Source organism: Ruegeria spongiae, assembly GCF_023502395.1.
Taxonomy (GTDB): domain Bacteria; phylum Pseudomonadota; class Alphaproteobacteria; order Rhodobacterales; family Rhodobacteraceae; genus Ruegeria_C; species Ruegeria_C spongiae.
The window spans coordinates 55,003-110,124 of the sequence record NZ_JAMFMB010000007.1; the positions used below are offsets into that span (position 1 = coordinate 55,003).

The 55,122-nt window shown below is 61.9% G+C and carries 59 protein-coding genes (2 of these 59 cut by a window edge); 37 read left to right on the forward strand and 22 right to left on the reverse strand.

Annotated features, from left to right (window positions below):
• The 3 genes in view from pgeF to lgt are tightly spaced (each overlapping or abutting the next) and all read right to left on the reverse strand, a layout consistent with a single transcriptional unit that may run on beyond the window.
• Positions 1-599 carry the 5' portion of a peptidoglycan editing factor PgeF gene (gene pgeF / locus M3P21_RS07380; RefSeq protein WP_249708154.1) on the reverse strand. The gene continues 157 nt to the left of window position 1, outside the view, so the window shows 599 of its 756 coding nt (coding positions 1-599); its start codon is at positions 597-599; its stop codon lies off the left edge, out of view.
• Positions 596-1,663: a class I SAM-dependent methyltransferase gene (locus tag M3P21_RS07385; protein ID WP_249708156.1), complete on the reverse strand. Its 1,068-nt coding sequence runs from the start codon at positions 1,661-1,663 to the stop codon at positions 596-598. The genes pgeF and M3P21_RS07385 overlap by 4 nt, the downstream gene beginning before the upstream one ends.
• Entirely contained in the window at positions 1,660-2,559 is a 900-nt protein-coding gene (gene lgt, locus M3P21_RS07390) for a prolipoprotein diacylglyceryl transferase (protein WP_249708164.1), read from the reverse strand. Before lgt ends, M3P21_RS07385 begins: the two co-directional genes overlap by 4 nt.
• Before the next feature lie 96 nt (positions 2,560-2,655).
• Here lgt and M3P21_RS07395 point away from each other — a divergent pair, with 96 nt between their 5' ends.
• The 5 genes from M3P21_RS07395 (at position 2,656) to M3P21_RS07415 (ending at position 5,816) form a co-directional block, all read left to right on the forward strand.
• Complete coding sequence (locus M3P21_RS07395) at positions 2,656-2,904, forward strand: accessory factor UbiK family protein (protein ID WP_249708165.1); 249 nt, start codon at positions 2,656-2,658, stop codon at positions 2,902-2,904.
• A gap of 279 nt (positions 2,905-3,183) precedes the next feature.
• Positions 3,184-3,684, forward strand: coding sequence for a type III secretion system chaperone family protein (locus M3P21_RS07400; protein WP_249708166.1), 501 nt, complete (start codon positions 3,184-3,186; stop codon positions 3,682-3,684).
• A gap of 35 nt (positions 3,685-3,719) precedes the next feature.
• Complete coding sequence (proC, locus tag M3P21_RS07405) at positions 3,720-4,535, forward strand: pyrroline-5-carboxylate reductase (protein ID WP_249708167.1); 816 nt, start codon at positions 3,720-3,722, stop codon at positions 4,533-4,535.
• Positions 4,528-4,866: a tRNA-binding protein gene (locus tag M3P21_RS07410; RefSeq protein WP_249708168.1), complete on the forward strand. Its 339-nt coding sequence runs from the start codon at positions 4,528-4,530 to the stop codon at positions 4,864-4,866. Before proC ends, M3P21_RS07410 begins: the two co-directional genes overlap by 8 nt.
• Positions 4,866-5,816 (forward strand): 2-hydroxyacid dehydrogenase, encoded by a 951-nt coding sequence (locus tag M3P21_RS07415; protein WP_249708169.1) that lies wholly within the window; start codon positions 4,866-4,868, stop codon positions 5,814-5,816. Before M3P21_RS07410 ends, M3P21_RS07415 begins: the two co-directional genes overlap by 1 nt.
• Before the next feature lie 8 nt (positions 5,817-5,824).
• Here M3P21_RS07415 and M3P21_RS07420 read toward each other — a convergent pair whose 3' ends face one another.
• Positions 5,825-6,421 carry a thymidine kinase gene (locus M3P21_RS07420; RefSeq protein ID WP_249708170.1) on the reverse strand — a complete coding sequence of 199 codons (597 nt, stop codon included), beginning with the start codon at positions 6,419-6,421 and terminating at the stop codon, positions 5,825-5,827.
• Positions 6,422-6,787: 366 nt separating this feature from the next.
• On the opposite strand from M3P21_RS07420, the gene M3P21_RS07425 reads away from it, so the two are divergent.
• A complete protein-coding gene (locus tag M3P21_RS07425) occupies positions 6,788-7,246 on the forward strand; it encodes a hypothetical protein (protein ID WP_249708171.1) in 459 nt (152 codons plus the stop codon).
• Positions 7,247-7,262: 16 nt separating this feature from the next.
• On the opposite strand, the gene M3P21_RS07430 is transcribed toward M3P21_RS07425, so the two are convergent.
• Complete coding sequence (locus tag M3P21_RS07430) at positions 7,263-7,856, reverse strand: YceI family protein (protein WP_249708173.1); 594 nt, start codon at positions 7,854-7,856, stop codon at positions 7,263-7,265.
• A 153-nt stretch (positions 7,857-8,009) separates the two neighbouring features.
• Here M3P21_RS07430 and M3P21_RS07435 point away from each other — a divergent pair, with 153 nt between their 5' ends.
• Positions 8,010-8,450 carry a MarR family winged helix-turn-helix transcriptional regulator gene (locus tag M3P21_RS07435; protein ID WP_249708174.1) on the forward strand — a complete coding sequence of 147 codons (441 nt, stop codon included), beginning with the start codon at positions 8,010-8,012 and terminating at the stop codon, positions 8,448-8,450.
• A gap of 78 nt (positions 8,451-8,528) precedes the next feature.
• On the opposite strand, the gene M3P21_RS07440 is transcribed toward M3P21_RS07435, so the two are convergent.
• Complete coding sequence (locus M3P21_RS07440; RefSeq protein ID WP_249708175.1) at positions 8,529-9,653, reverse strand: beta-ketoacyl-ACP synthase III; 1,125 nt, start codon at positions 9,651-9,653, stop codon at positions 8,529-8,531.
• A 169-nt stretch (positions 9,654-9,822) separates the two neighbouring features.
• On the opposite strand from M3P21_RS07440, the gene M3P21_RS07445 reads away from it, so the two are divergent.
• On the forward strand, positions 9,823-10,833 hold the full coding sequence (locus M3P21_RS07445) for a bifunctional enoyl-CoA hydratase/phosphate acetyltransferase (protein ID WP_249708176.1): 1,011 nt from the start codon (positions 9,823-9,825) through the stop codon (positions 10,831-10,833).
• 76 nt (positions 10,834-10,909) lie between these two features.
• Positions 10,910-12,370 carry an MFS transporter gene (locus M3P21_RS07450; RefSeq protein WP_249708179.1) on the forward strand — a complete coding sequence of 487 codons (1,461 nt, stop codon included), beginning with the start codon at positions 10,910-10,912 and terminating at the stop codon, positions 12,368-12,370.
• 6 nt (positions 12,371-12,376) lie between these two features.
• Here M3P21_RS07450 and carB read toward each other — a convergent pair whose 3' ends face one another.
• Entirely contained in the window at positions 12,377-15,733 is a 3,357-nt protein-coding gene (gene carB, locus M3P21_RS07455) for a carbamoyl-phosphate synthase large subunit (RefSeq protein WP_249708184.1), read from the reverse strand.
• A 182-nt stretch (positions 15,734-15,915) separates the two neighbouring features.
• Here carB and M3P21_RS07460 point away from each other — a divergent pair, with 182 nt between their 5' ends.
• The 7 genes from M3P21_RS07460 (at position 15,916) to rpsD (ending at position 23,700) form a co-directional block, all read left to right on the forward strand.
• A complete protein-coding gene (locus M3P21_RS07460; RefSeq protein ID WP_249708193.1) occupies positions 15,916-17,037 on the forward strand; it encodes an aminodeoxychorismate synthase component I in 1,122 nt (373 codons plus the stop codon).
• Positions 16,992-17,642 carry an aminotransferase class IV family protein gene (locus M3P21_RS07465; RefSeq protein ID WP_249708204.1) on the forward strand — a complete coding sequence of 217 codons (651 nt, stop codon included), beginning with the start codon at positions 16,992-16,994 and terminating at the stop codon, positions 17,640-17,642. The genes M3P21_RS07460 and M3P21_RS07465 overlap by 46 nt, the downstream gene beginning before the upstream one ends.
• On the forward strand, positions 17,635-18,303 hold the full coding sequence (locus tag M3P21_RS07470) for a CPBP family intramembrane glutamic endopeptidase (protein ID WP_249708210.1): 669 nt from the start codon (positions 17,635-17,637) through the stop codon (positions 18,301-18,303). Before M3P21_RS07465 ends, M3P21_RS07470 begins: the two co-directional genes overlap by 8 nt.
• An 87-nt stretch (positions 18,304-18,390) precedes the next feature.
• The gene (gene aspS / locus M3P21_RS07475; protein ID WP_249708214.1) at positions 18,391-20,166 is read left to right on the forward strand and encodes an aspartate--tRNA ligase; all 1,776 of its coding nucleotides are present in this window, start codon (positions 18,391-18,393) and stop codon (positions 20,164-20,166) included.
• Between the two features lie 139 nt (positions 20,167-20,305).
• A complete protein-coding gene (locus M3P21_RS07480) occupies positions 20,306-21,688 on the forward strand; it encodes a DUF1800 domain-containing protein (RefSeq protein ID WP_249708216.1) in 1,383 nt (460 codons plus the stop codon).
• Positions 21,689-21,701: 13 nt separating this feature from the next.
• Positions 21,702-22,898, forward strand: a complete 1,197-nt coding sequence (locus M3P21_RS07485; protein ID WP_249708218.1) for a DUF1501 domain-containing protein — start codon at positions 21,702-21,704, stop codon at positions 22,896-22,898.
• A 181-nt stretch (positions 22,899-23,079) separates the two neighbouring features.
• Positions 23,080-23,700, forward strand: coding sequence for a 30S ribosomal protein S4 (gene rpsD, locus M3P21_RS07490; RefSeq protein WP_249708232.1), 621 nt, complete (start codon positions 23,080-23,082; stop codon positions 23,698-23,700).
• 66 nt (positions 23,701-23,766) lie between these two features.
• On the opposite strand, the gene M3P21_RS07495 is transcribed toward rpsD, so the two are convergent.
• Positions 23,767-24,282: an acyloxyacyl hydrolase gene (locus M3P21_RS07495; RefSeq protein ID WP_249708234.1), complete on the reverse strand. Its 516-nt coding sequence runs from the start codon at positions 24,280-24,282 to the stop codon at positions 23,767-23,769.
• Positions 24,283-24,525: 243 nt separating this feature from the next.
• On the opposite strand from M3P21_RS07495, the gene M3P21_RS07500 reads away from it, so the two are divergent.
• Positions 24,526-25,338, forward strand: a complete 813-nt coding sequence (locus M3P21_RS07500; RefSeq protein ID WP_249708236.1) for a methyltransferase domain-containing protein — start codon at positions 24,526-24,528, stop codon at positions 25,336-25,338.
• Positions 25,339-25,354: 16 nt separating this feature from the next.
• Here M3P21_RS07500 and M3P21_RS07505 read toward each other — a convergent pair whose 3' ends face one another.
• Positions 25,355-26,356, reverse strand: a complete 1,002-nt coding sequence (locus M3P21_RS07505) for a DUF2125 domain-containing protein (protein WP_249708238.1) — start codon at positions 26,354-26,356, stop codon at positions 25,355-25,357.
• A 69-nt stretch (positions 26,357-26,425) separates the two neighbouring features.
• On the opposite strand from M3P21_RS07505, the gene M3P21_RS07510 reads away from it, so the two are divergent.
• From M3P21_RS07510 to M3P21_RS07520, 3 genes are all read left to right on the forward strand, one after another.
• Positions 26,426-26,956, forward strand: a complete 531-nt coding sequence (locus M3P21_RS07510; protein WP_249708240.1) for a gamma-glutamylcyclotransferase — start codon at positions 26,426-26,428, stop codon at positions 26,954-26,956.
• 64 nt (positions 26,957-27,020) lie between these two features.
• Positions 27,021-28,193 (forward strand): biopolymer transporter ExbB, encoded by a 1,173-nt coding sequence (locus tag M3P21_RS07515; protein ID WP_249708242.1) that lies wholly within the window; start codon positions 27,021-27,023, stop codon positions 28,191-28,193.
• Between the two features lie 3 nt (positions 28,194-28,196).
• Positions 28,197-29,765, forward strand: a complete 1,569-nt coding sequence (locus tag M3P21_RS07520) for a peptidoglycan -binding protein (RefSeq protein ID WP_249708244.1) — start codon at positions 28,197-28,199, stop codon at positions 29,763-29,765.
• Positions 29,766-29,775: 10 nt separating this feature from the next.
• Here the strand turns inward: M3P21_RS07520 and M3P21_RS07525 are convergent, their stop codons facing one another.
• From M3P21_RS07525 to gloB, 3 genes are all read right to left on the reverse strand, one after another.
• Positions 29,776-30,735 (reverse strand): M23 family metallopeptidase, encoded by a 960-nt coding sequence (locus M3P21_RS07525; RefSeq protein WP_249708246.1) that lies wholly within the window; start codon positions 30,733-30,735, stop codon positions 29,776-29,778.
• Entirely contained in the window at positions 30,735-33,059 is a 2,325-nt protein-coding gene (gene clpA, locus M3P21_RS07530) for an ATP-dependent Clp protease ATP-binding subunit ClpA (RefSeq protein ID WP_249708255.1), read from the reverse strand. The genes M3P21_RS07525 and clpA overlap by 1 nt, the downstream gene beginning before the upstream one ends.
• A 182-nt stretch (positions 33,060-33,241) precedes the next feature.
• Complete coding sequence (gene gloB / locus M3P21_RS07535) at positions 33,242-34,003, reverse strand: hydroxyacylglutathione hydrolase (protein ID WP_249708256.1); 762 nt, start codon at positions 34,001-34,003, stop codon at positions 33,242-33,244.
• A 61-nt stretch (positions 34,004-34,064) separates the two neighbouring features.
• Between gloB and M3P21_RS07540 the strand changes: the two genes are divergently transcribed.
• The 8 genes from M3P21_RS07540 (at position 34,065) to M3P21_RS07575 (ending at position 40,990) form a co-directional block, all read left to right on the forward strand.
• Positions 34,065-34,799, forward strand: a complete 735-nt coding sequence (locus M3P21_RS07540) for a class I SAM-dependent methyltransferase (protein ID WP_249708258.1) — start codon at positions 34,065-34,067, stop codon at positions 34,797-34,799.
• A 305-nt stretch (positions 34,800-35,104) separates the two neighbouring features.
• Positions 35,105-35,665 carry a F0F1 ATP synthase subunit delta gene (locus M3P21_RS07545; RefSeq protein ID WP_249708261.1) on the forward strand — a complete coding sequence of 187 codons (561 nt, stop codon included), beginning with the start codon at positions 35,105-35,107 and terminating at the stop codon, positions 35,663-35,665.
• On the forward strand, positions 35,666-37,204 hold the full coding sequence (gene atpA / locus M3P21_RS07550; RefSeq protein WP_249708270.1) for a F0F1 ATP synthase subunit alpha: 1,539 nt from the start codon (positions 35,666-35,668) through the stop codon (positions 37,202-37,204).
• Between the two features lie 12 nt (positions 37,205-37,216).
• Complete coding sequence (locus M3P21_RS07555) at positions 37,217-38,092, forward strand: F0F1 ATP synthase subunit gamma (RefSeq protein ID WP_249708272.1); 876 nt, start codon at positions 37,217-37,219, stop codon at positions 38,090-38,092.
• Between the two features lie 20 nt (positions 38,093-38,112).
• Positions 38,113-39,537, forward strand: a complete 1,425-nt coding sequence (gene atpD, locus M3P21_RS07560) for a F0F1 ATP synthase subunit beta (RefSeq protein ID WP_249708282.1) — start codon at positions 38,113-38,115, stop codon at positions 39,535-39,537.
• Between the two features lie 12 nt (positions 39,538-39,549).
• Complete coding sequence (locus M3P21_RS07565; RefSeq protein WP_249708292.1) at positions 39,550-39,960, forward strand: F0F1 ATP synthase subunit epsilon; 411 nt, start codon at positions 39,550-39,552, stop codon at positions 39,958-39,960.
• A 120-nt stretch (positions 39,961-40,080) separates the two neighbouring features.
• Positions 40,081-40,431: an H-type lectin domain-containing protein gene (locus M3P21_RS07570; RefSeq protein ID WP_249708294.1), complete on the forward strand. Its 351-nt coding sequence runs from the start codon at positions 40,081-40,083 to the stop codon at positions 40,429-40,431.
• A 61-nt stretch (positions 40,432-40,492) separates the two neighbouring features.
• Positions 40,493-40,990 (forward strand): GNAT family N-acetyltransferase, encoded by a 498-nt coding sequence (locus M3P21_RS07575; protein ID WP_249708295.1) that lies wholly within the window; start codon positions 40,493-40,495, stop codon positions 40,988-40,990.
• Positions 40,991-41,039: 49 nt separating this feature from the next.
• Here the strand turns inward: M3P21_RS07575 and M3P21_RS07580 are convergent, their stop codons facing one another.
• Positions 41,040-41,183, reverse strand: a complete 144-nt coding sequence (locus M3P21_RS07580) for a hypothetical protein (RefSeq protein ID WP_249708304.1) — start codon at positions 41,181-41,183, stop codon at positions 41,040-41,042.
• Positions 41,184-41,186: 3 nt separating this feature from the next.
• Positions 41,187-41,906 (reverse strand): response regulator, encoded by a 720-nt coding sequence (locus M3P21_RS07585; protein ID WP_249708314.1) that lies wholly within the window; start codon positions 41,904-41,906, stop codon positions 41,187-41,189.
• 137 nt (positions 41,907-42,043) lie between these two features.
• On the opposite strand from M3P21_RS07585, the gene mce reads away from it, so the two are divergent.
• Both mce and M3P21_RS07595 read left to right on the forward strand, forming a co-directional pair.
• Positions 42,044-42,448, forward strand: a complete 405-nt coding sequence (mce, locus tag M3P21_RS07590; protein WP_058275561.1) for a methylmalonyl-CoA epimerase — start codon at positions 42,044-42,046, stop codon at positions 42,446-42,448.
• 40 nt (positions 42,449-42,488) lie between these two features.
• On the forward strand, positions 42,489-42,764 hold the full coding sequence (locus tag M3P21_RS07595; RefSeq protein WP_249708316.1) for a DUF1467 family protein: 276 nt from the start codon (positions 42,489-42,491) through the stop codon (positions 42,762-42,764).
• An 11-nt stretch (positions 42,765-42,775) separates the two neighbouring features.
• Here M3P21_RS07595 and M3P21_RS07600 read toward each other — a convergent pair whose 3' ends face one another.
• Entirely contained in the window at positions 42,776-43,468 is a 693-nt protein-coding gene (locus M3P21_RS07600; RefSeq protein WP_249708589.1) for an EI24 domain-containing protein, read from the reverse strand.
• A complete protein-coding gene (locus M3P21_RS07605; RefSeq protein ID WP_249708317.1) occupies positions 43,468-44,046 on the reverse strand; it encodes a nitroreductase family protein in 579 nt (192 codons plus the stop codon). Before M3P21_RS07605 ends, M3P21_RS07600 begins: the two co-directional genes overlap by 1 nt.
• A 127-nt stretch (positions 44,047-44,173) precedes the next feature.
• Here M3P21_RS07605 and M3P21_RS07610 point away from each other — a divergent pair, with 127 nt between their 5' ends.
• A complete protein-coding gene (locus tag M3P21_RS07610) occupies positions 44,174-44,452 on the forward strand; it encodes a DUF167 domain-containing protein (RefSeq protein ID WP_249708319.1) in 279 nt (92 codons plus the stop codon).
• On the opposite strand, the gene M3P21_RS07615 is transcribed toward M3P21_RS07610, so the two are convergent.
• Entirely contained in the window at positions 44,437-44,691 is a 255-nt protein-coding gene (locus tag M3P21_RS07615) for a DUF8831 family protein (protein WP_249708321.1), read from the reverse strand. The genes M3P21_RS07610 and M3P21_RS07615 overlap by 16 nt on opposite strands.
• 127 nt (positions 44,692-44,818) lie before the next feature.
• Here M3P21_RS07615 and M3P21_RS07620 point away from each other — a divergent pair, with 127 nt between their 5' ends.
• From M3P21_RS07620 to M3P21_RS07630, 3 genes are all read left to right on the forward strand, one after another.
• Entirely contained in the window at positions 44,819-45,526 is a 708-nt protein-coding gene (locus M3P21_RS07620; RefSeq protein WP_249708323.1) for a M48 family metallopeptidase, read from the forward strand.
• 1 nt (position 45,527) lies between these two features.
• A complete protein-coding gene (locus M3P21_RS07625) occupies positions 45,528-45,890 on the forward strand; it encodes a YigZ family protein (protein WP_249708325.1) in 363 nt (120 codons plus the stop codon).
• A 70-nt stretch (positions 45,891-45,960) separates the two neighbouring features.
• The gene (locus tag M3P21_RS07630) at positions 45,961-46,212 is read left to right on the forward strand and encodes a DUF6455 family protein (protein WP_249708327.1); all 252 of its coding nucleotides are present in this window, start codon (positions 45,961-45,963) and stop codon (positions 46,210-46,212) included.
• 1 nt (position 46,213) lies between these two features.
• Here the strand turns inward: M3P21_RS07630 and M3P21_RS07635 are convergent, their stop codons facing one another.
• A complete protein-coding gene (locus M3P21_RS07635) occupies positions 46,214-46,456 on the reverse strand; it encodes a CDGSH iron-sulfur domain-containing protein (protein WP_249708329.1) in 243 nt (80 codons plus the stop codon).
• A 195-nt stretch (positions 46,457-46,651) separates the two neighbouring features.
• Between M3P21_RS07635 and M3P21_RS07640 the strand changes: the two genes are divergently transcribed.
• Both M3P21_RS07640 and M3P21_RS07645 read left to right on the forward strand, forming a co-directional pair.
• Positions 46,652-47,047, forward strand: coding sequence for a hypothetical protein (locus M3P21_RS07640; RefSeq protein ID WP_249708339.1), 396 nt, complete (start codon positions 46,652-46,654; stop codon positions 47,045-47,047).
• 194 nt (positions 47,048-47,241) lie between these two features.
• A complete protein-coding gene (locus tag M3P21_RS07645) occupies positions 47,242-47,724 on the forward strand; it encodes a fasciclin domain-containing protein (RefSeq protein ID WP_249708341.1) in 483 nt (160 codons plus the stop codon).
• Between the two features lie 31 nt (positions 47,725-47,755).
• Here M3P21_RS07645 and rimO read toward each other — a convergent pair whose 3' ends face one another.
• Positions 47,756-49,144 carry a 30S ribosomal protein S12 methylthiotransferase RimO gene (gene rimO, locus M3P21_RS07650; protein WP_249708343.1) on the reverse strand — a complete coding sequence of 463 codons (1,389 nt, stop codon included), beginning with the start codon at positions 49,142-49,144 and terminating at the stop codon, positions 47,756-47,758.
• A 102-nt stretch (positions 49,145-49,246) separates the two neighbouring features.
• On the opposite strand from rimO, the gene M3P21_RS07655 reads away from it, so the two are divergent.
• Positions 49,247-51,223: an AsmA family protein gene (locus M3P21_RS07655; protein ID WP_249708352.1), complete on the forward strand. Its 1,977-nt coding sequence runs from the start codon at positions 49,247-49,249 to the stop codon at positions 51,221-51,223.
• Positions 51,224-51,265: 42 nt separating this feature from the next.
• On the opposite strand, the gene M3P21_RS07660 is transcribed toward M3P21_RS07655, so the two are convergent.
• The 3 genes in view from M3P21_RS07660 to M3P21_RS07670 are tightly spaced (at most 20 nt apart) and all read right to left on the reverse strand, a layout consistent with a single transcriptional unit that may run on beyond the window.
• Positions 51,266-52,762, reverse strand: coding sequence for a phosphomannomutase/phosphoglucomutase (locus M3P21_RS07660; RefSeq protein ID WP_249708355.1), 1,497 nt, complete (start codon positions 52,760-52,762; stop codon positions 51,266-51,268).
• Positions 52,763-52,782: 20 nt separating this feature from the next.
• Positions 52,783-53,616, reverse strand: a complete 834-nt coding sequence (gene kdsA / locus M3P21_RS07665) for a 3-deoxy-8-phosphooctulonate synthase (RefSeq protein WP_249708364.1) — start codon at positions 53,614-53,616, stop codon at positions 52,783-52,785.
• 3 nt (positions 53,617-53,619) lie between these two features.
• Positions 53,620-55,122: the 3' portion of a KpsE/RkpR family capsule polysaccharide export protein gene (locus M3P21_RS07670; RefSeq protein ID WP_249708374.1), read on the reverse strand. Its footprint extends 87 nt past the window's final position; 1,503 of the gene's 1,590 nt are visible here — the last part of the coding sequence; the start codon falls outside the window, past its right edge — the gene reads right to left on this strand; it ends in the stop codon at positions 53,620-53,622.

Below are 55,122 nucleotides of genomic sequence, written 5' to 3' on the forward strand. Positions count from 1 at the left end.
GAGGGCAGATCGAATTGCATCCGGTCGCCCTGACCATTGGCAAAGAACCGGGCATTGTCCGGATCGTCTGACAGGAACTCGTCGAACAACTCCGGTCCGACCTCATAGGCGCGCTGCGAGATCGAGGGGCCGATCACGGCAGCCGTGCGGGACCGCTGCGCGCCAAGGTTTTCCATGGCGTCCAGCGTTGCCTCCAGCACGCCGGCAAGCGCCCCGCGCCATCCGGCATGGGCCGCACCGACGACGCCCGCCTCGGCATCGGCGAAGAGCACCGGCTGGCAATCGGCGGTCAGGATCGACAGGGCCAGACCCGGCGTCGCCGTCACCACCGCATCAGCCCTGGGCTTGTCGGTCAGCGGCGCGTCGACGGTCATTACATCCGGCGAATGTATCTGGTGCACGCTCACCAGATGCGTGTCCTCCACATCCAGCGCCTGCGCTACCCGCTGGCGGTTGATCGCTACTGCCCCGCGCTGATCGGACGAGCCGGTGCCGCAGTTCAACCCGGCAAACACACCGGACGAAGCCCCGCCGCGACGGGTAAAGAACCCGTGGCGAATCGGGGAAAGGCCGTCAGAGGTCAGTATTTCCAGTGTCATGCTTCCAGCCCGGGCGGAGGGTTCGCGGCAGCCGGGTAGAATCCCAGCACCTTGAACAGGTTTCCCATTTCCTCGGGATGCGTCAACCGGCGATGCGCCGAAATCAGCGATTGCAGCTCTGATCCGCCCAGAGTCCTTGCAAGGGCCTGCGCCCGTGCAGTGATGCCCAGCCGTTCCAGAAACATGCCTTGCGGGGTCAGGCGGCTATGGGCGCAACCCGCTTGGGTGGCCACCTGCGCAAGGGCCTCGAAATCCACATGCGCGGTCAGATCGGCCTGTCCGGGCTCTGCCAGTGGATCGGCTTTCAGATGATGTCGCACCGCCTGCAGCGTATCGCCAAGCGAGCGCCAGTCGCCGTAATCAACCAGCAAGGCTGCGCCGCCATGCGCGGCGATTCGTTCCGCGATCCCCGCCATGACCGGGCGCGCGGCATCGCAAATCTCGACCAGATCGCCGGGTGTGGTGTCCTCCATGCGGTCCGCCAGACCCGGTTGCGGGACGTCGGCGCCCAAGCCAAAGGCCAGCACCCCGTCCGGCGCGCCGATCAGGCGTTCGCGCCATCCGGATGCCTCGCGGATGAATTGCCGGATCGGCAGCGCGTCAAAGAACTCATTTGCAATCAGAAAGAGCGGCGCTTGCGGTAGGGCGTCAATGTCGTCGGTCCAGTGTGGATCGGCTGAGGCCAGTCTTTCGTTCTGCATCCGGCGCATGGTGGGCGAGGCCTCGACCAGCATGATCTGTGCGGCGGTGTGGAACCCCGGGACCCCGGCGGTCGCGCGCAGCAGGTCGGCCATCAGCGTGCCGCGCCCGGGGCCAAGCTCGGCCAGCGTGAACGGGGTGGGGCAGCCCTGATCCATCCAGGCCTGTGCCAGCGACAGGCCCAGCAATTCGCCGAACATCTGGCTGATCTCAGGCGCAGTGGTGAAATCGCCCTTGATTCCGAACGGGTCGCGCGTGGCGTAATAGCCGAAGTCCGGATGCAGCAGGCAGTCGGACATATATTCGGCAACGGTCAGCGGGCCGCTCTGGCTGATCCGTTCCAGCAGCAGAGCGTGCAGGCTCATGCCGGTGCGGCGGTTGCCGCGCGGCGGGCCCGCAGGATGAACCACAGCCCCAGCGCGATCATCGGCAGCGACAAGAGTTGTCCCATCGTCAGCCCATAACCCCCCATATGCCAGGCCAGCCCCAGCGGATTGCCGGGCGAGATGAACTGCGCATCGGGCTGGCGCAAAAGCTCAACCGCAAACCGCGCGAGGCCGTAGCCTGCAAAAAACGTTCCCATGATCTGGCCGGGCCGTTTGAACGCCCCGCGCCGATAGGCCAGCCAAAGCAGCAGCGCGCCCAGAACCAGCCCCTCCAGCAGCGCCTCATAAAGCTGCGACGGGTGGCGGGCACAGAGGCCTTCGACACCCGGGCAGCTCTGCGCCGCACCGCCGGGAAAGATCACCGCCCAGGGCAGATCGGATGAGCGGCCCCAGAGCTCGGCATTGTTGAAATTCGCCAATCGGCCCAGAAACAGCCCCGGCGGCACCGTATGAGCCACCAGATCGCCCAGCGTGAGCACGGGAATCCGCTGTCGCAGTGCATAGATCCAGGCGGCCATCACCACGCCAAGCATCCCACCATGGAAGGACATGCCACCCTGCCAGACCATCAGGATCTCTTGCGGATGGGTCAGATAGTAGGCGGGTTCATAGAACAGGACAAAGCCCAGCCGCCCGCCCAGGATCACACCCAGGATGATCCAGGTGATCAGGTCGTCCAGTTGGGTGCGATCAAGCGGTGCGTTGTCACCAGGCCAGAGAGCCGGGCGCGCGATTGCCATCCGAGCCAGTTGCCAGGCGATCAGGATACCGACGATATACGCCAGCGCATACCAGCGCAGCGGAAAATCGAAACCAAGCAGCGAGATGGTGAAAATCTCGGGCGAAAGATCCGGGAAGGTAAGAACAGCCTGCATGGGGCCTCAATGTTCATGCGAAGCAATGCAAGTCAACCTTGAGACGCGCGGCAATCTTGCCCATATAGAGGTCAACCGCGAAACCGGAGACATGACATGCAAAGCCGCAACAAAGTACTCGACGATATCTCGCAACTGATGACCAACGCGATGGGCGTGGCGCAGGGGGCCAGGAACGAGGCCGAAACCGCCATGAAGTCGATGATTGACCGCTGGCTGGCGGATCGCGACTTCGTCACCCGCGAAGAATTCGACGCCGTGCGCGCCATGGCGCAAAAGGCCCGCGAAGAGAATGAAGCGCTGGCCGCGCGGATCGCCGCATTGGAAGAGAAGCAGGGCGGCTAACGATACATTACAAGTATTACACGTCAGGGCGCGCGGTGTATCATGCACCGCCGCGCCGTTTTTGCAAGAAAATCAGAGTTAATACCACAATATTTCGGGCGAAGTGACAAACGCTCCACAACTTATTGCTGTTATCCCCAAAATTAGGGGTTGCCACATGGGCTGCCAGGCAGCACCATATCTGGTACAAGCTGCGGGAAACGCCCCGGTTTGTAGAGCAGGCAACTAGCGCTGGGGCGCTGCCAGCCCCAATCCGCTAGAGATCAGTGAGGTGGCATCATGGCCCTTTCCGAGCAGTATCTGGAAGAAGACATTCACCCCATCGACATCGTCGAACATATCGCCGAGCACCATGACTGGGATTTTGATCGTATCGGGGACGATCAGATTGCCATGGCGGTTGAGGGACAGTGGCGTACCTATTCCATCACGCTCGCGTGGTCGGGCTATGACGAGACGTTGCGGATGGTCTGCACCTTCGAAATGGAACCGCCCGAGGACAAAATCCCGAAGCTTTATGAACTGATCAACGCGATGAACGATCAGTGCTGGGCGGGGGCCTTCACCTATTGGGGCGGTCAGAAATTGATGGTTTACCGCTATGGTCTGGTTCTGGCCGGTGGCCAGGTTGCCAGCCCCGAGCAGATCGACACGATGATCAACGCCGCCGTGCTGAGCGCCGAGCGCTACTACCCGGCGATCCAGTTGATGGTCTATGGTGATCGCACACCTGCGGATGCGATGCAGGTCGCCATTGCAGAGGCCTACGGCCGCGCATAAACCTTGACCCCGAACGCACCGACGGGAGGGGTATCATGGCACTATCACAAATCGCGGCACAGGGGCTTGTTCTGCTGGGCTGCGGCAAGATGGGATCGGCAATGCTGGCGGGCTGGCTCTCGGAAGGGTTGCCCGCTTCGTCTGTTTGGGTGATCGAACCCCATCCCTCGGACTGGCTGCGCGGCACTGGCGTGCATCTGAACCAACCGCTGCCCGATGCTCCAGCCATCGTGCTGGTTGCGGTCAAACCGCAGATGATGGGCGATGCGCTGCCGGTGTTGCAGGCACTGGGGAACGGCGAAACACTGTTTGTGTCAGTGGCCGCAGGAACGGCGATTGCCACCTATGAAGAGGTTCTGGGCGAGAGCACCCCGATCATCCGCGCCATGCCCAACACCCCCGCCGCCATCGGGCGTGGCATCACCGCGCTGATCGGCAATACCCATGCCGCCGAAGATCACCTGTCCCTCGCAGAAACGTTGCTGGCCGCCGTCGGCCAGACCGTCCGGCTGGATCACGAAGGCCAGATGGATGCGGTCACCGGCGTCAGCGGCTCTGGCCCGGCCTATGTCTTTCACCTGATCGAAACGCTTGCGGCGGCGGGCGAGGCGCAGGGTCTGCCCGCAGACCTGGCGCTGCAACTGGCGCGCGCCACCGTGGCAGGCGCCGGGGCGCTGGCCGAAAGCGCCGAGGAAAGCCCGGCACAACTGCGCGTCAATGTGACCAGCCCCAATGGCACCACACAGGCCGCGCTTGAGGTTCTCATGCATGAGGATGAAGGTTTTCCAAATCTGCTGCACCGCGCGGTCACCGCCGCAACCGAACGCTCAAAGGAACTGTCCCGTGGCTGAGATCTCGTTTGATGACTTCCAGAAGGTCGATATTCGCGTCGGCGAGGTGATCCGTGCAGAACCCTACCCCGAGGCCCGCAAACCGGCGATCAAGCTGTGGATTGATTTTGGGGGTGAACTCGGCGTGCGCAAGAGCTCTGCCCAGATCACCGCGCACTACACGCCCGAGGCGCTGATCGGCAAACAGGTGATGGCGGTGGTCAACTTTCCGCCGCGCCAGATCGGTCGGTTCATGTCCGAGGTTCTGGTGCTGGGCCTGCCCGACGAAGACAAAGAGATCGTTCTGATCGGCCCCGACGGCGAGGTGCCCAAGGGCGGGAGGGTGCACTGATGCGGGTCTGGGTCACAAGGCCCATGACCGCCGCAGTCGAAGCGCGGGCGCGGGATGCTTTCGATGTGGAAATCCGGTCGGACACCACACCGCTCGACCCCGACGAACTGCACCGGGCCTTGGCCGAATTCGATATCGTTGTGCCGACATTGGGCGACCGGTTCAGCGCCGAGGTGTTTGGCGCGGTGGCGCAGCCGCGCTGCCGCCTGCTGGCCAATTTCGGGGTCGGCTACAATCATATCGACGTCGCGGCAGCGGCCTCGGCCGGGATCGCCGTGACCAACACGCCCGGCGCGGTCACCGATGCCACCGCCGATATCGCGCTGACGCTGCTGCTGATGACCGCGCGCCGCGCGGGCGAGGGCGAGCGGCTGGTGCGCGCAGGCGCCTGGCATGGCTGGCACCCGACGCAAATGTTGGGTCATCACGTCACCGGCAAGCACCTGGGCATCGTCGGCATGGGGCGGATCGGGCAGGCGATCGCGCAGCGCTGCCATTTCGGCTTTGGCATGGCGGTGTCGTATCTGGCCCGCAGCCCCAAAAGCCTGAGTTTTCCAGCCACGCAGGCGGATGATCTGCGCAGCCTTGCGGCCTCGGTTGATTTTCTGGTTGTTGCGGTACCCGGCGGGGCAGAGACCATCCATCTGATCAACGCGGATGTGCTGGCAGCGATGAAGCCCTCGGCACTGCTGGTCAACATTGCCCGGGGCGAGGTGGTGGACGAGGCGGCGCTGATCGCCGCTTTGCAGGCGGGTCAGATCGCGGGCGCGGGGCTTGACGTCTATGAATTCGAGCCAAAGGTTCCGAAAGCGGTTATCGGGATGGACAACGTGACGTTGCTGCCGCATCTGGGCACCGCAACCGAAGAGGTCCGCACCGCCATGGGCCAGATGGCACTGGACAACGTGGCGGCCTTCCTCTCGGGGCAGGATCTGCCCAACCGCGTCTGAGACTGCGCTCAGGGGGTCTCGGCCATGTGGTCGCCCATCATCTCGCGCCAGTGTCTGCGGCAGAGCGAGACATAGGTCTCGTTGCCGCCGATCTGAACCTGCGCACCTTCGGTGATTGCCTGCCCTTGCGCGTCCTGGCGGATCACCATCGTGGCCTTGCTGCCGCACTTGCAGATTGTGCGCACCTCGCGCATTTCATCGGCGAGCGCCAGCAGGGTGGCGGACCCGGGAAACAGCTTGCCCTGAAAATCGACGCGCAGCCCATAGGCCAGAACGGGCACCCCCAGATCGTCGACCGCCCGCGCCAATTGCCAGACCTGATCGGGGGTCAGGAACTGGGCCTCGTCCACAAAAACGCAGGCCAGCGGCGTCTGGTCCAGTTGCCGGGCGATCATCGCATACACGTCGTCGCTGGTGAGAAAAGTATCGGCATCGGCGCTGATGCCGATTCGCGAGGCGATCCGGCCCCTGCCGGCGCGCCCGTCGATTGCGGCGGTCATCAGATAGGTCTGCATGCCGCGTTCGCGGTAATTGTGGGATGCCTGCAGCAAAACAGTCGATTTGCCGGCATTCATCGTCGAATAGTTGAAATAGAGCTTGGCCATGTCCCCGGTCTAGATCGGGACGCGGACCGGGGCAAGCAGCGGGTTTGAGGTGAAAGCCATCGTCTCCGCACATCCTCGCAACTCTTGCGCTGCGGAATCCGCAGCAGGCCGCGTTGGATGGCGGAGACAGGTACCCCAGCTCACTCTCTAAATCACAGCAACGGGTCTGGAGGGCATAAGAATTGCCCGCCAGAGCCCACTAGTTACACGACGCCGTCCGACGCCCCCACTCTCTTAAAAACCCTCGGAAAACCTGAGGGATAGCCAATTTGTTACATTTGTTTTAAGAGTCAGGAATGGGAAATATCCCGGGCCTTTCCCCTCATGGTGACTGTTGGAGGGGGCGACAGTTGAGAGAGGATAAAAATGGCCGAGATCGGGTCTTATCTGAAAAAGCACACCGAGGCGCTGGTCAAGGATGTGGGCATCGAGGCAGCCTGCGAGTTGACGGGGAAATCCAAGGCAACGCTGGGGCGGTATTATTCCGACAATTCCGAGCATCTCGACCGGTTCATGCCCGTCGATGCGGTGGCCCGGCTGGAGCAGGCGTCAAGTTACCCGCATGTGACCTCGGCGCTGGCCGAGTTGAAGAACATCACACTGTCCCACGGCAGCCCCAAGGCCAATAGCGAGCGACAGGGCGGCGTCAATGCCGATGTCATCGCGCTGAGCCAGCGCTTTGCGATGCTGATGACGGAATACCAGGAAGCAATCGAGGATGGTATCATCACCGTGAACGAGGCCAAGCGCCTGCTCCGGGAAACCGTGGCGCTGCAGCAGGTGCTGATCGACATGAAACTGCACCTGCAGGAAGAAAGCACCTGAACAGGCGAACCTGATCCTAGTCGGTTGCTTTCAACTCCGTCACGATATTGATGGTGATCGGGCCGGTCGAGAAGCCGCCGACCCCGAACGCCATATGATCCTCCAGTACGGTGGTTGCCGTGAAGGCGGCCCAGTCACCCTTGTAATAGTCGATGGCACCACCCAGTGGGTGTTCACCGATATGGGTGAGCGTCGTTTCCAGCGTTACGGATTGCGTGGTGCCGTGAATCGTCAGGTCGCCGGTCACGTTGGCGGTGTTTTCCCCCGTCTTTTCAACGCTTGTGCTGACAAATGTGATCTCGGGAAAGGTTTCCACCTCGAGGAAATCAGCGCTTTTCAGATGGTCGTCCAACGGGCCGAAGCCGCTCGCCAAACTGTTGGCTGCGATAGTGACATTTAGCGACGCGGCCTCGGGCATCTCGGGGTCGAGGTCCAGCGTGCCGTCAGCCACCGTGAACTCTGCCGCCTGAACGGAAACACCTGCATGGCTCCAGCTGAACCGCACTTCGGTATGTCCCTGGTCGGTTTTGTAGGTTTTGGCATCAGCAGCCCCGACCAGACAGGCCGTTGCAAGTGCTGCAACCGAGAATATCATCTGGAAATGTGTCATTGGGCACCTCTTTCAGGTTTTGAATTGCGATGAAACAGTTCAGACACCCGACGGGGCGTATGGAATCTGGTTTCAAAATAGATGATAGTGCATCTAATTTTTGTAATCCATGGCAGAAGCTATCGCCCTGAATAACGAACGGAAATCTGCGGTATGTTGCCTACGGAAGAAGAAACACGTCTCTGGATCGCCCTCAACCGGGCGCATAGACGTATTCACCGCGAGATGGAGCGCGCGCTTGCCGCTGGCGGGCTGCCGCCCCTGAAATGGTATGATGTGCTTTGGGGGATAGAGATGGCCGGTTCGGATGGCGTGCGGGCCAGCAATCTGCGGGACTGGCTATTGTTTGAGCAATCCAATCTGTCGCGGGTGTTGCGCAACCTGATCGAACGCGGCCTGGTGCATGAAACGGTCTGTGACGCTGACAAGCGGGCAAAGATCCTGCGGGTAACGGGCAAGGGCGCAGAATTGCGCCTGCGCATGTGGCACATCTACGGACCGCAGATACACGCCCACATGAATAAGCTCACAGCTGACAAGAACGCAGGCGTTCTGCGAAAGGCGCTCCGTCCCCTTCAGCCTGACGATGAATGATCACGCAGTGAGTGATCTTATGGTATGGGTTCGATATCGTGACCCGGACAACGTCGGGCGCTGAATTGCGTCATGCAATCAGCTCTGCCGCCGGACGATCACCGAGCCCACGGAATAGCCCGCGCCGAAGGAACAGATCAGGCCAAGGTCGCCTTCGGCCAGATCGTCGGAGTATTTGGAAAAGGCGATGATCGATCCCGCCGACGAGGTGTTGGCGTAATCCTGCAGGATGTTGGGCTGCTCGCCCGCCTCGGGGTCGCGGCCCAGAACTTTCTTGCCGATGAAATCGTTCATCGTCTTGTTGGCCTGATGCAGCCACAGCCGTTTCAGATCGGCGCTGGCGACGCCTTCGTCAGCCATGTGATCGGCGATGTGCTGGCTGACCATGGGCAGCACTTCCTTGAACACCTTGCGACCGTTCTGCATGAATTGCATGTCGCGCCGGTCTTGCAGCCCATCGGGGCGCGAGCGGCGCAGAAAGCCGTTATTGTTGCGGATGTTATTCGAGAATTTGGTGGCGCAGCGGGTCGAGAGCACCTCGAAATGGGGGCCCTTGGCATCCTCGGCGCGCTCCAGCACCACGGCAGTGGCCACGTCACCAAAGATGAAGTGGCAGTCACGGTCGCGCCACTCAAGATGCGCGGTGCAGATTTCTGGGTTGACCACCAGCGCCGAACGGATGCTGCCCGAACGGATCATGTCGGCGGCGGCCTGTAATCCGAAGGTGGCCGAGGAACAGGCGACATTCATGTCAAACCCGAACCCGTCGATGCCAAGTGCGTTCTGAACCTCGATTGCCACCGCCGGATAGGCGCGTTCGTGGTTTGAGGCGGCACAGATCACCGCGTCGATGTCACCCGCTTCGCGACCGGCCTGTGCCAGCGCCTTTTCAGCCGCATCCACTGCCATTTCGGTCATGACACTGGGTTCGGCATCATCGCGCTGGCGCAGCAGCGGGTGCATCACGTCGGGGTCCAGGATGCCGGTCTTGTCCATCACATAGCGATTCTCGATCCCGCTCGCCTTGAGAATGAACTCTTCCGACGAGTGCTGCATCGGCTCTGCGGAGCCTGCGGCGATCTCATCGGCATGTGTGGTATTCCACTTGTCCGCATAAGCGTTGAACGCCGCAACCAGTTCGGCATTGGTGACCACATCGGTAGGCGTGAAAACACCGGTGCCTGTGATGGCGGGCGTGTACATGGCTTGCTCCTGCGAAATGACGATTCGCTTAAGATGCTGCGAGCGGCAGCAAGGTTCAAGAGGCGTTGCGCCGCGTCATCTTGACCGATTGGGTCATTTGGCTCTGCACACATGCGCCAAACGGGCCTAGGCTGGCGACGATTCACCCCATCAGCGCAGAGAGAATGCGATGACAATGACAGCTACCCCCAACACCACACACGCGCCAAGCAAGCTGTTGAGCGGGCAGAACATGCCCTGTTTTGAGGCGCTTCTGCAACGCTCGCGGCCACATGACCCGATCCGCACCGCAATCGTGCATCCCTGTGACGAACATTCGCTTGAAGGCGCGATGCAATCGCGCGCGGAAACGCTGATCGAGCCGGTACTGGTTGGCCCGCGCGCCCGGATCGAGGCGGCGGCAACTGAGGCGGGCATTGATCTGACCGGGATCGAAATCGAGGATGTGCCCCACAGCCATGCCGCCGCCGAACGGTCGGTTGAACTGGTGCGCGAAGGCAAGGTCGAGGCATTGATGAAGGGCGCGCTGCACACCGACGAGATCATGGGCGCGGTCGTTCATTCGAAAACCGGGCTGCGCACCGAACGACGGATGAGCCATGTCTTCGTGCTGGATGTCTCGCGCTATCCAAGGCCGCTGCTGGTGACCGATGCGGCGATCAATATCTTTCCCGATCTTGAAACCAAGGCGGATATCATCCGCAACGCGGTCTCGCTGGCGCAGTCGTTGGGCATTGACGTGCCCAAGGTCGCGATTCTGTCGGCGGTGGAAACGGTGACCGAGAAAATCCCCTCGACGGTCGAGGCGGCGGCGCTGTGCAAGATGGCGGATCGTGGCCAGATCAAAGGCGGCGCGCTGGACGGGCCGCTGGCCTTTGACAATGCGATCTCGCCCGAGGCGGCCGAAGCCAAAGGGATTGTTTCGTCGGTGGCGGGGCAGGCGGATATTCTTGTCGCTCCCGATTTGGAGGCGGGCAATATGATCGCCAAGCAGTTGACCTATCTGGCAGGCGCGGGCTGTGCCGGTCTGGTGTTGGGCGCGCGGGTGCCGATCATGCTGACCAGCCGGGCCGATGGCGTCATCGCGCGGGTGATGTCGGCGGCGCTGGCCCAGCTTTACGTGCGCAACCGCCACGGCGCAGTGCCGGGGACGCTGGCCAAGCCGATAGCCGAGGACTAGCGGGTTGGGGGCAGGAAAGGCTTGACCTCAACCAGACTTGAGGTCGTAGCAAGGTCATAGTCACGCGGAGAAGACCATGACCGACCTGTCCGAACCCCCTGATTCTCCCGCTTCGGGCGGTGTGACCTGGCGCGCGCTGTTGACCGGGCCTTATACCGCCGCGCTGGCGTTGATCTGCCTGTCGGTCTGGTTGCATGCCGCTGACAGCCTGATGGTCGCGACCATGCTGCCCGCCATCGTGGCTGAGGTCGGCGGTGCCGCGCTGGTGGGCTGGTCGGTGTCGCTATATGAAATCGGGTCGATCATCGCAGGCAGTGCAAGCGCCCTGCTGGCCATGCGCCACGGGCTGCGCAGGCCGATGATCTGCGCCGCGTCGCTTTTTGCTGCGGGCTGTCTTGTCAGCGCGCTCAGCCCGACCATGCCGTTGCTGCTGACAGGCCGTCTGTTGCAGGGGCTGGGCGGCGGCGGGCTGGTGGCGCTGGGTTTTGTCGCGGCGGGCGTGATCTTTCCGCGCAGCCATGTGGCGCGGGTCATGGCGGCCATTTCCACGCTCTGGGGGGTGTCGGCCTTCATCGGGCCGCTGATCGCGGCGATCTTTGTGGAATATGCCAGCTGGCGCTGGGGGTTTGCGTTTTTTGGTCTGCAGGCCGTCGCATTGGCGCTCTGGATCACGCTGCGGCCGGAACCGGAAGCCGCGCGCGGTGCGGATGCGCCGGGGCGGTTCCCTCTCAAACGTCTGGCGCTGTTGTCGGCGGGCGTCGTCCTGGTTGCTTCGGCGGGGGTCGAGATCGGTGCCCTGCGCACGCCTGCGCTGATGGTCGCGGGGCTGAGCTGCCTGGCCGCGTTTCTGTGGCTGGACGGGCGCGCCGCCGAGACCCGGTTGCTGCCGCTGGCTCCGATCGACCCGCGCCACCCGACCGGAGCGGCGCTCTTGATGATCCTGTGCCTGTCGATGGCCACGATCGCGATCACCGCCTTTGGTCCGTTGCTGATCACCGCGATCCACGATGCCGCGCCGCTTGCGGTGGGCTATATCATCGTCTGTTCTTCGGTTGGCTGGACGCTGGCAGCGATTCTGGTCAGCGGCTCGCCCGAACGCTATGACCGGCTCTTTATTACTCTGGGGGTGATCCTTGTCTGCCTGAGCATCCCCGGCTTCCTTTATGCGGTGCCGCGCGGCCCGCTCTGGTTGATCGCGATGATAGCCGCGTTGGAAGGGGGCGGGTTCGGGATGGCCTGGACCTTCATCCTGCGCCGCTGCACGGCGCTGGCACCACCCGGCGAGGTACAGCGCGTTTCGGGCGCGATCCCGACGGTGCAACGCACGGGCTACGCGCTGGGCGCGGTTTGCATCGGCATGGTGGCGAATGCCAGCGGGTTTCTGGAATTGCAGCGCGAGGGCACCGCTGCCGCCGTCTCCAACTGGGTCTTTCTCGCCTGCGTCCCCTTTGCGATGATCGGACTTGCGGCGATGGTGATGTTCATCCGCGAGCGACCTCCGGCGCAGGCCGGGCTGCCGCGCCGGGATACCGTCTAGGCGCGATCACATCTGCAGCGATTTCACCTCGACATCCCCCTCCGCCTGCGCGCGGATCGCCAGTGCGGCGGCGTGGGACGCTGCGGCAGTGGTGAAATAAGGGATCTTGTCATAAAGCGCGATGGATCGGATCGACTTGGAATCCTCGACTGCCTGTGTGCCCTCGGTCGAATTCATCACCAGTTGCACACCACCGTTCTTCATCATGTCGGTGACATCGGGGCGGCCTTCATAGACCTTGTTGACCACATCGCAGGGCACGCCGTGACCATCCAGCCAGCTTTGCGTCCCGCGGGTTGCAACCAGCGTAAAGCCCTGTTCCACAAGCACTTTAGTGGCGTCCAGCATGTCCGGGCCCTTGTCGGCATCCTTGATCGAGATAAAGGCACAGCCCGAGGACGGCAGCACCATGCCCGCCCCCATCTGCGCCTTGAGGAAGGCGCGGGGGAAGTCGCGGTCCCAGCCCATGACCTCGCCGGTCGAGCGCATCTCGGGGCCGAGGATGGTATCGACGCCGGGGAAGCGGGCAAAAGGCAGCACCGCCTCTTTCACCGAGAACCACGGCATGTTGGGATCGGCCAGCGTCATCTGATCGGCAATTTTGGTGTCGTCCACCGCCTTGTAGGGCGGGCGCATCGGGAAGGTGCTGAGCGGCTCGCCCGCCATCACCCGCGCGGCGATGGATGCAATGGCGCTGTCGGTGGCCTTGGCCACAAACGGCACGGTGCGCGAGGCGCGGGGGTTGACCTCGATCAGGTAGATCTCATCGTCCTTGATGGCAAACTGAACATTCATCAGACCCACGACATTCAGCGCCTTGGCCAGTTTGAAGGCCTGTTCCTTGACCCGCTCGATGATCTCTTTCGACAGGGAATAAGGTGGCAGGGAACAGGCCGAATCGCCCGAGTGCACGCCTGCCTCTTCGATATGCTGCATGATGCCCGCGACATGCACATCGGTGCCATCGCAGATCGCATCCACGTCCAGCTCAACTGCACCCGCCAGATAGCTGTCAAGCAGCACCGGACTGTCGCCCGAGACCACCACGGCCTCGCTGATGTAACGCTCCAGCTGCGCCATGTCGCGCACGATTTCCATCGCCCGGCCACCCAGCACATAGGACGGGCGGATCACCAGCGGGAAGCCGATTTCTTCGGCAATCGCAAGCGCTTGTTCGTCGGTCGATGCGATACCGTTTCTGGGCTGCTTCAGCTCCAGATCATTGACCAGCGCCTGAAAGCGTTCGCGGTCTTCGGCCAGGTCGATGGCGTCCGGGGTGGTGCCCAGGATCGGGATGCCTTCGGCCTCCAGCGCATTGGCCAGTTTCAGCGGGGTCTGGCCGCCGAACTGAACGATCACGCCGTGCAGAGTGCCGTTTTCCTGTTCCTTGGTCAGGATTTCCATGACGTGCTCAAATGTCAGCGGTTCGAAATACAGGCGGTCCGAAGTGTCATAATCGGTCGACACGGTCTCGGGGTTGCAGTTGACCATGATGGTCTCATAACCCGCATCGGTCAGCGCGAAACAGGCATGACAGCAGCAATAGTCGAACTCGATTCCCTGACCGATCCGGTTCGGGCCGCCGCCCAGAATGACCACCTTCTTGCGATCGCTGGGCCGCGCTTCGCATTCCACCTCGCCCATCATGGGCGCTTCATAGGTGGAATACATGTATGGCGTCTGTGCCTCGAATTCGGCGGCGCAGGTGTCGATGCGTTTGAACACAGCCGAAACGCCCAGATTGTGCCGGGCGCGGCGCACGTTGTTTTCGTCCCGCCCCGAGAGCGCGCCCAGACGCGCATCGGTAAAGCCCAGCATCTTGAGCGCGCGCAGGCCCTCTTCGGTCGCCGGCAGGCCGTTGCGCCTGATCTGCGCCTCGGCCTCGATGATCTCGCGGATGCGGGCCAGGAACCAGGGGTCAAACTTGGTGACGCCAAAGATTTCGTCATCGCTCAGCCCGTGGCGCATGGCTTGAGCAATGGTGCGCAGCCGGTCGGGTGTCTGCTGGCTGATCGCCTTGATGACGGCCGCCTTGGAATCGGGGCTGTCCGAGGCTTCCTCCCAAACGCCTACAGTCAGGCCGGGGATTTCCACCTCATCAAAGCCGGTCAGGCCCGATTCCATCGAGGCCAGCGCTTTTTGCAATGATTCGTGGATGGTGCGGCCAATGGACATCGCCTCGCCCACCGATTTCATCGCAGTGGTCAGGTAAGGCTCGGCGCCGGGGAATTTCTCAAACGCGAATTTCGGGATCTTGGTGACCACATAGTCGATGGTCGGCTCGAACGAGGCGGGCGTGACCTTGGTGATGTCATTGTCCAGCTCATCCAGCGTATAGCCCACCGCCAGCTTGGCGGCGATCTTGGCAATCGGGAAGCCGGTCGCCTTGGAGGCCAGCGCCGAAGAGCGCGACACACGCGGGTTCATCTCGATCACGACCATCCGGCCATCATCTGGGTTGATCGCCCATTGCACGTTCGATCCGCCGGTCTCGACGCCGATCTCGCGCAGGACGGCGATCGAGCCGTTGCGCATGATCTGGTATTCCTTGTCGGTCAGCGTCAGGGCAGGGGCCACGGTGATCGAATCGCCGGTATGCACGCCCATCGGGTCGATGTTCTCGATGGAGCAGACGATGATGGCATTGTCGGCCTTGTCGCGGACCACCTCCATCTCGAATTCTTTCCAGCCCAGCAGGCTTTCATCGACCAGAATCTGGTTCACCGGCGAGGCATCCATGCCGGTGCGGCAGAAATGGATAAAATCCTCGCGGTTATAAGCCACGCCACCGCCGGTGCCGCCCATGGTGAAAGCGGGGCGGATGATGGCGGGCAGGCCGATGCCCTCCAATTCGCCAAGGGCGATCTGCACGCCCGCATCCAGATCGGTGCTGCCGTCTTCTTTCTTGGGGGCGGTGACGATGGTGGCCTTGGGGTTTTCGATGCCCAGCCGGTCCATCGCTTCGCGGAACAGTTTGCGATCCTCGGCCATTTCGATGGCGTCGCGGGTCGCGCCGATCATCTCGACACCGAATTTTTCCAGCACGCCCATCTCTTCCAGCGCCAGCGAGGTGTTGAGCCCGGTCTGCCCGCCCATGGTGGGCAGCAGCGCGTCGGGGCGTTCTTTCTCGATGATCTTGGCGACCACTTCGGGCGTGATCGGCTCGATATAGGTGGCGTCGGCCAGACCGGGGTCGGTCATGATCGTGGCGGGGTTCGAGTTCACCAGAACAACCCGGTAGCCTTCCTCGCGCAAGGCTTTGCAGGCCTGAGCGCCGGAATAGTCGAACTCGCAGGCCTGGCCGATGACAATGGGGCCCGCCCCGATGATCATGATCGACTGGATGTCGGTTCTCTTCGGCATGGCCCAAACCCCTGTGATGTCGCTGTTCAACGGGCACACGCCTGCGCCCAAATTGTCCTGCGTTATAGGGAGCGCGCGAAAAGGTGCAAGGGGTATCGGAAACTGGTGACAACCTGCCGCTTTCCCCCTTCTAGTTTTCTGTCGTTGCGCTATATCCGAACCTCTCTGACACGGGGCTGGATGTGGACATACGCTTTGATCAGGGTCCGGCTGGTCCGGGCACGGCGTTTACCTCCGCCAGTGAGGTGATCCGCGCGGATGCGGCGGCGGATGTCCCCGCGGCGTTGGCACGCATAGATGCCGCGCGCGCATCGGGTGGATGGCTGGCGGGTTATGCCAGTTATGAGCTTGGCTATGTGCTGGAACCCTGTCTTGCGCCGCTGCTGCCCGAGGGACGGCGGTTGCCGCTTTTGTGCTTTGGTGTCTATGACGCGCCCGAAGTGCAGGATGCGCAGATGCCCGGCGCGTCGCTCTCGCAGCCGAACCCGCGCTGGGACGAGGCCCGCTATCTGCACGCCTTTGACCGCGTACACGCAGCAATCGGTGCGGGCGACATCTATCAGGCCAATCTGACCTTTCCGATCGATCTGGAGATCGACGGAGAAACCGCTGCGCTCTATTCGGCGTTGTGCGGCGTTCAGCCGGTTTTGCACGGTGCTTTGGTCACGCAGGACGGGCTGCCTGATCTGCTCAGCCGTTCGCCCGAGCTGTTCTTTCGCACCGATGAAGCGGGCGTGATCGAGACCCGCCCGATGAAGGGCACCCAGCCGCGCAGCGTTGATCCGGAAGAGGATGAACGTAGCCGCGTTTTTCTGGCCGGGGACGCCAAGAACCGCGCCGAGAACCTGATGATCGTGGACCTCTTGCGCAACGACATCAGCCGGGTTTCTGTGCCGGGTACGGTGAAGGTGCCGGAACTGTTCCATGTAGAGAGCTACGCCACGGTGCATCAGATGACCTCGCTGGTGCGGGCGCAGCTGCAACCCGATGTGCAATTGTCCGACATCCTGCGGGCGCTGTTTCCCTGTGGCTCGATCACCGGGGCGCCCAAGATCAAGGCGATGGAGATCCTGCGCGATCTGGAACCTTGGCCGCGCGACATCTATTGCGGCACCATTGGCTGGGCCGCGCCGGACGGGCGCTCGGAATTCAACGTGGCGATCCGCACGCCGATGGTCGAAGATGGCGCTGTGACCCTGAATGTGGGCGGCGGTGTGGTCTGGGACAGCACCAGCGCCTCGGAATATGAGGAGGCGCTATGGAAAGCCCGCTTCGCCACCCAGCTGAGCCTGATTTCCGCTTGATCGAAACGCTGGGCTATCACCCCGAGCACGGTTTCAACCGGCTGGAGTTGCATCTGGACCGCGTGGCGGGTTCGGCGCAAGCGCTCGGCGTGGGTTTTGACCGGGAGGCTGCGATTGCCTGCCTGAAAGGCGCGGGCGGGGCGGTGCCGTTGCGCTGCCGTTTGACGCTGGATGCGCAGGGTCGGTTCGAACTGACCACCGCTGTGTTGACGCCTTCGCCCGATCTTTGGCGGGTCGCCCTCGCACCCGAGCGTCTTGACCCAAAGGACCCCTGGCTTCGGCACAAGACCACGCGGCGCGCGCTGTACGACCAAGCCCGTGCAGCGCTGCCCGACGGGGTGGACGAGTGGCTGTTCCTGAATACAAACGGCGAGCTTTGCGAGGGCACCATCACCAATCTCTTCGTGACGCTGCAAACAGGCGAGGTCATCACGCCGCCGTTGTCCAGCGGTCTGCTACCCGGCATCCTGCGGCAGGAGATGCTCACAAAGGGCGAAGCGCGGGAACAGATTGTGAAGCTTGACGGGTTAGCCTCGGCAAAGCGCATAATGATAGGCAATTCCCTGCGGGGGCTGATCCAGGTGGAGCTGGTTGAGAGTGTTTGAAGATCTGTCCCTCTACAACACGCCGACCAACCGACGTCTGAAGGCCGAGTTTGGCCTCTTCTTTCTGGCTGCGCCGATCGTCATCGCGGTGCTGCTGCCGCCAACCATGATGTTCCAGGCGCTTTTTGCCTTCACCGGGTTGGGCCTTGGCCTGTTGCATTTCACACCGGGCTTCCAATGGGCCGAGTTGTGGCATGGCTGGCGCAACTGGACCTGGCGCGAGTTGGCGCTGTTTGCGGTGCTGATGCTGGCGCTGTGTACCGGGCTGATCTACGTCCTGCGCCCCGAGGCGGCGTTTTTCCTGCTGCGCCAGCGGCCGGAATTGCTGGCGGTGATCTGGCTTGCCTACCCGCTGGTCTCGGCCCTGCCGCAGGAACTGCTGTTCCGGCCGCTGTTCTTTCGCCGCTACGCCGCGATCCTGCCCGAGGGTCCGCGTGCCGACCTGCTGAATGCCGCGATCTTCTCTTTCGCGCATCTGATGTATTGGAGCTGGGTGGTCGCCCTGATGACCTTCGCGGGCGGGCTTTTGTTCTCCTGGGCCTACCGACGGCGCGGTTCGTTTGTCTATGCGATGCTGCTGCATGCGGTTGCCGGGAACATTCTGTTTGCGGTGGGGATGGGGGTCTATTTCTATTCCGGAAACGTGGTGCGCCCGTTTTGAGCCTGTTCCGCCCCGTGCTCCCTTGACTTCCCGCGCAAGCCGGGGTGTATCGGCGCGACCGTTTAAGCGCCCGAAGGGATTTCACCGATGCATGTCTATCGCAGCCACACCTGCAACGAGCTGACCGCCGCCAATGTGGGCGATACCGTTCGCCTGTCCGGCTGGGTGCATCGGGTGCGAGATCACGGCGGGCTGCTGTTCATCGACCTGCGCGACCATTACGGCGTGACGCAGGTGATGGCCGACCCCGACAGTCCGGTGTTTGCCGAGATCGAAAAGGTCCGCTCGGAATGGTGTATCCGCATCGACGGCAACGTGAAAGCGCGCGACGAGAGCCTGATCAACCCCAAGATCGCAACCGGCGAGATCGAGGTCTTCATCCGCGACATCGAAGTGCTGGGGGATGCGGCTGAGCTCCCGCTGATGGTGTTCGGAGATCAGGAATACCCCGAAGAAACCCGCCTGCGCTATCGCTACCTTGACCTGCGCCGCGAGGCGATGCAGGCCAACATGACCCTGCGCTCGGATGTGGTGGCCTCGATGCGCCGCCGCATGTGGGACAAGGGGTTCCGCGAATATCAGACGCCGATCATCACCGCCTCCAGCCCCGAAGGCGCGCGCGACTTTCTGGTGCCCTCACGCCTGCATCCGGGCAAGTTCTATGCGCTGCCGCAGGCCCCGCAGCAGTTCAAGCAGCTGATCATGGTCTCGGGCTTTGACAAATATTTCCAGATCGCGCCGTGTTTCCGCGACGAAGACCCGCGCGCCGACCGCTCGCCGACTGACTTCTACCAGCTTGATCTTGAGATGTCCTTTGTCGAACAGCAGGACGTGTTCGACACCATCCAGCCGGTGCTGCAGGGCGTGTTCGAAGAGTTCGGCGAAGGCAAAAAGGTCGATCAGGACTGGCCGCAGATTTCCTATCGGGACGCCGCGCTCTGGTATGGCACCGACAAGCCCGACCTGCGCAACCCGATCAAGATGCAGGATTGTTCCGACCATTTCCGCGGCTCGGGCTTTGCCATCTTCGCCAAGCTGCTGGAACAGGACGGCACCGAGATTCGCGCCATACCTGCACCCACCGGTGGCAGCCGCAAGTTCTGCGACCGGATGAACAAATTCGCGCAAGCCGAGGGCCTTCCGGGCATGGGCTATATCTTCTGGCGCGATCAGGGCGAAGGGATGGAGGCCGCAGGGCCGCTGGCCAAGAACATCGGCCCCGAACGCACCGAAGCGATCCGCCAGCAGCTGGGTCTGGGCGTGGGCGATGCGGCCTTCTTCCTGGGCGGCAAGCCGAAAGCCTTTGAAAAGGTCGCGGGCAAGGCGCGCGATGTGATTGGCGCCGAATTGAACCTCACCGACACAGATCGTTTCGCCTTCGCCTGGATCGTCGATTTCCCGATCTACGAACAGGACGAAGAGAGCGGCAAGATCGACTTTGAACACAACCCGTTCTCGATGCCCCAAGGCGGGATGGCGGCGCTGGAGGGAGACCCGCTCAAGGTGCTGGGCTACCAGTATGACCTGTCCTGCAATGGTTATGAGCTGGTTTCCGGCGCGATCCGGAACCACAAGCCCGAGATCATGTTCAAGGCCTTTGAGATCGCCGGCTACGGCAAGGACGAGGTCGAAAAACGCTTTGGCGGCATGGTCAACGCCTTCCAGTACGGCGCACCGCCCCATGGTGGCTGCGCGGCGGGCATCGACCGGATCGTGATGCTGTTAGCCGATACGGCCAACATCCGCGAGGTCATCATGTTCCCGATGAACCAGCGCGCCGAGGATCTGATGATGTCGGCCCCCTCCGAACCCACCAGCGACCAATTGATGGAACTGGGCCTGCGCGTGATCCCGCAGGAATAACCACGGCCTGTTCGCAAACTTCTGCCGGCGCGCGACGGAAACCGCGCCGGTCTGCGTTTAATGTTCTCGAGAGCGTGATTTCGGTGGTCCGGACCCTTATGTTAGATCTTGGGCCCACCGTGATCTGAGGAGAGCAGGGATGCGATATTCCCCGGAACTGGCAGCAATCCGGTTTGGTTGCGGGTTGTCTCCGATTGTGCCTCCGCCGCGGTCGGTCAGCGACCTGCTGGCCGGGCTAACCGGGCCGGATGAGATGGCCCGGACCTATCCTATCGAACCGTTTGACCGGTTCCAGGATCGGATGATCGACCTTGCCGCGCTCTGGAAGGCGCATCGCAAGGCCAATGGGCGCGAGGCGAAAGGCACGCTGCGCGACCGGATTGACGCGACGCGCAATCAGGCCCGGCGCGACGCCTCGGTCTGGTTTGCCCATACGCTGATGCGCTGGACCGATACCCGCACCGGCTTGCACGAACGGCTGGCGTTTTTCTGGGCCGATCATTTCACCGCGCGTGGCAAGAACGGTGCGATCAGGTTTTCCGGCCTGCCATATGTGGAACAGGCGATCCGCCCGAACATGACCGGGTATTTCTCGGATTTGCTGATTTCCGTCACTACCCATCCGCTGATGCTGCAATATCTCGATCAGGCCTATTCAGTTGGCCCCGATAGCCCGATTGCCAGGAAAAGGCCGGGCCGGGGTCTGAATGAGAACCTCGCGCGTGAGGTGCTGGAATTGCACACCATGGGCGTCGATGGCGCCTATACACAGGATGATATCCGCGCCCTGGCCGAGCTGTTCGCCGGGTTGAGCTTTGACTGGGCGGGTGGGTTCCGCTACCGGGCCGACTTTGCCCAACCCGGGGGCGAGACGGTTCTGGGTCAGGTCTATGGCGGTGCGCAGGCGTCGCTGTCTCCGGTGCTGGAGTTCCTGCGCGATCTGTCGGTTCATCCCGATACCGCCCGCCATATTGCCCGCAAGCTGGTGGTGCATTTTGTTTCGGACCGGCCCGACCCCGATCTGGTCGCGCATGTGGCGCGGCGCTATCGTGAAAGCGACGGCCATCTGCTGACGGTTTATGGCGCGTTGCTGGAACACCCGGCGGCCTGGCAGCCCGCGCTGATGAATGTGAAGCCCCCCGCCGATTTCGTGGCCTCGGCCTGTCGGGCACTGCATTTGCGCCCCAAAATGCTGGATTTGGACCGCCCCGGCCGGTTGCGCCGCCGGATAGGGCGGCCGCTGACCGGGATGGGACAGCGCTGGATGGAACCTGACGGGCCGGATGGCTGGCCCGAAGAGGATGCCGCCTGGGTCACGCCGCAGGGGCTGGCGAGCCGGATCTCATGGGCTATGACACGGCCCCGGCAACTGGTTGGCGACCTGCCCGACCCGAGGCGGTTCCAGTGGGATGCGCTGGGCTCATATGCGCCCGCATCGGTCCGGTTTGCGGCGCAGGCTGCGGAAACACGGGCCGAAGGGGTCGGCCTGATACTGGCATCGCCAACGTTTCAGAGGCGATAGGAGAGGGCATGCGATGACACCTGATCTGACACGGCGTGGCTTTCTGACCCGATCGGCTCTTGTTGGCTGCTCGGCTGCGGCCAGCCCTCTGCTGACCCGCGTCAGCTTCGCCGCCGCCCCCTGGGATACAAGGCTGGTGGTGATCATCCTGCGCGGCGGCATGGACGCGCTGGACGTGGTGCGCCCCCTTGGCGATCCCGATTATGCCAAGGCGCGGACGGGGCTGTTGCGGCGGGAAGATACTGTGATCGACCTGGACGGATTCTATGCACTGCATCCGGGGCTGCAACCGCTGCTGCCGCTCTGGCGGGCAGGCGAGTTGGGCGCGGTGCAGGCGGTTGCGACGCCCTATCGCGACAAGCGCAGCCATTTTGACGGTCAGGACCTGCTGGAAGCGGGCAGCATGGGGCTGGGCGATGTGGCGGGCGGTTGGCTGAACCGGGCCTTGGGACAGGTGCCCGGAGCGTCGGCGCGCACCGGTTTCGCGCTGGGTCATGGCGAGATGAAGCTGTTGGCAGGTGAGACCTCGGTGACCGACTGGTACCCCGATACCGCCTTGTCCCTCAGCCCGCAGGCCGCCCTGCTTGCCGAACAGATGATGGCCGAAGACCCGTTGTTCCATGGGGCGTATGCGCAGGCCATGGCGCTGATGGGGGACGGGCAGGAGGGCGGGGCCGGCATGGATGATCCCACCAAAGGCAAGCGCCGCCCGCCAGAACATGTGAACATCGCCAGCTATGCCGCCGAACAACTGCGCGGCGAAGCGCGGGTCGTCGGCTTTTCGCTTAACGGTTGGGATACCCACCGGGCGCAGACCAAAGGGCTGACCCGGGCGCTGAAGCGGCTGTCGCAGACCATCCTGACGCTCAAGCGCGAGCTGGGCGCGCCGGTCTGGGGCAAGACCGTTGTGCTGGCCATGACCGAGTTCGGCCGCACCGTGCGCCAGAACGGCACTGGCGGCACCGATCACGGCACCGGCGGCGCGCTGCTTTTTGCCGGTGGCGCGGTGCGCGGTGGTCAGGTGCTGGGCGATTGGCTGGGTCTGCAGGAAAGCGCGTTGCTGGACCGGCGCGATCTGATGCCCACCGCCGATCTCAGGGCTTATGTTGCGGGCGTGTTGCAGGGTGTGGCGGGGCTGGACCGAACCACGCTGGAACGCACGGTGTTCCCGGGGCTGGACATGAGCGGCCCGACCGGGCTGCTGCTCTGACCCGCCGCGCGCCGACTGGTGCAAAAAACACGGTTGACTCGCCCCATGGCATCTCTATAAGCGCGGCTTCATTGGTGTTGGTGGCCCCCGCAAGGGGATGCCTGTCATGGGGTCAGACCCAAGAGGACAACGCCCTTCATAGTGGTCCATCCGGACCTCGACCCAAAGAAGGAGATCAGCCGTGACCAAACGCACGTCTGCCAAGCACAAAATCGACCGCCGCATGGGCGAAAACATTTGGGGCCGCCCCAAATCCCCCGTCAACCGCCGCGAGTACGGCCCCGGCCAGCACGGTCAGCGCCGCAAGGGCAAGCTGAGCGATTTCGGTATCCAGCTGCGCGCCAAGCAGAAGCTCAAGGGCTACTATGGCGACCTGACCGAAAAGCAGTTCCGCCGCATCTATGCCGATGCCGTGCGTGTGACTGGCGATACCGGTGAAAACCTGATCGGTCTGCTGGAGCGTCGTCTGGACGCCGTCGTCTACCGCGCCAAGTTCGTGCCGACCGTCTTTGCTGCCCGCCAGTTCGTGAACCACGGCCACGTCAAGGTGAACGGCCAGCGCGTCAACATCCCGTCCTACCGGGTCAAGGAAGGCGACGTCATCGAAGTGCGCGACAAGTCCAAGCAACTGGCCATCGTGTTGGAAGCCGCTGGTCTGGCCGAGCGTGACGTGCCCGATTACATCGACGTTGATCACTCGAAAATGACCGCCACCTTCGTGCGCGCACCCGGCCTGGGCGATGTGCCTTATCCGGTGATGATGGAGCCGAACCTGGTTGTGGAATTCTACGCGAAGAACTGATCTTCGCCAGATCCGAGGAATTTCGAAAGGCCGCGCGGGTTGCGCGGCCTTTTTTCATTTCCTGTTTCAGAATCCTCTGGAATAGCGCAGCAAGATCGACTCGCTGCCGGGTTCGTAATTCTTGAAGTCGTTATTGAAGAGGTGGTCCAGCGTCAGCGACAGCCTGCTGATCTCGCTCAGATGCCTGCCGAAGCCTATTGAGGTGCGGTAAAGGAAGGAATCGGTTTCCTTGCGTGGCGGTGAATCGCCGCCCTGATTGAAGCCTCCTGCTGCAAAACTTCCCTCGAGAAAGAAGCGGCTGTTTGGAAAGCTCCACACGGAATGCACGCCGACCCCGGCAAACACATCTCGCTCACTATCCACCAATAATGTCGCCATACCTGTTAGATTGAATCTTGGTCTGTCCAAAAACGGATTTGTGTGAACTTCGACCAATCCCGCGACAGCCGGATCACCGTCGCTGTCGAACAGATCGTCGGCGCCAAAGCCAACGACCCATTCTGCGGCTGATGCTGAGCGAAAAACCAAGAAAAACGTGATTATTAACCAGGCGAGAAACCTGGGTGTGTAGGCTGTATTCATATCCGTCGGATCCCCCGTCGCGTATTTTGTTGTTATTGAGAAAAGGAGTATTTGAGCTGCGTCTTAAGTCAACGCGCACGCATCCGGCATGTTCAGTTGTTTGAATTCTGTAGCCAATCCAGCGCACAAGCGTGCGCATTTTACGTGATTGGATGTCTGACCCCGCCTTCTCACGTGTGGGTTATTCTGTAGACGCGCGCGATATTTGCTACACTTCGCGAGCGAACAATCGGACAGCGGGATATGTCAGACCCTTATTCAAACCTTGCCGCACAGAACCAGAGCACTCAGGCCCTGATCGCAGACGCGATGGAGGCGCGCTGTCTGGAACCGGCCCAGATCGCGATCCGACAAGCCTATATGAGCGGGCTTTCCCTGCCCGCAGATGCCTTCGCTGTCGAGTTCGGATCAGGAACCGGTCATGTGACCCGCGATCTGGTTACCCTGGCCGGGGCCGCGCGGGCGCTTGGTATCGAGCCGTCGCCGGTCATGGTCGCGCGGGCGCAGGCGCATTTTGCCGATGATCACCGATTGCGCTTTGAAACAGGGGACGCCAAGCGGACCGAGTTGCCCGATGCCTCGGTTGATCTTGTCCTGATGCATACGCTGCTCTGCCATGTTCCCGAGCCGCAAGAGGTTGTTGCCGAGGCGTTTCGGGTTCTGAAGCCCGGCGGAAAGCTGGTGATCTGTGACGGGGATTACGATACCGCCACCGCGCAGATTGCGGATTATGATCCGCTGGATCAGATCATCCGCTTCATGATCAACCAGAACGTGACGAACCTGTGGATCATGCGCCAGATCACCGAGATCCTGACGGGTACGGGGTTTGCGCTCGGGCCGCGGCAAGGGCACGGCTATGTCGCTGAAGGTGAGGCCACCTATTTCATGACCGTGATCAGCAGGGGCGCGGATCGGATGGTGGAAACCGGCCTCCTGTTCCCGGAAACGGCCGAGGCGCTGAAGCATGAGGCACGGCGGCGGGTTGAGGCCGACAGGTTCTTTGGCTTCATGTCCTATGTCAGCCAGATTGCAATCAAGCCCGACAGCGTGTGACCGGATAAGAGCGTCTTCAGCGCAGGATCAGCCGGGGTGCCGGTCCCAGCGGGATCGGTCCGAGGGCGACGAACCCGTCGCGGAAATTCAACTGTACATCCAGCGAATTGCGATTGCCGCCAAGCCCCGCCAGCATACCCAGAACGCGGCTTGTCGGGCCGACAGCCTGTTCGGGTATCGCACCCGCCGCCTGCGCCATGGCCAGCATTTCCTGCCAGTTTTCCGCCTTGAGCGCGATCTCTCCGGTCGGAATGCCCTGCGGGTCGACATCCAGCTCTCCGGTCGCAAAAAGCCGCAATTCGCCCCAACGCATCTCGGTCAGGCGCAGATCGACCATCTGAGGTTGCGGGCGGCGCTCCTCAAGTGCGCTGCGGTCCCAGGGCTTGTCAAAGCGGACCGTCATATCAAGCTCCAGCGCCTCGAAGCTGCGGGGCAGGGTGCTGTCCGAGTGCAGCAAGCGTCGCAGCGTGTTGCCGGGGGAAAACCCCTCGGCGGTGATCCCGAACGTATAACTTTCAGGCTGCCCTTCCTGCGCCATGGCAAGGGACAGCGTGTCGGCCCCAAGAACCGTGCCGTCTGCGGTGTCGATGCTCCAGGCACCCGAGGTCAGCGCCATGCGCCGCAATTCGAGCCGGACACCGGGATGCAGATGCAGGTCGGCGGTCATGTCCTGCGCTGTCACCATGGCGGTCTGGTCGAAATAGGACAGGCGCTGCGGCGTGTCGGCAAAGCGCAAGGTCTGCCGTCCGGGCCAGATCGCCGGGCTGTCCAGCGCGATCATGTCGGCCTGCCAGGCGGTCCCGCTGCGTGGGTCAGCCAAGGCCGGGCTGGTCAGCGTGGTCCTGTGACGCAACGGATATCCTGCGGTCGAGATCGCGGCGTAATCGGCCTGCCAGCCACGTGTCTCTTGCGCGGCAAACCACGCCGCAATGCTGCTGCGCAGCCCGTAGGCGGCGGCAAACCAGTAGCCGGACCACAGCACGATCACCACAATGGCGAGTTTCAGCAAACGGCGCATGCGCGATTGGCCCCTTTTTCCCGGCTTTGATTTGGTATTTATAGGGCGAAACAGGCAAGGACCAGTGCGATGACGATGTGGGTATTCGGCTATGGCTCGCTGTTGTGGAATCCGGGCTTTCCGGTGGGCCGGAGCGAGGTCGCGACGCTGCATGGCTATGCGCGGTCCTTCTGCATGAGTTCCATCCACCACCGGGGGACCGAAGAAAAGCCGGGGCTGGTTCTGGCGCTGGACGAGGTTGCCGGAGCCCATTGTCGCGGCCTTGCCCTGTTGGTGCAGGCGGGGCACGAAGACCAGACGCTGGCCGAGCTGCGCGAGCGCGAATTGATCTCGTCGGCGTATCTGGAACGGATGTTGGAGCTGGAATTGGTAAGCGGCGAGCAGGTCACCGCCGTCACATATGTGATCGACCCAGACCACGTGCAATATTGCGGTGGCCTCGCGCTGGAGGATCAGGCCCATATCATCGCCCGCGCGGTGGGCGGGCGCGGGCCAAATACCGACTATCTCTACAATACAGCGCAACATCTGGCCGAGATCGGGTTGAGCGATCCTGATCTGGACTGGCTGACCAATAGGGTGCGCGCGCTGACCGCATAAAGCCTTGGCCTTGCGGGTGGCTTTTCGGTAGGTTCAAGCCAGAGCAGAAAATCAGGACACGCGCATGGCGCAGGCACGTTTCGAGGCGAGACCGCAATTCTCGCGCCCCTTCCGGCAGATCATCATGATGCTGGTCGTAATTGGCCTGTCGGGGTTCGGTGTTTTTGTGGCGCTGCCGCGCGTCGCCTCGGTGTTTCAGGCGAACCCCTACCTGAACGGCTTTATCCTGCTGGTCTTTGTCATCGGCGTTCTGGCCTGTTTCTGGCAGGTCTTCCAACTGATCGGATCGGTGCGCTGGATCGACGGCTTCGTCGGCGGGTTCGAACGCGAGGGCATCCCCGCGCCGCAGCTTCTGGCACCTTTGGCCACGCTGCTCAGCGCGCGCAGTGCACGGATGCAGATCAGTTCCACCTCGACACGCTCGATCCTCGATTCGGTGGCCGAACGCATCGAAGAAGAACGCGAGATCACCCGATATATCACCAATGTGCTGATTTACCTGGGATTGTTGGGCACATTCTTTGGCCTGGCCACCACGGTTCCCGCCATTGTCGACACCATCCGCAGCCTCAATCCGCAGGAAGGCGAAGAGGGGCTGGCGGTGTTCAACCGGCTCATGGTCGGTCTTGAAACACAGCTTCAGGGTATGGGCGTGGCCTTCGGTTCGTCGCTGCTCGGTCTTGCCGGGTCGCTGATCGTTGGCTTACTGGAACTTTTTGCCAGCCACGGTCAGAACCGGTTCTATCGCGAGTTGGAGGAATGGCTGTCGACGATCACGCGGGTCGGGTTTTCCTCCGGGGAAGATGGCGGACCCGATTCTGGTGCCATGGACGGCGTGATGGAGGCGATGACCGAGCAGATGGATGGGCTGCGGGTGATGTTCGAAAGCTCTGAACAGGACCGTGTAGCGCTTGCAGGCAAGATGGGTGATCTGGTCGATACGATTGCCCAGATGAACCAGCGCCAGTCCGATGCGGACGGTGTCACCCGTGCGCTGGAGCGGCTCGCCGCCAATCAGGAAGCGCATGTGGACCTGCTGCGCAGCCATGAACACAGCGACGGCATTGATGCAGAAAGCCGGATGCGGCTGCGGTCGATCGACGTGCAGATGCTGCGCATCCTCGAAGAGATTTCAGCAGGTCGGCAGGAAAGCATGGCCGAGTTGCGCCGGGATATCGACACGCTCGTAACGGCGCTGACCCGACGCGGCGATACACCCATCGTGGACGAGGATTGACCCATGGCCCTGTCCCGGCGCACTGGTCAACGGTTTCAGGGCTCGGTCTGGCCCGGATTCGTTGACGCGATGACCGGGCTGCTGATGGTGCTGACCTTTGTGTTGACCATCTTCATGGTGGTGCAGTTCGTCCTGCGCGAAACGATCTCGGGACAGGAAAGCGAGCTGGACGCGCTGTCGAACGAGGTCTCGGCGCTGGCCCAGGCGTTGGGGCTGGAAGAACAGGAAAGTGAACAGTTGCGGCAACGGGTGGGCGCGCTGAACGCCACGCTGTCAGACGCGCAGACCCAGATCACCGCGTTCGAGGCACAGGTCGCGGCACTGATCGCCGATCGCGACGCGGCACTGGCCAATGTGGACGATCTTTCTGCCCGGCAGGAGCAGTTGCTCTCGGAACAGGACGCGCTCAATCTGGCGCTGGCGCAATCGCGCAGTGAGGTCGACGCGCAGGCCGAGGCCGCCCGCCTCGCCGCCGCGCGCCGCGAAGCACTTGAGGCGCTGGTGGCCGATCTGCAAAGCGAAAGCGCGGAAAGAAGTGAACAGATCGCGGCGTTGCAGGGACAGCTTGACGCGGAAGAGGCGGCGCGGCTGGCCGATGCTGCTGCAGCCGAAGCGCTGAGGGCGCGGTTGCGCGACGCCGATACTGAATTGACCGCGATGACGCTGGCGCTTGAGGCGCAGCGCAAGGAGGCCGAAGAGACCCTGACGCTGCTGGCGGCGGCGGATGCCGCCAGGAATGCGCTGCAAGGCGACCTGGAAGCTGCCCAATCCAAGGTTGATGAGGCCGATACAAGCGCCGCGCTACTGGCGCAGGCCCGTGCCTTGCTTACGGCAGAGCAGGAGGTCTCGGCCGAGGCGCAGCGCCAGACGGCGCTGCTGAACCAGCAGATCGCGGCGCTGCGCAGCCAGTTGGGCGGGTTGCAGGCACTGCTGGACGATTACAAGGCGCGCGATGAGGCGGCGCAGGTGCAGTTGCAGTCGCTGGGTCAGGACCTCAACACCGCGCTGGCGCGTGCCGCCTCCGAAGAACGGCGTCGCCGCCTGCTGGAAGAGGCCGAGCGCAAGCGGTTGGAGGCCGAGGCCGAGGACCTGCAAGCACAGGCCAAGGATCTGGAACGCTACCGGTCAGAGTTTTTTGGCCGTCTGCGCGATGTGCTGGGCCAGCAGGAAGGCGTGCGGATCGAAGGCGACCGCTTTGTCTTTTCCTCCGAAGTGCTCTTTGCGCCCGGCTCGGCGACACTGTCACCCGAGGGCCGGTTCGAGATCGCCAAGATCGCCGAGATCCTGCGCGGCATCGCGCGCGATATCCCGCCTGAGATCAACTGGGTGATCCGGGTCGATGGCCATACCGACAACACACCGCTTGGCGGCACAGGCCGCTTCGCCGATAACTGGGAACTCAGTCAGGGTAGGGCGCTGTCGGTGGTGCGTTATATGGTAAACGCGCTGGGCATTGCGCCTAACCGGCTGGCGGCAAACGGGTTTGGTGAGTTCCAGCCGCTCAATACAGCGGATACCGACGAAGCCCGCGCGCAGAACCGGCGGATCGAGTTGAAACTGACCGAGAAGTGAATGGCGAGCGTTACTGGATTAATGCGGTTGTCGACTTCTGGCTGATCACCTGCCCATTGCGCAACAGGCTCACCGTGCCGGTATAGGCGCCGGACGGCCAGCGATCGGCGGTCAAACGTTTGCCGTAAGCCCTGAAGAACCGCGCGCGGTTGCGCTCCAATGCGACCTGCTGGCCGCCAAAAGGCCCGTCCGGGCCAGCGATCTCGATCCGCAGTAGGTCGCCTTTGAGCCCACCATAGGCGAGGCCATAAAGAACCAGGCCGGGGCTTTGGTCTGACAGCACGTTCTGCGCGGCGTCGCCCGCAAGGATCGTGTCGTATTCGGGAACCTGCGAGGCAAAGCCCACATCCAACAGCGCGCCCGGTACATAGTCGGGCATGTCGGCCCAGAGGCTGCTGCCTCCTTGTCCACATTGCGCCCGGTCGGTGGTGTCAAAGGGATCGACCACCTGACCGCCCTTGCGCACTGACAGATGAAGGTGTGGAAACTCTGTCTTGCCGCTTAGCCCGACTTGGCCCAGCACGGTTCCGGCATCGACGATGTCGCCGGAACTGACGCGGACCGAACCCTGACGCAGATGGCAGTATTGGGTTTCCCAGCCGTCGGGGTGTTTCAGCACCACGCCATTGCCGCATTCGCGCCCATCGACCTGAGCCGCCGTGTCGCTGGTATAAAGCTGGTCGGGCATCGAATTGCGGGTGCCCTGCACGATACCGGGTGCGGCAGCGCGTACATTCACACCCTGTTGCATGGCGCGTAACGTGGGCAGCGCGAAATCTGTGCCTTTGTGGCCATCGTAAGACAGCGACCCGCATATGAAATCCCTTGCGCCTGCGCCGGGGTCACGATCCACAAATTGCTGGATATGGCATGTCTCGCCGAGTTCGCAGTCAATGGGCAGGCTCAGAACGGGATCGCTCGCCGCCGGTCCGGCAGCGAGCACGAGGCTGGCGAGCAGTCGCCCGCGCATCAATCCGCGGTCAGCAGCGGTGGCTTGTCGCCCGGAATGCGTGGTTGTTGCGGGCCGTTGATCTGCAGATCCAGTTCGCCGTTCTTTATCGCGACCTTCACCACACCGCCTTTGGCGAGCTTGCCGAACAGCAACTCTTCGGCCAACGGCTTTTTGATGTGTTCCTGAATGACGCGACCCAGCGGGCGGGCGCCCATCTTGTCGTCATACCCCTTGTCGGCCAGCCATTCGGCGGCTGGGCGGGTCAGTTCGATGGTCACGTTGCGATCCAGCAACTGCGCCTCAAGCTGGAGGACGAATTTCTCGACCACCTGCAAGATGACCTCTTTCGGCAGCGGTGCGAAAGAGATCACCGCGTCCAGGCGGTTGCGGAATTCTGGGGCGAACATCCGCTCGATCGCGGCAGTGTCCTCGCCCTCGCGGCGGTCGCGGCCAAAACCGATGGCTTCCTTGGCCTGTTCCTGTGCCCCGGCGTTCGAGGTCATGATCAGCACCACATTGCGGAAATTCACCGTCCGGCCATTGTGGTCGGTCAACTCGCCATGGTCCATCACCTGCAGCAGGATGTTGAACACATCCGGATGCGCCTTTTCGATCTCGTCCAGCAGCAGCACGCAATGCGGGTGCTGATCGACGCCATCGGTCAGCATGCCGCCCTGATCGAAGCCCACATAACCCGGAGGCGCGCCGATCAGGCGGCTGACCGCATGTTTCTCCATGTATTCCGACATGTCGAAGCGCAGCAGTTCGACCCCCAGCGTATCTGCCAGTTGTTTGGCCACTTCGGTCTTGCCGACGCCGGTGGGACCGGCGAACAGATAGTTGCCGATGGGTTTTTCCGGCTCACGCAGTCCCGCGCGGGCCAGTTTGATGGCACTGGACAGCGCGTCGATCGCCTTGTCTTGCCCGAACACCACCCGCTTGAGCGAGGCTTCGAGGTCCTTGAGAACCTCGGCATCGTCCTTGGTGACATTCTTGGGCGGGATGCGGGCGATTTTGGCCACCACGGCCTCGATCTCTTTCACGCCGATGGTCTTGCGGCGTTTGCTTTCCACCACCAGATGCTGTGCCGCACCGGCCTCGTCGATCACGTCGATGGCCTTGTCAGGCAGTTTCCGGTCGGTGATATAGCGTGCCGCCAGCTCGACCGCAGACTTGATCGCGTCGGCGGTGTATTTGATGTCGTGATGTTCCTCGAAATAGGGTTTCAACCCGCGCAGGATTTTAACGCTGTCCTCGACCGTGGGTTCATTCACGTCGATCTTCTGGAATCGGCGGGACAGTGCACGGTCTTTCTCAAAATGCTGACGGAATTCTTTGTAGGTGGTTGAGCCCATGGTGCGCAGCTTACCGCCCTGCAGGGCGGGTTTCAGCAGGTTCGAGGCATCCATCGCGCCGCCCGAGGTGGCACCTGCGCCGATCACCGTGTGAATCTCGTCGATGAACAGCACCGCGTCGGGATGGCTTTCCAACTCTGTCACCACAGCCTTGAGGCGTTCTTCGAAATCGCCGCGATAACGGGTGCCCGCCAGCAAAGCGCCCATGTCGAGGGAATAGATCGTCGTGCCTGACAGAATCTCGGGCGTGTTGCCATTGACGATCTTGCGCGCCAGACCTTCGGCGATAGCGGTCTTGCCGACGCCGGGGTCGCCCACCAGCAGCGGGTTGTTCTTGCGGCGGCGGCACAATACCTGAATACAGCGTTCCACCTCTAGATCGCGGCCGATCAGCGGATCAACCTCGCCATCACGCGCCTTGGCGTTGAGATCGACGCAATATTTTGACAGCGCGCTTTCCTTCTGTTCCGGTTCGCTCGCCGTGGTCTGGGTCTCTTCCTCGGGTTCATCCGAGCCGGAAACCGAGCGGTTTTCGCCATAAGCCGGATCCTTGGCCACGCCATGGGCAATGAAATTCACCGCATCATAGCGGGTCATGTCCTGTTCCTGCAGGAAATAGGCTGCGTTGCTTTCGCGTTCGGCAAAGATGGCAACCAGAACGTTGGCACCAGTCACTTCGGTCCGGCCCGAGCTTTGCACATGGATTGCGGCGCGCTGGATCACGCGCTGGAAGGCGGCGGTCGGGACCGCTTCGGAGCCGTCGATATCGGTGACCAGGTTTGACAGGTCTTCGTCGATAAACTCGACCAGGGTTCCACGCAATTCGTCAAGATCGACGCTACAGGCTTTCATGACCCGTACCGCATCTGGTTCGTCCAGCAGTGCCAGAAGCAGATGCTCGAGCGTTGCAAATTCGTGACGCCGTTCATTCGCGGCGGCAAGCGCCGCGTGAATGGCTTGTTCTAGTGTGCTCGAGAATGAAGGCACCGGCGTGCTCCTCTATACTGGGGTTGGCAGGGGGCGGATTTGGCGTTGGTCCCCCCAGACCAACCATGTCCTCATATTATTAGAGTTTGGTTGAACACACGGCGGCTTCAAGGGTTTTTTGCTAAATCATCCTCACATTTAATGTGACTGATGCGGTGAAGCCGGGAAATCATGCGTCAGAATCAGTCCTTGCGGGCCCGGATTTCGGCGAACACATCAACCGGCGCTTTGCCGGTCATGCCCAGATTCGCCTGAATTTCCGGTTCCTTGGCCCGCAAAAAGGGATTTGTGGCCTTTTCCAGCGCCAATTCCGACGGAACCGTGGGCCGCCCTGCCGCTCTTGTCTCAGATATGTCTGCGATGCGTTTTTTCAATGCGGCATTTTCCGGCTCGATTGTTTCCGCGAACCGGCCATTGGCCTGGGTGTATTCATGCCCGGAGTAGACGATGGTGTCCTCGGGCAGGGCTGCGAGCTTGTTCAGCGAGGCCCACATCTGCTCGGGCGAGCCTTCAAACAGCCGCCCGCATCCCAGTGCCATCAGACTGTCGGCGGTGAACACCGCATGGCTTTGCGGCAGGTAATACGCAATGTGGCCGACCGTGTGGCCGGGCACGTCGATAACCTGCACATCCTCGCGCGACAGGGAAAAAACCGTGCCTTCGCGCACCTCCAGATCCAGCTTCGGCAGGCGATGCGCATCCGCTGCCGCGCCCACCACGGTGGCACCGAACCGCGACCGGAGCGCTTCGACCCCATCCACGTGATCCCAATGGTGATGGGTCAGCCAGATCTGGTCCAGCGACCAGCCGCGCCGGTCAAGCTCTGCCTCGATGGCGGTGGATTCGGGCGCGTCCACAAGGGCGGTCAATCCGCTGCCCGGCGCATGGATCAGAAAGGCATAATTGTCGCTGAGGCAGGGGAGTGTGACGATCTCGAGAGGCATGGCCTTTTGCCCTTTCATTGCTAGACTGCGCCCAGCTAAGCCGATCACGCGAGCGCCTGCAATGCATCTGGACGTCCAGGATCTGAGGAATTTCTACTACCGCAGCACGCTGGGGCGGGCGGCGCAGGCGGCCATTCGCGGTCGTCTGCTGGCGCTCTGGCCCGAAGCGCAGGGTCAGACGGTGGCCGGGTTCGGCTTTGCGGTGCCGCTGTTGCGCCCTTACCTGAAGGATGCGCGGCGGGTGATCGGGCTGATGCCCGGCCCTCAAGGCGTCATGCCCTGGCCCGCCGGGATGCCCAATGTGTCGGTTCTTGCGGAAGAGACGCAATGGCCCATCGAGACCGGGCATGTGGACAAGCTGGTGGTGATGCACGGGCTGGAGACCTCTGAGCGGCCCAGCAACGTTCTTGATGAATGCTGGCGGGTGCTGGGGCCCGGCGGCAAGGCGATGTTCATCGTGCCAAATCGCGCCGGGCTGTGGTCGCGGTCGGACAAGACGCCGTTTGGATTCGGGCGGCCCTATACGTTGGGCCAGTTGGAAGCGCAGTTGAAAGAGCATCATTTTCTGCCCGACGCGCATTGCTCGGCGCTGTACCAACCGCCATCCTTCCGGCGGTTCTGGCTGAAATCCGGGGCGCTCATCGAAAAGACCGGAACCCGGCTGCCGACGATCATGGCGGGCGGCGTTTTCATGGTCGAGGCCAGCAAACGCATACAGCCGCCCAGTGGCCGGGTTGTTCCGCATGAACAAAGGCGACCTATTCAGGCGCTGGACGGGTTGCTCAAGCCCGCCTGACAGGTGCGACAGGTATCATTCTGCGCCCTTCCGGGCGAATAAACATGCGGTAGGAATCGCGAAAACCTGCAATCTCGTAACATTTTTCAGGCAGACTGTGGGGGCAAAGCGTCACACTTTCGCCTAACCCATTGAAAACAAATAATTTGGGGATAAGTGCGCTGCCGTTATACTGTATTGCGAGGTTGTGAACGCTCTGCTACATCCGCGTTGATTTTGATGCCCTGCCGCCCTGGCGGGGTTTTGTCACACCCCCGGTTTGGCTGGTTTGCACGAATTCGGGGCCAAGTAGCGGAAGGGTGGACGTGTCCGAACCAGCTTCGATTTCCGCCGGCATCGCCGAGCGTTACGCCACCGCGATCTTCGAGATCGCGAAAGAGAACAAAAACCTTGATGGCCTGGAAACAGGCGTCACCGATTTGGCCGAAGCCCTGGACGCCAGCGCCGATCTGCGCGACCTGATCCATTCGCCGCTGATTTCGCGGGCGGATCAGGCAGCGGCCATCGGTGCAATTGCCAAAAAAATGAACCTGGATCCGGTGTTGGGCAACGCCCTGAGCCTGATGGCCCAGAAGCGCCGCCTGTTTGTCGTGCCGCAGCTGATTGCAGCCCTGCGCGCGGCGCTGGCAGACGAGCGGGGCGAAGTGACGGCTGATGTGGCGTCGGCCAAGGCACTGACCAAGGCCCAGATGGAAAAACTGTCCGCAACGCTCGGTGAGCAAGTGGGCAAAACCGTGAGTATCAATGCGACCGTTGATGAAAGCCTCATCGGCGGTCTTGTCGTCAAAGTGGGCTCGAAGATGATCGACAGTTCGATCCGCTCCAAGCTCAACTCCCTACAGAATGCAATGAAAGAGGTCGGATAGATGGGTATCCAAGCTGCAGAGATTTCTGCAATCCTGAAGGACCAGATCCAGAATTTTGGTCAGGAAGCAGAAGTGGCCGAGATCGGTCGCGTGCTGAGTGTCGGTGACGGGATTGCCCGCGTCTATGGCCTCGACAATGTGCAGGCCGGTGAAATGGTCGAGTTTCCGGGCGGCATCATGGGCATGGCGCTGAACCTGGAAAGCGACAACGTTGGTGTCGTGATCTTCGGCTCGGACCGGGACATCAAGGAAGGTGACACCGTCAAGCGCACCAACTCGATCGTGGACGTGCCGATCGGCAACGAACTGCTGGGCCGTGTTGTGGACGGTCTGGGCAACCCGATCGACGGCAAAGGCCCGATCAACGCCACCCAGCGTGGTGTTGCGGACGTCAAAGCGCCGGGCATCATCCCGCGTAAATCGGTGCATGAGCCGATGTCGACCGGTCTGAAATCGGTTGACGCGATGATCCCGATTGGCCGTGGCCAGCGCGAACTGATCATTGGTGACCGTCAGACCGGCAAGACCGCCGTGGCGCTGGACACCATTCTTAACCAGAAATCGGTGAACGAAGCCGCAGGCGACGACGAGAGCAAGAAGCTCTACTGCGTCTATGTGGCCGTCGGCCAGAAGCGCTCGACCGTGGCGCAGCTGGTGAAGCGTCTGGAAGAATCCGGCGCCATCGACTACTCGATCGTCGTGGCCGCAACCGCCTCCGACCCGGCGCCGATGCAGTTCCTGGCACCCTATGCCGCAACCGCGATGGCCGAGTTCTTCCGCGACAATGGCCGCCACGCGCTGATCATCTATGATGACCTGTCCAAACAGGCCGTGTCCTATCGTCAGATGTCGCTGCTGCTGCGTCGTCCGCCCGGACGTGAAGCCTATCCTGGCGACGTTTTCTATCTCCACTCGCGCCTGCTGGAACGTTCGGCGAAGCTGAACGAAGATTTCGGCGCTGGCTCGCTGACCGCTTTGCCAGTCATCGAGACTCAGGGCGGCGACGTGTCGGCCTTTATTCCAACCAACGTGATCTCTATCACCGATGGCCAGATCTTTCTGGAAACCGAACTGTTCTACCAGGGCATCCGCCCCGCTGTGAACACCGGTCTGTCGGTCTCGCGTGTGGGCTCTTCGGCTCAGACCAACTCGATGAAGTCGGTTGCTGGTCCGGTGAAACTGGAACTTGCTCAGTACCGCGAAATGGCGGCCTTTGCGCAGTTCGGCTCCGACCTTGATGCCGCGACCCAGCAGCTGCTGAACCGTGGTGCGCGCCTGACCGAGCTGATGAAACAGCCGCAGTACTCGCCGCTGACCAACGCCGAGATTGTCTGCGTCATCTTCGCGGGCACCAACGGCTACCTCGACAAGATCGACGTCAAGGATGTTGGTCGCTACGAGGCCGGTCTGCTGGCGCATCTGCGCGGCAAACATGCCGATCTGCTTGACTGGATCACCAATGACGATCCCAAGATCAAGGGTGATGCGTCCGACAGGATCAAGGCTGCGCTGGACGAATACGCCGCAACCTTCGCTTAAGGAGAGGCGGCAATGCCAAGTCTTAAGGACCTTAAAAACAGGATCGAGTCGGTCAAATCGACCCGCAAGATCACCAAGGCCATGCAGATGGTCGCGGCCGCAAAACTGCGCCGTGCCCAGGAAGCAGCCGAATCCTCGCGCCCTTACGCCCAGCGGTTCAATACCGTGATGGCGGGGCTCGCGGCCTCGGTGGGTGGCAGCGACAGCGCCCCCATGCTGCTGCGTGGGACCGGCAAGGACGACGTGCATCTGCTGGTGGTTCTGACCGCCGAGCGTGGGCTGTGCGGCGGGTTCAATTCGAGCATCGCCAAGCTGGCCCGCGTGAAGGCCGAAGAGCTGCGCGGCAAGGGCAAGACGGTCAAGGTCTTGACCGTCGGCAAGAAGGGCCGCGATGCGCTCAAGCGTGATCTTGGCGAGTTCTTTGTCGGCCACGTGGATCTGAGCGAGGTCAAGCGTCTGGGCTACATCAACGCGCAGGACATCGCGCGCGACATTCTGGGTCGCTTTGATGCGGGCGAGTTTGACGTGGCGACGATCTTCTTCGCCGAGTTCCAGAACGTGGTGACCCAGATCCCGACCGCACAGCAGATCATCCCCGCCGCCTTTGACGAGGTGGAGGGCGACGATAGTGGCACGCTCTATGATTACGAGCCCAGCGAAGAGGCCATCCTGGCCGACCTGCTGCCCAAGGGGGTCGCCACCGCGATCTTCTCGGCCCTGCTTGAAAACGGCGCCTCGGAACAGGGCGCCCGGATGAGTGCGATGGACAACGCGACCCGCAACGCGGGCGAGATGATCGACAAGCTGACCATCCAGTTCAACCGCTCGCGTCAGGCCGTGATCACCAACGAGCTGATTGAAATCATTTCCGGCGCCGAAGCGCTGTAGAGACAAACCGGAGACGAAACATGGCGAATGCAAAAGGCAAAGTCACTCAGATCATCGGGGCCGTCGTCGACGTGCAGTTCGATGGCGAGCTGCCTGAAATTCTGAACGCGCTGGAAACCGAAAACAACGGCAAGCGCCTGGTGTTGGAAGTTGCCCAGCACCTTGGTGAAAACACCGTGCGGACCATCGCAATGGACGCGACCGAAGGCTTGGTGCGCGGCGCACCCGTAGCTGATTCTGGCGGACCGATCTCGGTACCGGTGGGCAATGCCACCCTGGGCCGCATCCTGAACGTCGTGGGCGAGCCCATCGACGAAAAGGGCCCGGTCAATGCATCCGAAACCCGCGGCATTCACCAGCCCGCCCCCGCCTTCGACGAACAGTCGACCGAGAGCGAGGTTCTGGTGACCGGCATCAAGGTTGTTGACCTGCTGGCCCCCTATGCCAAGGGTGGTAAAATTGGCCTGTTCGGCGGTGCCGGCGTGGGCAAGACCGTTCTGATCATGGAACTGATCAACAACATCGCGAAGGTGCACTCGGGTTACTCGGTGTTCGCCGGTGTTGGCGAGCGGACCCGTGAAGGCAACGACCTGTACTGGGAAATGATCGAATCCAACGTGATCAAGCCCGACAACCTCGAAGATTCGCAGGTTGCGCTGGTCTATGGTCAGATGAACGAACCTCCGGGAGCGCGTGCGCGTGTCGCCCTGACCGGTCTGACACTTGCCGAGCAGTTCCGCGACCAGTCCGGGACCGACGTTCTGTTCTTCGTCGACAACATCTTCCGCTTCACGCAGGCGGGTTCCGAAGTGTCGGCTCTGCTGGGTCGTATTCCGTCAGCCGTGGGCTACCAGCCGACGCTGGCGACCGACATGGGCGCACTGCAGGAACGCATCACCTCGACCAAAGCCGGTTCGATCACCTCGGTGCAGGCGATCTACGTGCCAGCGGACGACCTGACCGACCCCGCGCCGGCCACTTCGTTTGCGCACCTCGACGCAACCACCGTTCTCAACCGGGCGATCTCGGAAAAGGGTATCTACCCGGCTGTTGACCCGCTCGACAGCTCCTCGCGTCTGCTTGATCCGGCGATTGTCGGCGAAGAGCATTATGCGGTTGCCACCGACGTGCAGCAGATCCTTCAGCGCTACAAGTCGCTGCAAGACATCATCGCGATCCTCGGCATGGACGAACTGTCCGAAGAGGACAAGCTGACCGTGACCCGTGCGCGTAAGATCGAGCGCTTCATGTCGCAGCCATTCGACGTGGCGCAGGTCTTCACCGGTTCGCCTGGTGTACAGGTGCCTCTGGATGTGACCATCGCATCGTTCAAGGCGGTTGTGGCCGGTGAATACGATCACCTGCCCGAGGCGGCCTTCCTGATGGTTGGCGGCATCGACGACGTGATCGCAAAAGCCGAGAAGATGGCTGCAGAAGCTGCCTAAGGAGAAAACCTGATGGCAAACACCATGCAATTCGACCTCGTCAGCCCGGAACGGAGCCTTGCTTCGTTCCCGGTCAGCGCAGTCCAGATTCCCGGCGCGGACGGGGACATGACGGCGATGCCCGATCATGCCCCAACCATCACCACGCTGCGACCCGGTATCCTGAAGGCTGAAGGGCCCGATGGCAGTGCCGAGTTTCTGGTGACTGGCGGGTTTGCCCAGATCAACGCGGACGCCATGTCGGTTCTGGCCGAAAAGGCGATCCCGGTGGGCGAAGTGACCCGGGCGCATCTGGACGACATGATTGCCGAGGCCCGCGCCTCGCATCAAAGCGCTGTCGATCAGGGCCAACACACCATCGTGGACGATGCGGCCAAGCTGCTGGCCGATATGGAAGCCTTGGACACCCATATGAGCCTGTGATGCTGGCTTTGCGTATTGTCTGAATGTGGTCGGCCTCTTGCGGGGCCGGCCTTTTTATTTCCATGTAATTGACGATTTCCGTCTTTAGTGTCCAACGGACGCAGTAATTCAGTTGACGTGATGCAGATTTTTTCAACCCATCCGGTGGGGATCGAGCAAGGTGAGCTTGGCCTGTTCTCGGATTTCGAGAATGGCGGCGAAATGTGGACCGGCAATGGCCCGCGTGAGCGCCGTGCAAAGGTTCAGTTTCGCGAGCCGTTCCGAACCGCGCCTGCCGTTCAACTCAGCATGTCTCTTTGGGATTTCGATACCGGTTCGGCGATCCGGGCCGAGTTGAAAGCCGAAAATGTCACCGAACACGGGTTCGATGCAGTGTTCAGGACCTGGGCCGATACCCGCGTCGCGCGCCTGCGGGTGGCTTGGACCGCGATCGGCGACGTGCCGCATGATGATGACTGGGAGGTCTATTGACACCCCGCTGCCGGTTCGCTTGTCCTTGAGCGAGTTCTGGCCCAGGCAAGAGGCTGCAAAAGTGCAAACCGGCGATATTCTGATCCGGCCTGCCAGTGCTGATGATTTTGACGTGCTGTGCGATTTGGTGCGGCAACTTTATGATTACTATTGGCCGGGGCAAGCGGATACCGCAGACAAAGCCCGCGCAGCCACGCAGCGGCTCGTGTTTGGACCGACGGGCTGCACCACCGTGATCGCATGGGTTGGCGAGCTGCCCGGCGGGTTTGCGACCTATGCTGTGCTGCAACCATCGGTGACGGAGCATGGTACCTTCTTCATGAAAGACCTGTTCGTGGCCGATTGCACCCGTGGCAGGGGGCTGGGCGAGCAGATTATGCGGTATCTTGCCCGCCTTGCGGTGGAACTGGGCTGCCGCCGCATTGACTGGACCGCGGAAACCGATAATCCGCAGGCAATCCGGTTCTACGACCGCCTCGGTGCTGAAAGGGTGGCAGAGAAGACCTATTTCAGGTTGCACGGAGCGGAGCTTGAACGTTTCTCAAGCGCGCGTGAGTGATCAGCCGCTCGGGCACGCATTCACCGACGGTCGCTCAGCCGGGGTTTGTTCAGCCCCGGTCCAGCAGGGATGGGGCCGTCAGCCCCACCTGTTGGCGGGCGCGATTGCGCCGGATGTTGCGTGCCCGCATGCGGATTTGCCCGTATAGTGCCAGTGCAATTGTTGCCATTGCTGCCAGAAACACCTCAATCATGCCTCATATCGCCTTTCTGTCCTGTAAGCGTTGTTGAACCAGCCCGGCCAGCCGCGCTGCGTCGCTGGTAACCGGCGCGCCACGGGCGCGCGAACGGGCCAGCCGCTCTGCCGCATCGACCAGCGCGGTATCTTTGACGCTATGGGCCACGCCCCGCACGAACTGCGCCACATAGTCCAGCATCTTGTCATCGGCTTCATCGGTCATCACGGTCGCGGCATGGGCCATGTCATCGTGATAGGCGACGCGGTCGGGTTCGACCATTTCGTCGCTGATCGACACCAGCGGCGGATAGTGCCTGTCCGTCGGCATGCGCGACAGCACCGCATTCTGGAAAGCGGCCAGAGAATGCACCGGCTTGGCAAGAAACCCGTCAGCCCCGGCGGCGAGCGCCAATTCTTCGCCTTGATCATCGCCCGAGATACCCAGAATCACCGGCACGCGCGGCACCGACACCGCCAGTTCCGCAATCAGGTCGGCCCCCGATCCGTCCGGCAGCCCCATATCGACGATCAGGCAGGACGGGCGATAGGCCCGCAAATGGCGCCGCGCCGATTTCAGATTGTCGGCCCGCCTGATGCGCGCACCGCTGCGCAGGCAGAGCAGGCGCATCGCCTCGCAGGCATAGCGGCTGTCCTCGACAACCAGAATGGTCAGACCCAGCAGCGGCCGGTCGGTGGTGGGCGTGACATGGGCGGTGGCGAAGGGATCCGAATCGTCCATGATAAAACTCCTCTCAGCAGACCCGCCCAACGCTAGGTCATGGTGGCTAACGCGGAGTTAATGCCGCACCGGACGCTCTTGCCCTTTTGCGCGGTGCGTGATCAAAGCCGTCCGACCGAGCAATGAGGAGACCCGCCATGATTGGCCGACTGAACCATGTAGCCATCGCCGTTCCGGATCTGGAGGCCGCGTCCGAGCAGTATCGCAATGCTCTGGGGGCAAAGGTCGGTGCGCCGCAGGACGAGCCCGATCACGGCGTCACGGTGGTGTTCATCGAATTGCCCAACACCAAGATTGAACTGCTCTATCCGATGGGCGAGGACAGCCCGATCAACGGGTTTCTGGAAAAGAACCCGGCGGGCGGTATCCACCATGTCTGCTATGAGGTTGAGGACATCATTGCCGCGCGCGACCACCTGAAAGAGACCGGCGCGCGGGTGCTGGGCTCAGGCGAGCCCAAGATCGGTGCTCATGGCAAGCCGGTTCTGTTCCTGCATCCCAAGGACTTCAACGGCTGTCTGGTGGAACTGGAACAGGTCTGAGCCTGACACGGGCACACCCAACGCGAAAGGACGCAGCGACATGGGCATCACATCCGGCATCGTGCTTTATGCGGTGATCTGGTTCATGACCTTCCTCGTCGTGCTGCCGATCCGCATCAAGACGCAAGGAGATCTGGGTGAGATCGTTCCGGGTACCCATTCGGGTGCGCCGGAACATCACCACCTCAGGAAAAAGGCCTGGATCACCACCGCCGTGGCCGCGATCCTGTGGGTGATCATCGCCGCGATCATCCTGTCCGGCGTCATCAGCGTCAGCGATTTCGACTGGACCGAAAGCCTGCCGCCGGTTCAGTGACTGCACCCGCCTCAGCGGGTTTTGTTAAGTGCGTGATAGATATGGGTGAAGGTTGCAGCCCCCAGAACCGGGATCAGCAGATTCACCAGCGGCACCGACAAGGGGATCGCCATCAGCGTCCCGGCCAGCCAGATCGTACCGGTATGGCGCGCACGCAGTTCATAGGCTTTCTCACGGCCCAGCCTGCGCATTGCGGCCAGCGTGAAATACTCGCGCCCCAGAAGGAACCCGTTCAGCCCCCAGAATATGAAGGGCGCCAAGGGCGTGAAGATGACGTAGAGGATCAGCGCCAGGATGTTGGCGACGATCAGGATGCCCATGAAGCTCAGCGAATCGCGGATCGCCTCCGAGACAGGAACGGCGGACACCCGGGGCAGGGTGGGGTAGTGCCTGTCCTCGACCGCCTGCGCCACCTCGTCGAGGAACAGCGAGGTGATGGCCGAGGCAACGGGTACCATAAGGAACACCGGAAGGATCAGCACCAACACGATGCCGGAATAATTCAGCACGTCATTCAGCCAGGGAACGGCACCAATGAACGGCAGCGAGATTTCGCTGCCCGACAGCCAGTTGATCAGCCAGATCGCGGCGATACAGGCAGCGATCAGCAGGGCGATGGTCAGGCCGACCCCGCGCAATAGCACGCCCCGGAACCTGGGATCGCCGATCTGACCCAATGCCAGAAAGAATGCATTCAGGATCATCATTGCGACATCCATTCGGTGATTACATCCAGATCCGGGCGCGGGCGCTCTGGCGGCTTGCTGCCTTCGGTCGCGATATGGATGAAACCCGCGATGCCCTCGTGCTCTGCCAGCCCCAGACCGTCCTCACAGAACCTGCGATCATGCGCGGGCCATCCGCTGAGCCAGTTGGCTCCCCAGCCCGAGGCCAGCGCCGCGTTGAGCAGCGCCAGGCAGACTGCACCGGCGGAATAGCTCTGTTCGATGGCGGGAATTTTCTCTGACGGTTTCTGCACCTCGATCACCGCCACCGCTAGAATACCCTGATCGAACTGGCTGCGGCCTTTGGCGATGTCTTCGTCCGATTTGCCCAGAGCGCGCCCCCGGCTCTCAGCCAGAGCGGCAAGCCGGGGCATCGCGCCCTGCTCCAGCACGATGAAACGCCACGGCTCCAGTTTGCCGTGATCGGGGCTGCGCGCGGCGGCGGTCAGCAACGGCAGCAGCGCCGCGTGCGTGGGTGCCGGGGCGATCAGCGTTTTGGCCGGGCGCGAGCGGCGGGATTGCAGGAAATCAAGGGCGGTCTGATCGTTCGGGGGCATATGTAAACTCTTTTTACATCGGTTTCTGCTATCTCGGCTACGAGGCGTCCGGTTTCAAGGGCCATATGGCCGCATCTGCGGGAAAATCTGCTGGTCCTGCCCTCTTAACCGCGAGAGAGTGCGGGTCATGGGAAAACCCAAAGCCAAAGATCTGGCCGATCTGCGGGGTCTGGCGATACCGGGCGCAGAGATCAATCTGCGCGTCACACCCAAGGCGGCGCGCAACAGTCTGGTACGCCGGGATGGGGCGGTGCGGGTGACGGTGACCGACCCGCCCGCTGACGGGCGCGCCAATGACGCGGTACGCGCACTGCTGGCCAAGGCCATGGGCGTTGCGCCAAGCCACCTGACGCTGATCCGCGGCCAGAGTGCGCGGGACAAGACCTTTCGCTATGATGGTGGCTGACCGCGTGGAGCTTCGCGCATCTGATAGACGCCTTCGGGCAGATCAAGGGCTGCGGCCAGATCGCGCAATTGCTCGGGCGACAGGGTGATCTTCTGGACCTGGTCGGTTCGGGGATCCAACTGCTCCAGCGTGACGCATTCGGCGAAGGAGTTGATGGTCACATCCTCCAGCAGCGGCGTTTCGCCCTCATCCATCAAGGTGATGACCGTGGCGTCGAATTCGTGCTCAATGGTAAACATGGGCTCAGAGTGACGGCGTGCGCGGCGGGTTGCAAGCAAAACAGATCGTGTTCTCAGGGGGCTGGCAGCCGGTAGGAGGACGGGCTAGGTTCCGCCACGAGCAGTACCACCGAAAGGCCCCCCTGTTATGCGCCGCCTCGTGCTATTTCTGGCCCTCAGCCTGACGGCCTGCCTTGAGTTGCCGCCCCAGACCGCTGATAGACCCCCGGCGGAAGGGACGTCCGCCCCGGTTTATTCGCCGCAGGAGGCCGCGCGCGCCTTTACCGAGGTCAGTCGCGCGGTCGCCCCTCGCGCGATCGAGGAATGCCGCCGCCGAACCCGCGATGTAAACTGCGATTTCCGCATCGTGGTCGATCCCGATCCGCGCGCGCCGGTCAACGCATTTCAGAGCGTCGATGAGGATGGCCGCCCGGTTCTCACCTTCACCGCTTCGATGATCGCAACCGTGCGCAATCCCGATGAACTGGCCTTTGTGATGGGCCACGAAGCCGCGCATCATATTCAGGGGCACCTGAACCGGCAGGCCCAGAACGCGGCTGCGGGGGCCGCGATCTTTGCCGAACTGGCCACACTTACCGGTGGCAACGAAGCCGCCGTCGAGGATGCGCAGAAAATCGGCGCCGTGGTGGGCGCCCGCAGCTATTCCAAGGAATTCGAACTTGAGGCGGATGAGTTGGGCACCATCATCACCTCCCGTGCCGGGTACAACCCGATCGTGGGGGCCGCGTTCTTTTCGCGTCTGCCGGACCCCGGGGATCGCTTCCTCGGCACCCATCCACCCAATGCCGAACGGGTCGAGATCGTGCGCCGAACCGCCGCGCAGGTGGGGTTCTGAGGTGCCGGACCTCACCCGGCTCGGGGTGGTGCTGAGCGATCGCGGGTCGAAATATGCGGTATCGGGTGCACCGGTCGACAGCCGGGCCGGGGTGGGCGCGGTGCTGGCGGAACTGAAGTCCGACCGCGCCTATGCAAAAGCGACTCACAATACCTGGGCGGCAATCCTGCCCGGCGGGGCGCTCAAGGCTGATGATGGCGAAAGCGGCGCGGCGATGGTGATCCTGAGGATGATGGAACGCGCGGAACTGCAAGATCACGTGATCATCGTCACCCGCTGGTATGGCGGCAAGAAGCTGGGCGGCGATCGGTTCCGGCGGGTTCAGGACGCGGTGCGCGCCTATCTCGATAAATGTGGCATTTGACCTGAATCATATTTCGCGCAATCGGGCCGCGATAGTCTGTCCCTGGTTAGCAATGCGCGAAGGGAAGATCATGCAAAGCCCGAAAGTACTGAAACGTCACGCCACTTTGGTGGACCGGATGGCCCGCGCAGTTGGGGTCGATCTTGAGGAATCAGCGCTGCGTGGGGACCTCAGATTCGATGAGATCGCCGACGCTGTGCTGGCCTGCGCCGGCTGCTCGAACCCCGTTCATTGTGAATCCTGGCTGTCTGTGAATGACAGCGCCGGGGACGCACCGGGATATTGCCGGAACACCGAATTGCTGAAACGTCTCAGACCCTAGCTCAAAGCTTGGAATGACTGCCGTCGCAAAGAGGCTTCTTATGTGAATGCTTGCAGCCGCAAAAGAACAGCTTCTTGTCGGCCTCGGCGGTGTATTTCACCGGCGCGATCGTGCTGCCCTTATGCGACCCGTCGCAAAAGGGCTGTTTTGCCGATTTCCCGCAGGCACACCAGAAATAGGTTTTCCCCTCTGTCACCTCGACCGGATAGGGCGCTTTTTGCGCAACGATAGGCGCGTCTGACATGTGGCTCTCCTTGTTGGCTGATGTCTTGGCCCAAGGATAACGCGGGCCGCTGGGAATGGTAGAGCGCGCTTATCGAAGAAACTCAAAGTCTCAAGTTGGGAATTCATGACTTTTTAAACAAATTGCCCCATGACAACTTAGAGCAGAGTTGTAGGGGCAGTTATGATTTCATTGATAATAAAAAGCAGCATTCCAGTGATACTTGGCGCGGCAGCATCCGTTTATGCTGCAGATCCGTTTTCATCCGAATTTCAGCGATTTTCCCGAGAGACGATCAGGCAGCTTCAGGCCGACGGCCAGCCGGTTGCCACCGCCGACGTTCTGAACTTTCTGGATACGGTTGGTGTCGACGACCGGGTCTCGTTCTTTCAGAGCAATATGGCAGCGTGGACGCCTTACCACGTCGATGACCCGGACCTCTCGTCCGACATCCGGTCGGCGCTGGCGGATCAGGGCGCGCAGGTGCTGCGAGTCTATTCAGATCATCACTTTGGTCTGCTCAGCACGGATTTTGAACTGAGGGTGCTGATGTGGGAAAAATCGGATGGCGACGCCGAACTGGCCGCCTATGTGGTCGATCACAGCCTTTGACATGGTGCTGCGGTGGCCGACTGGGTACGCAGGCATTCACACTTTTGTGATTGGATGAAACCAACCCGTGCGGCTTAGCGCGGGCGGCTCAGGGATCAAGTGATTTTTCCAGCTCACGGAAATGAACCACAGCGCGGCTGGGCCCGTATCGGTTGTGATGCACACGAAGCGTCATAACCACAGGAGGACCCACCATGTTCCGCAAACTCGCTATCGCATCGGCAACCACCTTTGTGATGTCCACCGCCGGTTTCGCCGGGGGCCACGCCAAGGATATCGTCGACACCGCTGCCGGGGCCGGTTCGTTCACCACGCTTGTTGCCGCCGTGCAGGCCGCCGATCTGGTCGACACTCTCAAGGGTGAAGGGCCGTTTACCGTCTTTGCTCCCACGGACGAGGCCTTTGCCGCGCTGCCCGAGGGCACCGTCGAGACCCTGCTCAAGCCCGAGAACAAGGATCAGCTGGTCGCGATCCTGACCTATCACGTGGTGCCGGGCAAGGTGATGTCCGGTGATCTGACCGATGACATGTCCGCTGCTACGGTGCAGGGCGGCACCGTGACCATCGATCTCGACAATGGTGTCATGGTCAATGACGCCAACGTCGTCACAGCGGATATCGAGGCCGAAAACGGCGTCATCCATGTGATCGACAAAGTCATCCTGCCCGCAAGCTAAGGAAGAGGCGGCCCCGGAGGGGGCCGCACCCCTAGGCCGAGAGGCGCCCCCAAAGGTCGTATTCCCCGGCCTCATCCACCTCGACCGTGACGATATCGCCGGGCTTCAACCCTTCGAACCCCTCATCGATGAACAGGTTCCCGTCGATCTCGGGCGCGTCAGCCTTGGTGCGGCAGGTGGCGGCCTCGGCGTCGATCTCATCCACGATGACCTCAAGCGTCTGGCCGACCTTGGCGGCCAGTTTGGCCTCGGAGATCGCCTGCGCCTTTTCCATGAACCGGTCCCAGCGCTCCTGCTTGAGTTCGGGGGCGACATGACCGGGCAAGTCGTTGGAACGGGCACCGTCCACATTCTCGTACTGAAAACAGCCGACGCGATCCAGCTGCGCCTCATCCATCCAGTCCAGCAGGGTCTGGAACTCTGCTTCGGTCTCGCCGGGATAACCCACGATGAAGGTGGAGCGCAGGGTAATCTCCGGGCAGATAGCGCGCCAGGCGGCGATCTCGTCCAGCGTTTTGGCCCCTGCTGCGGGACGGGCCATGCGTTTGAGCACATCCGGATGGGCGTGCTGGAACGGGATATCGAGATAAGGCAGCAACCCGCCCCCTTCGGCCATCAGCGGGATCAGGTCGCGCACGTAAGGGTAGGGGTAGACATAATGCAGCCTCACCCAGGCATCAAACTGGTTCAGTTCGCGTGCCAGATCGGTGATATGGCTGCGTATCTCACGGTCTTTCCACGGGTTCACGTCATATTTGCGATCCAGCCCATAAGCCGAGGTGTCCTGGCTGATGATCAGCAATTCCTTGACGCCGTTCTCGACCAGTTTTTCGGCCTCGCGCAGCACCGCGTGGGCAGGGCGGCTGGCCAGACGCCCGCGCATATCGGGAATGATGCAGAAGCGGCACTTGTGATTACAGCCTTCGGAAATTTTCAGATAGCTGTAATGGCGCGGTGTCAGTTTGACGCCCGAGGCGGGCAGCAGGTCGACGAACGGGTCCGGGTCGGGCGGCACCGCCCCATGCACTGCGTCCAGCACCTGTTCGTATTGATGCGGGCCGGTCACGGCCAGAATGCGCGGGTGGTGGTCCCGGATATAGTCCGGTTCGGCCCCCAGGCAGCCAGTCACGATCACCTTGCCGTTTTCGGTCAGCGCCTCGCCGATCGCATCCAGCGATTCCGCCTTTGCGCTGTCGAGAAATCCGCACGTGTTAACGATCACCGCATCGGCCCCGGAATAGTCGGGCGAGATGCCATAGCCCTCGGCGCGCAGCCTTGTGAGGATGCGCTCGCTGTCGACCAGCGCCTTGGGGCAGCCCAGCGAGACCATGCCAATGGTCGGCTGGCCTGTCCGGGGCGCGCCGGCGATCCGGGCTGCGGGGGCGAGGTCGGGGCGGAGATCGGGTGGATTGGTGCTCATGCCCGCGCATATAGAGACGTTACCGCGCACGTGCAAACGTTGCGCAGCGGGGCGGCGCTTGCCATAATTCAAAAAACCCTTCCAAAAAGGTGGGAGCAGGGCATGCGCTGGTTGTTTCGTATCGTTTTTATCATTGTTGCGGTGCTGGGTCTTGTCATCGGCACTTTGCTGCTGCTGCCGGGCGAGAAGCTGGCGCAGATCGCCGCCGATCAGATCCGCGCTGAAACCGGGCGCGAGGTCACGTTCGACGGCAAGGTGAAAGTGTCGTTCTGGCCGGTTCTGGGGTTGGAGACCGGGCCATTCACCGTCGCCAACGCACCCTGGGCCAAATCTGGCCCCATGTTGAGCGCCGAGCGGCTTTCGGTCGGGGTGTCCGCGCCCGATCTGCTCACCGGGGCAATCCGGATCAAGAAACTGCTGGCCGATCGCCCGACCCTGCGGCTGGATGTGCAGGGGGACAAGGCGAACTGGGATTTGTCAAAACCGCAGGTGGCGACGGCTGACGCATCGACGAGCTCTGCCGGATCAAGCACGGAGGGGGACGCGACAGCAACGGAATTCACGCTGGAGCAACTTATCCTGACAGATGCGCAACTGATCTATACCCGCGACGGCAAGGTCGAGTTGCAACAGGCGGGCGTGGACCTGACGGCAAGCTGGCCAAAGGCCGATGGCCCCCTCGATTTGAAGGCCAAGCTGTCCTTGGGTGGCGATCCGCTTGCGATCACGGCTGAACTGGCAAACCCGCAGGTATTGAATGACGGTCGCGCTTCGCCGGTCACCCTCGACATAAGCAGCGCCGCTGGAACGGTTGGTTTTGATGGCCGGTTCTCGCGAGAGGGCGACGCAGCGGGTCAGGTGACGCTGGACAGCAGCGACACCGCACGCCTGCTTGCGGCGTTCGGGCAAAGAGGGGTCGATATCCCGCAGGGTCTGGGCCGGTCCGCCAGGGTCACGGGCAAGGTGACCTATACCCATGATGGCCGCCTGTCCCTGCGCAAGATGGCTCTGAAGCTGGACGGCAACCAGTTGAACGGCGGCGCGGATGTGACGCTGGCGGGCAAGCCCAACGTCAAGGTAAACCTGCGGGCAAAGACGTTGGATTTCTCGAAGATGACTCCGACAGGAACAAAGTCGTCGGGTGGGGGCGGTGGCGGTGCGGCGGGCTCGGATCAGGCGACCGGATGGTCGACATCTCCGATCGACGCGTCATCGCTTGGGCTTGTCGACGGAACGATCAACCTGACGGCACAAGCGGTCAAATTGCCGGAATTCGATCTGGGCAAGACCCGGATGACGCTTAAGATCGAACGCGCGCGGGCGGTGCTCAGACTGAAAGAGGTTTCGGTCTTTTCCGGCCTGCTGAGCGGGCGGCTGGTAGCCAATAACCGCAACGGCCTGTCCGTTGGTGGAAATCTGAGCGCCAAGGATATCGATCTCGGTCAGGCACTGACCGCAATTGCGGATGTCACCCGATTTTCAGGACAGGCCTCGGGCACGCTCAAATTCCTTGGCGTCGGACAGACGGAAAACCAGATCATGCATTCGCTTTCGGGCTCCGGCAGCGCAAGCATGGGGCGCGGCGTCATCTCGGGTTTCGATCTGCACCGGTTGATGGACGGCCATACCCGCACGGGCGGCACCACCGTGTTCAACAGTCTGACGGCCAGTTTCTCCATGGAAAATGGCAATCTTGACAATCAGGACCTGCTCTTGACGCTCGACAATTACCGCGCCGATGGCAAAGGGCGCGTCGGTATCGGCGCGCGCGATATCGACTATCTCTTCACGCCCGTGCTGCTGCGTGCCAATTCGGGCAAGGGGCGTGAAGTGCCGATCCGGATTGTCGGCCCCTGGGCGGACCCCTCGATCAGGCCCGACTTGAAAAAGGTGATCGAAGCAGCGGCAGAGGCGGAACTGGACAAGATCGGAGATACGGCGAAGAAGGCGCTGCACGGCAAGCTGAGCGAAGAGCTGGATGCCCCGATCGAAAGCACTGAAGATGCCGAAGACGCCCTGAAGAACAAGCTGGAAGACGAGGCCAAAAAGGGCCTGCTGAAACTGTTCGGAGGGGATTGATCTGCGCGGCACAGACTGGCGGGGCAATGCCCCGTCGCAAGTTCAGATCGTCTGGTCGTAATCCCCCACCAGAGGTTCGGTACGGATCACCGCATCAATATCCGAAAAGATCGCCCGCAATTCGGCATCGCTTTCAGGGCTTTCACAGACCACCACCAGATTGGGCGTATTGGAACTGGCCCGGACCAGACCCCAGGCGCCGTTGTCGAGGATCACCCGGGCACCGTTGACGGTCACGACCTGAGCGATCTTGCGACCGGCGATGGTGCCGCCCTCGGCGGCGCGTGCCTCAAGCTTGCTGACCAGACGCTTTAGCACCTCATATTTCTCGGTATCCGCGCAATAGGGCGACATGGTCGGGGTCGCATAGGTCTTGGGCAGCGCCTTGCGCAGGTCCGACATGGATTTGCCGGGATTGCGATCCATCAGTTTGCAGATCTCGACCGCCACGCGCATGCCGCAGTCATAGCCCCTCCCGATCGGTTCAGCGAGGAAGTAGTGCCCCGATTTCTCGAATCCCGCCAGCGCGCCGATTTCCTTGACCCGGCGTTTCATGTGGCTGTGGCCGGTCTTCCAGTAATCTGCCTTGACCCCGAGCGCCTGCAATTCCGGGTCCGACGCAAAAAGCCCGGTCGACTTCACATCCGCCACGAAGGTGGCGCCGGGATGCAGTTTGGCCAGATCGCGGGCCATGATCACACCGACCTTGTCGGCAAATATCTCTTCACCTTCGTCATCCACCACACCGCAGCGGTCGCCATCGCCATCAAAGCCCAGCGCCAGATCGGCGCCGCTGGCCCGGACGGTATCGGCCATGTCATGCAGCATCTCCATGGCCTCGGGGTTGGGGTTGTAATGCGGGAAGGTGTAATCGAGCTTGTTGTGGCTGGGCACAACCTCGACCCCCATGCGTTCGAATATCTCGGGGGCAAACGCCGCAGCCGTGCCATTGCCGGTGGCGCAGACCACCTTGAGCGGGCGCGAAATCCGGAATTCGCCGACCAGATCGTCGATATAGGCTTCGCGCACACCATCGACGAACTCATATCCGCCGCCGGGTCGCGCCTCGCCGTCGCCATTCAGAACGATGTCGCGCAACTCGGCCATCTCGTCCGGGCCGTGGGTCAGCGGGCGCTCGAACCCCATCTTGACACCCGTCCAGCCGTTTGGATTGTGGCTGGCCGTCACCATGGCAACCGCCGGGACATCCAGGTGAAACTGGGCGAAATAGGCCATCGGAGACAGTGCCGGGCCGATATCCTTGACCTGAATGCCCGCTTGCATCAGCCCCAGGATCAGCGCGTTCTTGATGGCCAGAGAATAGTCGCGATAGTCATTGCCGACCGCAATTACCGGTGCGATTCCGCGTCTGTGCATCTGCGTGCCCAGCCCCAGACCCAGCGCGGTCATGCCGGGCAGATTGATCTCATCAGGGTATTTCCAGCGCGCGTCATATTCGCGAAACCCGGTGGGTTTGATCATCGCATCGCGCAGGAAACTCCAGGTGTTGGGTGACACCTCGGGCAAGGGTTTGGTCATGGCACTATCTCTTGATCGGTTCAGATTTCGACCGGATTGGCCTTGGCCAATGCGTCCAGCTGCATCAGGGTCTCGACGAGTTTGGGCATATGATCAAGATAGATCATGTTTGGCCCGTCGCTGGGCGCGTTGTCCGGATCCTGATGGGTTTCCATGAAGACGGCAGCAGTGCCAATCGCCACGGCGGCGCGGGCCATGACCGGCGCGAATTCCCGTTGCCCTCCGGAAGAGCCGCCCTTGCCGCCAGGCTGGGCGACCGCATGGGTGGCATCCATCACCACCGGATAGCCGGTCTGCGCCATGATCGGCAGCGAGCGCATATCGGCCACAAGTGTGTTGTAGCCGAAAGAGGCACCGCGTTCGGTCAACAGGATACGCTCATTTCCGGTGCTCTCGACCTTGGTGACGATATTTGTCATCTCCCACGGTGCCAGAAACTGTCCCTTCTTCACATTGACGGCAGCGCCTGAATTGCCGGCGGCCAGCAGCAGGTCGGTCTGACGGCACAGGAATGCCGGGATTTGCAAGATGTCGACCGCTTCGGCGGCTTGCGCGCATTGCGACTCGGAATGCACATCGGTCAGAACCGGTACATCCATCGTCTTGCGGATATCGGCGAGAACGCTCAGGCCGGTCTCGATTCCCATGCCACGCTTGCCGCTCAGAGAAGTGCGGTTGGCCTTGTCGTAGCTGGCCTTGAAGACGTACTGAGCGCCATGTTCGGCGCAGATTTCCTTCATCCGGCCTGCGATCATCTGCGCGTGATCGGCGCTTTCCAGTTGGCAGGGACCCGCAATGATGGTCAGCGGGCGGTCATTGCCGATGCTCAGATCGGCCACTTGCACATGTTTCATGGTCTATGAAGATACCTGTTCTCTCAGGATCGACGCGGTAAGCGAGATCATCAGGTAGATACCAGCAAAGACCAGGAATGCCAAAATCGTATTTTCGAATTTGCGCGGATAGCTGGGTTCCTGACTGGGCACCGGATTGACCGACACAGTCAGATAACGCACCTGCCGGTTCGCTTCCATCCGCGTCGTCTCCATCTGTTGCAGGGCTGATTGCAGCATCAAATCGCGCGAAACCAGATCCGCCTGAGCCATCTGTATCCGCACACTTAGCTGCGCCAGCGAATTCTCGCCGTTCGAGGCGTCCACCATTTCGGCGTTCAGCCCGTCCAGCAAGGTTTGCAACCGGTTGATATCGGCTTGCGTGCCTTCCACCTTGGCGCGGTTCGGGCGGGAGTTGTCCAGCAGGGCGGCCAGTTGCAATTCCTTTTCCTGCAACTCCAGCTCAACCGTATTGATGCGGGCGCGCAAGCCGGCAATCACGCCCTGCGGGTCCAGCACGGCCCCTTTCATCTGCAGCTCGACCAGAGCTTCCTGCGCATTGCGCCGCTCATCCTGCGCACTCTCGAAGCTTTCATGCGCCTCGCGCATCTGATCGTCGCGTTTTTTCCCCGACAGGTCATTCACGCGATCTTCGGCATAGCTCAGAAGGCTCTCGGAAAACTCGGTTGCGGTTTCGGGGTCGGCTGCGCTGACCTCCATCCGGATCACGCCTTCGGTCGGATCATATCCGATGGTGACGATCCGCGTATAGGTCTTGTAGGCGTCTTCGTTGGTGGCGTCCGCCGCGAGGCGCTGGATCGGATCGACCCAGGGCTGCGAGAAATGCGATTTGAACCCGCGGTCCCGGTCCAGAAGCAACATCGCCTCTTTCGATTCCAGAAACGACTGAACCGAGATCGAATCCTGTCCGGTCGCAAACTGGGTGCCGGCAAACAGGCCCCCGACGCTGCCGCCGCCGCCATCGGCCTGCAGGATCACAAACTCCGATTTTGTCGAATACATCGGCGTTGCGATGGTGTAAAAATACCAACCCACGATGGCCGTTGGCAGCAGCACGAAAAATGCCAGCCGCGCCATCAGCATCATCATCTTGCGCCGTCGTCGGCGGGCGATGTCGCGCTGAATCTGGGTTATTTCCATTTCCCGGCGCTGGGCCGGGCTCATGTCCGGGGCTGGCAGGTTTGGCTGACCGGGCTTTACGGTTTGCGGCAATTGCACATTCTGGCCGGCCTTGCCTGCGTGCGGCGGCTTGCCGGGCACGTCATCTTCGCGCGGCACCACAAGTTCCAGCATATTTGGTCGCTTGAACGGTTCGACCCCATGTTCCCGCAGCAGCCGGACCGCGTCATAGTCGGATGTTGCGGGCAGATTGTGTTTCTGCGCCATCCGCCGCGCCATCCGCAACTGGCGTCCGGTCAGGCCTTCGCGCTTGATGGCGTTGATGTCTGTCTGCACGGTCTGTTCCGGCGCCGCGCCCTGCGCTGGAGGAGTCGAAACAGCATCGTC

Bases quoted from the DNA above. Each gene is read 5' to 3' on its own strand.
- M3P21_RS07385 (WP_249708156.1), bottom strand. From the start codon at position 1,663: ATGAGCCTGCACGCTCTGCTGCTGGAACGGATCAGCCAGAGCGGCCCG.
- lgt (WP_249708164.1), bottom strand. From the start codon at position 2,559: ATGCAGGCTGTTCTTACCTTCCCGGATCTTTCGCCCGAGATTTTCACC.
- M3P21_RS07395 (WP_249708165.1), top strand. From the start codon at position 2,656: ATGCAAAGCCGCAACAAAGTACTCGACGATATCTCGCAACTGATGACC.
- M3P21_RS07400 (WP_249708166.1), top strand. From the start codon at position 3,184: ATGGCCCTTTCCGAGCAGTATCTGGAAGAAGACATTCACCCCATCGAC.
- proC (WP_249708167.1), top strand. From the start codon at position 3,720: ATGGCACTATCACAAATCGCGGCACAGGGGCTTGTTCTGCTGGGCTGC.
- M3P21_RS07415 (WP_249708169.1), top strand. From the start codon at position 4,866: ATGCGGGTCTGGGTCACAAGGCCCATGACCGCCGCAGTCGAAGCGCGG.
- M3P21_RS07420 (WP_249708170.1), bottom strand. From the start codon at position 6,421: ATGGCCAAGCTCTATTTCAACTATTCGACGATGAATGCCGGCAAATCG.
- M3P21_RS07425 (WP_249708171.1), top strand. From the start codon at position 6,788: ATGGCCGAGATCGGGTCTTATCTGAAAAAGCACACCGAGGCGCTGGTC.
- M3P21_RS07430 (WP_249708173.1), bottom strand. From the start codon at position 7,856: ATGACACATTTCCAGATGATATTCTCGGTTGCAGCACTTGCAACGGCC.
- M3P21_RS07435 (WP_249708174.1), top strand. From the start codon at position 8,010: ATGTTGCCTACGGAAGAAGAAACACGTCTCTGGATCGCCCTCAACCGG.
- M3P21_RS07440 (WP_249708175.1), bottom strand. From the start codon at position 9,653: ATGTACACGCCCGCCATCACAGGCACCGGTGTTTTCACGCCTACCGAT.
- M3P21_RS07445 (WP_249708176.1), top strand. From the start codon at position 9,823: ATGACAATGACAGCTACCCCCAACACCACACACGCGCCAAGCAAGCTG.
- M3P21_RS07450 (WP_249708179.1), top strand. From the start codon at position 10,910: ATGACCGACCTGTCCGAACCCCCTGATTCTCCCGCTTCGGGCGGTGTG.
- carB (WP_249708184.1), bottom strand. From the start codon at position 15,733: ATGCCGAAGAGAACCGACATCCAGTCGATCATGATCATCGGGGCGGGC.
- M3P21_RS07465 (WP_249708204.1), top strand. From the start codon at position 16,992: ATGGAAAGCCCGCTTCGCCACCCAGCTGAGCCTGATTTCCGCTTGATC.
- aspS (WP_249708214.1), top strand. From the start codon at position 18,391: ATGCATGTCTATCGCAGCCACACCTGCAACGAGCTGACCGCCGCCAAT.
- M3P21_RS07480 (WP_249708216.1), top strand. From the start codon at position 20,306: ATGCGATATTCCCCGGAACTGGCAGCAATCCGGTTTGGTTGCGGGTTG.
- M3P21_RS07485 (WP_249708218.1), top strand. From the start codon at position 21,702: ATGACACCTGATCTGACACGGCGTGGCTTTCTGACCCGATCGGCTCTT.
- M3P21_RS07495 (WP_249708234.1), bottom strand. From the start codon at position 24,282: ATGAATACAGCCTACACACCCAGGTTTCTCGCCTGGTTAATAATCACG.
- M3P21_RS07500 (WP_249708236.1), top strand. From the start codon at position 24,526: ATGTCAGACCCTTATTCAAACCTTGCCGCACAGAACCAGAGCACTCAG.
- M3P21_RS07505 (WP_249708238.1), bottom strand. From the start codon at position 26,356: ATGCGCCGTTTGCTGAAACTCGCCATTGTGGTGATCGTGCTGTGGTCC.
- M3P21_RS07510 (WP_249708240.1), top strand. From the start codon at position 26,426: ATGACGATGTGGGTATTCGGCTATGGCTCGCTGTTGTGGAATCCGGGC.
- M3P21_RS07515 (WP_249708242.1), top strand. From the start codon at position 27,021: ATGGCGCAGGCACGTTTCGAGGCGAGACCGCAATTCTCGCGCCCCTTC.
- M3P21_RS07520 (WP_249708244.1), top strand. From the start codon at position 28,197: ATGGCCCTGTCCCGGCGCACTGGTCAACGGTTTCAGGGCTCGGTCTGG.
- M3P21_RS07525 (WP_249708246.1), bottom strand. From the start codon at position 30,735: ATGCGCGGGCGACTGCTCGCCAGCCTCGTGCTCGCTGCCGGACCGGCG.
- gloB (WP_249708256.1), bottom strand. From the start codon at position 34,003: ATGCCTCTCGAGATCGTCACACTCCCCTGCCTCAGCGACAATTATGCC.
- M3P21_RS07540 (WP_249708258.1), top strand. From the start codon at position 34,065: ATGCATCTGGACGTCCAGGATCTGAGGAATTTCTACTACCGCAGCACG.
- atpA (WP_249708270.1), top strand. From the start codon at position 35,666: ATGGGTATCCAAGCTGCAGAGATTTCTGCAATCCTGAAGGACCAGATC.
- M3P21_RS07555 (WP_249708272.1), top strand. From the start codon at position 37,217: ATGCCAAGTCTTAAGGACCTTAAAAACAGGATCGAGTCGGTCAAATCG.
- atpD (WP_249708282.1), top strand. From the start codon at position 38,113: ATGGCGAATGCAAAAGGCAAAGTCACTCAGATCATCGGGGCCGTCGTC.
- M3P21_RS07565 (WP_249708292.1), top strand. From the start codon at position 39,550: ATGGCAAACACCATGCAATTCGACCTCGTCAGCCCGGAACGGAGCCTT.
- M3P21_RS07570 (WP_249708294.1), top strand. From the start codon at position 40,081: ATGCAGATTTTTTCAACCCATCCGGTGGGGATCGAGCAAGGTGAGCTT.
- M3P21_RS07580 (WP_249708304.1), bottom strand. From the start codon at position 41,183: ATGATTGAGGTGTTTCTGGCAGCAATGGCAACAATTGCACTGGCACTA.
- M3P21_RS07585 (WP_249708314.1), bottom strand. From the start codon at position 41,906: ATGGACGATTCGGATCCCTTCGCCACCGCCCATGTCACGCCCACCACC.
- mce (WP_058275561.1), top strand. From the start codon at position 42,044: ATGATTGGCCGACTGAACCATGTAGCCATCGCCGTTCCGGATCTGGAG.
- M3P21_RS07595 (WP_249708316.1), top strand. From the start codon at position 42,489: ATGGGCATCACATCCGGCATCGTGCTTTATGCGGTGATCTGGTTCATG.
- M3P21_RS07600 (WP_249708589.1), bottom strand. From the start codon at position 43,468: ATGATCCTGAATGCATTCTTTCTGGCATTGGGTCAGATCGGCGATCCC.
- M3P21_RS07605 (WP_249708317.1), bottom strand. From the start codon at position 44,046: ATGCCCCCGAACGATCAGACCGCCCTTGATTTCCTGCAATCCCGCCGC.
- M3P21_RS07610 (WP_249708319.1), top strand. From the start codon at position 44,174: ATGGGAAAACCCAAAGCCAAAGATCTGGCCGATCTGCGGGGTCTGGCG.
- M3P21_RS07615 (WP_249708321.1), bottom strand. From the start codon at position 44,691: ATGTTTACCATTGAGCACGAATTCGACGCCACGGTCATCACCTTGATG.
- M3P21_RS07620 (WP_249708323.1), top strand. From the start codon at position 44,819: ATGCGCCGCCTCGTGCTATTTCTGGCCCTCAGCCTGACGGCCTGCCTT.
- M3P21_RS07630 (WP_249708327.1), top strand. From the start codon at position 45,961: ATGCAAAGCCCGAAAGTACTGAAACGTCACGCCACTTTGGTGGACCGG.
- M3P21_RS07635 (WP_249708329.1), bottom strand. From the start codon at position 46,456: ATGTCAGACGCGCCTATCGTTGCGCAAAAAGCGCCCTATCCGGTCGAG.
- M3P21_RS07645 (WP_249708341.1), top strand. From the start codon at position 47,242: ATGTTCCGCAAACTCGCTATCGCATCGGCAACCACCTTTGTGATGTCC.
- rimO (WP_249708343.1), bottom strand. From the start codon at position 49,144: ATGAGCACCAATCCACCCGATCTCCGCCCCGACCTCGCCCCCGCAGCC.
- M3P21_RS07655 (WP_249708352.1), top strand. From the start codon at position 49,247: ATGCGCTGGTTGTTTCGTATCGTTTTTATCATTGTTGCGGTGCTGGGT.
- M3P21_RS07660 (WP_249708355.1), bottom strand. From the start codon at position 52,762: ATGACCAAACCCTTGCCCGAGGTGTCACCCAACACCTGGAGTTTCCTG.
- kdsA (WP_249708364.1), bottom strand. From the start codon at position 53,616: ATGAAACATGTGCAAGTGGCCGATCTGAGCATCGGCAATGACCGCCCG.